Below are 55,738 nucleotides of genomic sequence, written 5' to 3' on the forward strand. Positions count from 1 at the left end.
AAGGAGTGCCAGAAGCCGTTGCTCGCCTTCGTGTAGTACTTGGGAACAAGGCCCGCGGGCGTGTGACAGTCGTTGCAGGTGGCCACCGCGTGGTGGCTGCTCTTGCGCCAGCCGTCGTACTGCTCGTTCATGATGTGGCAGTTGGCACAGGCGGCGGGGTCGTCCCGCAGGTACGACGAGCCCTTCGCGTACGCGAAGGTGAAGCCGCCGAGCCCGACCGCCACTCCGATGGCGATCCCGAGGAGGACGGCCAGCACTGTGCGGGATGCGAAGGGCACGTGGGGCACCCTACACGCATGACGGTGGCGCGTGAGCGTGAAATGCCAGACAGACGTCCACGACCGTCGGCCGCGTGGTCCCCCCCTCTGGCAAGACCCATGCTCGGGCATGTCCAAGCGTGCGGCGGCGTTGCTGTGTCTGGGCTTGAGCGCGGCCTGCGCGCACTACCGCGTCCAGGTGCCCGGCGCCGCGGGGGCCAGCGCCACCGAACCACAAGGCGAGGTCCTCTGGTCCCTGGGCTGGGGGCTGGTCCAGGAGCGGCCCCGGGTGGACAACTGCCAGGGCCAGGCGCTCGCGGAGGTCACCCAGAGCACCAACGTGGGCTTCGCGCTCATCAGCGTGCTGACGCTCGGCCTGGCCATGCCGCAGCGGGTGGAGTGGCGCTGCGCCAAGGCCCAGCCCACGCCCGGCGACCTCGGGGTGCGGTAGGCCATGCCCCCCGTCATCCACGAGAGCAGCCAGAAGCGCTGGCAGAACTGGCACCAGAGCTACACCCAGAAGCTGGAGCTGCTGGTGGACGTCTGGAACGAGGATGCCTCCCAGTCCACGGTGCCGGGCTACATCGATACCACCGTGGGCCTCCAGGGGCTCATCCAGCGCGCGCTCACCGAGCGCCTGGAGATCCGCGGCCTGGGCGGCGGCTGGTCCTTCTCCAAGGCGCCCGCCACCAGCGGCATCCTCGTCAACACCCGGCCGCTGAACTACCTCTTCCCCGCGCCCCGCACCCATCCCGCCTTTCCAGGCCGGAGGGAGGACCTGCTCTTCGCGCAGTGTGGGGTCTCCGTCGCGGAGCTGAACCACTTCCTGAAGAGCATCGGCAAGTCGCTGACCACCTCGGGCGCGAGCAACGGACAGACCATCGCCGGGGCCATCGGGACGGGCACGCATGGCTCGAATCTGGAGACCGGCGCCCTCCAGGACTCCGTGGTGGGGCTGCACCTCGTCGTCTCACCGGACCGCCACGTCTGGCTGGAGCGGGCCAGCGCGCCGGTCATCCACGACGAGATCCCCCAGAAGCTGGGCGCGGAGCTCGTCCGGGACGACGCCCTCTTCAACGCCGCCCTGGTGGGCCTGGGCGGCTTCGGGCTGGTGCACGGCGTCCTCCTGGAGGTGGTGGACCTCTACTACCTCCAGGCGTACCGCCGGCTGATGCCGCTCGATGAAGGGCTCTGGCGCGCGTTCGACCAGTTGGACTTCTCCGGCATCACGCTGCCGGGCCCGCCGGGGCTCAAGCCCTATCACTTCACGGCGGTCATCAACCCCAACGACATGGACCGGGGCGTCTTCGTCACGGTGATGTACAAGCACGCGCATTGTCCGGATGGTTCGACCCCGCCCAGCCCCGGCAGCAAGCTGACCCAAGGGGACAACGGGCTCGAGATCATCGGCGTGCTGACGGACATGGTCTCGGAGCTGACCATCCCCCTGCTGTCGCGGCTGATGGACCGCTTCTACACGGAATACGAAAACATCTGCGGGACGCACGGCGAGCTGTTCACCGACACGACCACCCGGGGCAAGGCCTGGGGCAGCGCGGTGGGCGTGCCGCTCGGCCGGGTGCGCGAGACGGTGGAGATGGCCCTCGCCATCAATCGCGCCCACGCGTTCCCCGGGCTGTTCGGGCTGCGCTACACCCTGCCCTCCCGGGCCACGCTGGCGTTCACCCAGCACGCGCCCATGACGTGCGTCCTCGATATCGACGGCGCGTCGTCCACCCGCACGAAGTCCTACAACCGCCGCGTCTGGCAGCAGCTCGCCGCGTCCTCCATCCCGCACACGTACCACTGGGGGAAGTTCCACGAGCTGGACGGCCCGGCGGTGCGAAGCCGGTACGGCACGGCACGCGTGGACTCCTGGCTCGGTGCCAGGCAGGCCCTGCTCCCCACGCCGGAGCTGCGCGCGGCCTTCGCCAATGACTATCTCCGCGGCTTGGGACTCGCGTGAGGAGGCTCGCCAGCCTGTCGCTGATGGGCGCCCTGCTCGCCCCGGGCGCGGCGAGCGCGCGGGACAGCGACACCATCAACCTCTACCGCTACGTGCTCGACGTGGACGTGCCGGAGTCACCGGCCCTGGTCGCCATGGAGGAGGCGCCGCTGCGCGTGCTGCTCGGCGCCGCGCCCAAGCCGGTGATGACCACGGTGCTGGCCTCAGCGGCGCCGGATGGGCTCCGGCCAGGACTCAGCCTGGACGTCGCGCCCTACTTCCTCTTCGGCGGTGGCGTCCGGAGCCTGGCCCGCTACCGCTCGAACTCGGTGGCGGGCCGGCTGATGCGGGTGCTGACGAAGACGACGGTGTCCGCGGCCGTGCTGCCGGACCTGGATGGCACGGGCGCATGGCGCGTGGGGCTCGGGCTCCGGGCGACGTTCCATGATCCGCACGACCCCGTGCTCAACTCCGACCTGCCCGAACGGGTGGCGGAGGAGCTGGAGCGGCATGGCATCCCGCCGCCCGCGGACTCGGACGAGGACGTGTCCGAGCGGGGCGTGGACCTGTCCGCCATCTTCGACCGGGCTGAAAGACAGATGCGCTCCCGGAGCGGAGACGTTCAAATCTCCGGCGGATGGGGCGTCTCCGCCCGCACGGAGGGCGGCGTGCTCACGGGCGACGGGCTCCGCGACACGAAGCACACGTTCTGGCTGACCGGACAGGCCGCGCTCGGCCGGCGCTTCGACGCGCTCGCCACGATGCAGGCGCTGGACCTGTTCCGCGACAGCAGGGCGCTGCGCGCCGGGCTGGGCGTGCAGCGAAAGACCTCCGTGGCCGACTTCCGCGCGGAGCTGGCCTTCGACGGCACCGACAATCGCTTCCACCCGGGCGCTGGCATCGACGTGAAGCTGCCCGGCTGCACCCGCGCCATCGCTTCCCTCACCACGGCGCCCGGCCAGGACACGGATGACGGGCCGGTGCTCCGGGGCCAGGTGCAGCTGCGCTGGTACTTCGCCCGGTGCCGTTGAAAGACAACGGGCCCGGCGCACCGAAGGCACCGGGCCCGTCCATGTCTCACAGCGAGGAACTTCTTCAGCCGCCGAGCGCCACGTTCTCCAGCACGCCCAGCGCGTCCGGGACGAGCACGGCGGCGGAGTAGTAGGTGCTCACCAGGTAGTTCGTGATGGCCTGGTCGTTCACGGCCATGCGCTTCACGGTGAGGCTCGGCTCCACCTCGTCGGGGATGCCCGCGTTGTGCAGGCCCACCACGCCCTGGTCGTCCTGACCGGTGCGCATGGCGATGATGGAGGTGGTGTTCTCCCGGCTGATGGGCAGCTTGTCGCACGGGAGGATGGGCACCCCGCGCCACGCCTGGAACTTGTGTCCGCCCACGTCCACGACCGTGGGGTACAGGCCGCGCTTGTTGCACTCCCGGCCGAACGCCGCGATGGCGCGCGGGTGGGCCAGGAAGTAGCGCGTCTTGCGGCGGCGCGACACCAGCTCATCCATGTCGTCCGGCGTCGGCGGACCCGAGCGGGTGTTGATGCGCTGCTTGAGGTCGGCGTTGTGCAGCAGGCCGAACTCCGGGTTGTTGATGAGCTCCCACTCCTTGCGCTCCTTCAGCGCCTCGATGGTCAGCCGCAGCTGCTCCGCGGTCTGGTTCATCGGGTCGTTGAAGACGTCCGACACGCGGGTGTGCACGCGCAGGATGGTCTGCGCCACGCTCAGCTCGTACTCGCGCGGCTTCAGCTCGTAGTCCACGAAGGTGCCGGGCAGCACGGGCTCGCCGTGGTGACCGGCGGCCAGCGCGATGGCGGCCTGCCCCGCCTTGTCCTGGGGCTTCTTCAGGTTGGCCCGGTAGCGCTCCACGTGCGCCTTCAGCGCCGGGGACTGGCTGATGAGGGACTCGAACACCTCCTGCGGCAGCGCCATCACCGTGCAGGCCGTGATGGCCTTGACGGTGAAGGGCCACACGTCGTTCGACTCCACCACCGACTGGTCACCGAAGTGGTCGCCGTCCGCCAGCGTGTCCAGCACCACGGGGTCGCCGTACTTGCCGGCCGTCAGCTTCTGCGCCTTGCCGTGGGCGATGAGCATCACGTGCTCGGCGGACCTGCCCGCCTCCACGATGACGTCGCCCGCCTTGTAGTGCTGCTGGATGAAGCGGCCGGCCAGGGTGCGGATGAGCAGGTCATCCACGTCCTGGAAGCCCCGCATCAGCGGCAGCTTGAGCAGCTCCTGGGCGATGACCTCCACCTTGACGCCGATGTTGCTGAAGTTCAGCCGGTCGTCGCCCACGGTGTACGTCAGCCGCCGGTTCACGCGGTACGTGCCGCCGGACACCTGCACCCAGGGCAGGATGTTCAGCAGGTAGCGGGGCGAGATGCCCTGCATCACCGGCTGCGTCTTCGTCGTCGTCGCGAGCTGGCGCGCACCCGCCGTGCTGAGGGTGGTGCCCTCGTGCGCCGCTACGTCCTTCTGTGAAGTCGTCATGGAAGAACCTTCCCGTTACGTGCGGACGAAGAACTACGAGCGGCCCAGCTCCACGCTCTCCAGGATGCCCAGCGCGTCCGGCGTCAGCACCGCCGCGGAGAAGTACGCCGTCACCAGGTAGTTCATGATGGCCTTCTCGTTGATGCCCATGAACCGCACGTTCAGGCTGGGCTCGATCTCATCCGGGATGCCCGCCTGGTGCAGACCGACGACGCCCTGGTTCTTCTCACCCACGCGCATCAGCATGATGGACGTGGTGCGCGACTCGCTGATGGGCAGCTTGTTGCAGGACACGATGGGGATGCCGCGCCACGCGGGCACGTGGTTCCCGTTCATGTCGATGCTGGTGGGGTAGATGCCCCGCTTGTTGCACTCCTGCCCGAACGCGGCGATGGCGCGCGGGTGGGCCAGGAAGAACGACGGCTCCTTCCACACCGTGGCCAGCAGCTCGTCCATGTCGTCCGGCGTCGGCGCGCCGGAGCGGGTGTGGATGCGCTGCTTCAGGTCCGCGTTGTGCAGCAGGCCGAACTCGCGGTTGTTGATGAGCTCGTGCTCCTTGCGCTCCTTCAGCGCCTCCACGGTCAGACGCAGCTGCTGCTGGGTCTGGTTCATGGGGTCGTTGAAGAGGTCCGCGACGCGCGTGTGGATCTGCAGCACGGTCTGCGCGACGGCCAGCTCGTACTCGCGCGGGTGCGTCTCGTAGTCCACGTAGGTGCCGGGCAGCACGGGCTCGCCGTGGTGGCCGGCGGCCAGCTCGATGGCCTTCTGGCCGGACGTGTCCTGCTTCTTCCTGGAGCGGGCCTTGAAGTCCTCGATGTGCTTCTGCAGCGACGGGACCTGCGCCACCACCGCCTCGAAGGCGGACTGCTGGAGGATGAGCGCGATGACCGGCGTCACGGCCTTGGCCGTGAACTGCCAGTAGTCCTGCGACTCCAGGAGCGCCTGGTAGCTGTAGTGGTCGCCGTCCGCCAGCGTCTCCAGCACCAGCGGCTCGCCGTACTTGCCGGTGCCGATGCGGTTCACCTTGCCGTGGGCGATGAGGACGATGGAGTCCGCTTCCTTGCCGGCCTCGGTGATGACCTCACCGGCCTTGTACTCCTTCTGCACGAAGCGGTTGGCCAGCGCGGTCAGCGCCTCCACGTCCTCGTAGCCGCGCAAGAGGGGCAGCTCGCCCAGCTCCTGCGGAATCACCTGCACCTTGGCGCCGGTGCTGGTGAAGGTGACGCGGCCGTCGCCCACCGCGTAGGTCATGCGGCGGTTGACGCGGTACGTACCGCCGGACACCTGCACCCACGGCAGCAGCTTGAGCAGCCACCGCGAGGAGATGCCCTGCATCTGCGGCTCGGACTTGGTCGTCGTCGCCAGCTGACGCGCCGCCTGCGTGCCAAGGCTCTGGTTGTTGTCATCGAACTTCTTCAGGTCGTTGGACATGGGGTCACCCTCTCCAGGTTAAGGATTCAAAAAGGCTTCGGACTTCGGTGGGACTCAGGACCTGCCGGCGCGGAACAGCTCGGCGATGCGCATGGCGGAGGTGCCCAGGGCGGAGACGTTCCCGACCTTGAGCTTCGGCGCCGCGTCGTGGAGGAGCTCCGTCTCGGTGTAACGGGTCACCTCCGCGTGCCACATGGGGATGCCCGCCATCCACTGCTGGAGCTGCTCCACGTACTTGTTCAGCTTCTCCTGCGCCTTCGCATCCAGGTCGAAGGTGCGGATGACCACCGGCAGCTCCTTGGCCACCAGGTGCTGGAACTGCTGCATGCGCGCGGTCATCAGCGCGTTGACCACGCTCACGGCCTCGTCCTTGTCCACGCCCAGGAACTTCTGGATGACGAGCACGCAGTTGTTGAGCTCGCCCTCGAACTGGATCTCCTTCTGGTAGGAGAAGAGGTCGTTGACGAAGCACGCGTAGTCCGCGGCGGAGTTCTCCAGCCCGCGCAGCGTGCGGGTGTTGAAGACGTCCTCCGGCACCGCGTCGCCCTTGGACAGGCGCGACAGGCTCATGGTGAGGTCCGAGCCGAACGTCTTGCGGCGCATCTCCACGTAGTCCACGGGGTCCGGCACGCGGTTGGTGAGCTGGTTGTTCAGCTCCCACACCCAGCTGTCCGTCATGTCCTGGATGGCCTTGCGGAACAGCTTGCGGCCGCGCGGCGACAGCGGGCCGGCGGTGCGCTTCCACAGGTCCGCCAGGCCCAGCTCCACGGGATTCGTGGGCACCGCGGCGTTGGCGGCCTCCACGTCATCCGGCATGAACTGGCCCAGCCGCGCGGTGAACATCTTCGCGCCCGCCATGTCCCGCGTGTTCGCGTAGAGCATGGGGAAGTAGTCGTCCGCGTAGGTGCCCCAGACGAGCCAGCACGCCGTCAGGTCCAGCTGCTCCGGCGTCGCGTCCGGGTGGATGTACGCGCCGCAGAGGGCCACGTCCGCCGCGTCGAACTTGTGGTCGTCCCAGACGTAGAACCCCACGACGGGCACCACCTCCAGCATCCCCATCCGCCGTGCCCACTCCTTGGAGTTCTTGCGCGCGCGGTCCAGGTGCGGGCTCTGGTACGTGCTGTACGGCATGTAGAACTTCGGCAGCTTCGTGGGGCCCACGTACTGGCGGGGCACGTGGCTCAGCGACCGGGAGCGAGGCCCCAGCCCCAGCCCGCCCGGCGTCAGCGGAATCCGCAGCGCGGAGGTGCCCAGACCGGAGGGCACGGGGATGGACAGCGCCGGCCGCTCCTCCGAGTGCTGGTTCATGTAGCGGTTGGAGCGCATGTGCCACTCGTGGCCGCCGGACTGCCAGTCCTGGAGGCCCCGCAGGTACGTGAGCACCTGCGCCTGCTCCACCGGGTTGAGCCCGTACTCCGCGAACAGCCACGGCAGCTCCGTGGCGAACGTGGTCTCGAACTGCTGGAGCCGCGACGTCAGCAGGTCGTTGACCAGCTCCGCCGCGCGCTGGGTGTCGCAGTCGAGGAACTTCTCCACCACCAGCACGCCGTTGGAGAGCTCGCCCTCCTCCAGCTCGCGCTCGTAGGAGAACAGGTCGTTGCGCAGGTGCACCGCGTCCGAGAACGTGTCCTTGAAGACGCGCATCGGCCGGCTCTTCACGACGCGGTCCGGAATCTCCGCGGCGACGGCGTGCTCCACCAGGTCGGAAGACCAGGGCGCGCCGCCCACCTTGCGCCGCATCTCGATGTACTCGATGGGGTTGGAGACGCGCGCCTCGCTGATGTTCTCGATCTCCCACATCGATTCATCGAGCAGGTGCTTGGTGTTCTCGTAGAAGCGCTTGCGCCAGTCCATGGACATGGAGGGCACGGTGCGCTGCCACAAGTCCCAGAGGGCGCGCTCCACCGGGTTGGTGGGCTCCGGCGGCGGGGTCATGTCCAGCGGCATGAACAGCGGCAGCCGGTCCAGGTAGGCCTGGCCGCCCTTCACGTCACGCGAGTACTTGAAGACCTCCAGGAAGTGGTCGTCGAAGTAGAAGACCCAGACGTACCAGTCCGTGATGAGGTCCAACTCCGGGCCCGGCGCCTCCGGGTGCGTGTACGCACAGAGCAGCGCGTAGTCCATGCCGTCGAAGCGGCGCTCGGACCAGATTTCGCGGTCCGTGCCATCCCGCGGCGGGCCCAGGATGCCCATCTGGTAGGACCACGCCTTGGTGTGCGCGCGGGCCCCTTCCAGGTTCGGATTCAGGCGCGCCGGCCACGGCACGTAGAAATCCGGCAACTGGAACGGTTGCTTCTGCTTCCCCTTGGACATGCTCGCCCCTCGTTGATCCCCGGGGGCTTGTACTGTCGTCCAGTGGGCAACACCACGGACAACCAGCTGAGCAGGAAACGTTGGTTAATCCAGTGAATAAGGGTTCGCGGGGATGGGGGATGACCCACTTGGATCAGGGATTGAGAATCCGCATCCCCGCGTGACCCTCGCGTGACCTTCTAGCGGCGCGTGGAGCGGCGCGCGGAGCTCTTGCGAGCGGACGTCTTGCGCGCGGGGCTCTTGCGAGCGGACGTCTTGCGCGCGGTGCGGCCAGCGGCGGCGCGACGGGCCGGGGCCTTGCGGGCGCCGCGCCTGGCGGTGGCCTTCTTCGCGGCGCCGCGCTTCGCCGTGCCACGCTTGCGGGTGGCCTTCTTCGCGGTGCGCTTGCCCGCGGCCTTCTTCGCGGTGGTGCGCTTGGAGGTCGCCTTCTTCGCGGCCCCCGTGCGGCGGGACGACGCCTTGCGGGCGCCCTTGCGCGCGCCAGAGGAGCGGCGGCGCGACGGCGTGGCGGACGTGGCCTCACCGGCCGGCAGCGCCGCGTTGGACGACGGGGTCTCGTTCGGGTCCTGCATGTTCGACTCGGCGTGCATCAACAACCTCCAGGGATGACAACACCTGGAGGGTAAGCGCAACCGCCGGAAGTGCACGCATGCCCCCCTGCGCAGATGCACGCCAGATGACGAATGCGCGCGGTGCTACATCCCGCGCGAGGCCGAAAATCCGGCCCCGGAGCGCACGGCGACGCGCGGTGCGCTCAAGCCGCGCCCTTCAGGAACGCGGCGAGCTTCTCGTACGCCACGGCCAGCGGAGGGATGGGCGCGCTCTCGTGGAGCTGGTGCGCCTGCGCCGTCTCACCGGGCCCGAAGTTCACCGCGTCCACGCCCCACTCGCCGAAGCGGGCCACGTCCGTCCACGCCTGCTTCGACGCGGCGGGCAGCCCCGTGAGCGACATCAGCCGCTGGAACAGCGGGTTGCCCGCGGCCACCGGTCCGCTGGGCGACGCGTCCGTGAACTCCACCTCCGCGCGGCCCGCCACCAGCGCCAGCACGTCCTCCTTCGCCCGAGCCACGCTCTTGCCCGGCGCGAAGCGGTAGTTGAGGTTCAGCTCGAACGCCTCCGGCACCACGTTGCGCGCCCGGCCGCCCTTGGCCAGCGTGGCGCTGATGACCTCGTAGAAGGGGAAGCCCGCGACGTTCACCTCCACGCGCTCGCGGCCGAGCAGCTCCGTGAGCAGCGGCCCCGCCTTGTGGATGGCGTTCTCCCCCTGCCACGGCCGCGCGGAGTGCGCGCTGCGCCCCGTGAAGCGGACGGTCACCTGCATGCTGCCGACGCAGCCCACCTGCACCACGCCGTCCGTGGGCTCCATGGCGATGCCGAACTTCACGCGGGACAGGTCCGGCCGCTTCTCGTACAGCGGGATGAGGCCGCTCTCCGCGTAGGCCCCCTCCTCGCGCTCGTACAGGAGGAAGGCCACGTTGACGGGCAGCGCATCGCGCTGGAGGTCCTCCGCCAGCGCCATCATCACCGCGACGCCGCCCTTCATGTCGGATGCGCCCAGCCCGTGCACGCGCTCGCCTTCGATGCGCGGCGCGCGGCCCACATCCCCGGGGTGCATGGGCACCGTGTCCAGGTGGCCGATGAGCGCCACCGTGGGACGGGGGTCCTCCAGCGAGCCCAACAGCAGCGTGTGCCCGACGCGGAAGACCTCCTCGCGGCGGAAGTGCTTCAGCGCCCAGCCTTCCACGTGGTCCGCGATGGGCCCCTCGTGGCCAATGGGGCTTTCAATGCGACACAGCTCGAGCGTCGTCTGGGCGAGTCGGGTGGCGAGTTCGATGGAGGCCATGCGCGAAGCACCATACTCCCCGCCCGGGCCCGGAACACCGTCCCGTCAGGCGCCGTCCGCCAGCTCCTCGAAAGACGTCACGCCATCCAACACCGTGACGCAGACGCACGCGGGCCCGCCCAACGCGGTGAAGTCGTGCAGCGAGCCGTCCGCCTTCTCCAGCTCGTCCCCGGGCCATACTTCATGGCCGGAGTCCTCGCGGAAGCCGCCCTCCAGCACCAGGTTCCACTCGCGGCCCAGGTGCGTGTGACGCGGATAGCGGGCCCCGGGCTGGAGGCGCACGACGGCGGCCATCATCCCCTCGCGCCTGGGGCCCGTCTCCACCGGCATCAGCTCCACGCCCTCCACCGGGCCGGGCATCCAGTTGGCGGGCTCCGCCATGGACTCCAGCAGCTCGCGGGCCCGCGCCTCCGCCACGTCCAGGAACGCGGCGACCTTCCCGGTCCAGCGGGCGAAGCGGCCGGGGCCCTCCATCCGCTCCATCAGGCGCGTGAGCACCGAGGCGGGGGGCGCCACCGGCTCCACCAGCGCCCCCAACGCATCCACGGCGGGCGACAGCCGGGCCCACTCCGCCCGGCAGCGCTCACAGCCGTCCAGGTGCCGGGCCGCGGCGTCGCGCCGGGCCGGCTCCAGGGTCCCGAGCAGATACTCGGGGAGGATGTCGTCGAGGTGTTCCATGCTCTCCTGAGAACGGCGCGGACGTAACAAGTCGCGTAACAACCCCTATACGCGCCCCCGCCCGCGCCGGATTTGTCGCAGGCTCACACCGCGACGGCGAAGTCCCGCAGGGCGGCGTTGAGGCTGGTCTTCTGGTCGGTGGACGCCTTGCGCTGCCCGATGATGAGCGCGCACGGGACCATGTACTTCCCGGCGGGGAACTGCTTCTCCCGCATGCCCGGAATCACCACGCTGCGCGCCGGAACGCGGCCCTTGTGGATGACCTCCTGGGGCCCGGTGACGTCGATGATCTGCGTGGACGCGGTCAGCACCACGTTGGCGCCGAGCACCGCCTCCTCCTCCACCACCACGCCCTCCACCACGATGGAGCGGCTGCCCAGGAAGGCGCCATCCTCGATGATGACCGGTGACGCGGTGGGCGGCTCGAGCACGCCCCCCAGCCCCACGCCGCCGGACAGGTGGACGTTGCGGCCCACCTGCGCGCACGAGCCCACCGTGGCCCACGTGTCCACCATGGTGCCCGCGCCCACCCGCGCGCCGATGTTCACGTACCCGGGCATCACCACCGCGCCCTTCTCCACGAAGGCGCCGTAGCGCACGGTGCCCGGAGGCACCACGCGCACGCCCGCCGCCTCCAGGCCCTTCTTCAGGGGCACCTTGTCGTAGAACTCGAAGGGGCCCACCTCCATCACCTTCATCTCCGACACGGCGAAGAACAGGAGGATGGCCTCCTTCACCCAGGCGTTGACCCGCCAGCCTTCCGGGCCCTTCTCCGCGACGCGCAACTCACCGGTGTCCAGCCGCGCGAGCGTCTCGCGCACCGCCGCCACCGTGTCCGCGTCCTTCAGTTTCGCCCGGTCCGCGAACGCCGCGGACACCCGCTGGGAGAGCTCTTCGAGGGATGTCGCCATGGCGCCGAGTTGAATCACACTTCAGGTGTCCGCGCCCCCCTCAATGTCCACCGCCGGACGGCCTCACGCGTGCGACGGCTCGGGCCCCAGCACCAGGGGCAGGGTCTGTGTCGGGATTTCTCCGTGAAACATGGCATCCGCGTGAGCCAGCGGGCCCGTGCCCTCCTTCAGGATGACGGCGCCCTGGAGCACCCGTCCCACGGCGGACAGGGGGGCCTCCTTCCAGTCGCGGTGGCGGACGAAGGGCGAGCGCCGGACGTAGAGATGCTCCTGGCCGATGAGGGCCACGTACCCCAGGAGCTTCCCGTCCGCCGAGCGGACGCGCATGCCGCTGATGATGGAGCGCCGTTCGGACGGCGTGTCGTCGAAAGCCATCGGTCGTCTCCTCCTGTGCGTCGGAAAGGTGGGGACGGAGTGTGGGCGCCGCGAGCCGCCCGCCCCTTCGACGGGCCCCTGCCCGCCCGGCCGCCCCGGGAGCGGAAGGGGTCCACCAGCCGGCCCGGAGCCGGGCTGGCCCCTCGCGCCAGGGGTTTCCCGCGCCGGGAAGACGCGCTCCCGTTAGCGTGCGTCCGCCATGACGACTTCCGTCTTCCCGCCGCTGCGCGCCGCCTATGAACCGGAGTCCTTCCGGGCCACCGCCCACGCCCTGATGGATCAGCTCGCGGACTACCTGAAGGCCGCGCTCGCCGGGGGCGGGATGCCGGTGCTGCCCTGGGCCCCGCCCGCGGTGAACCAGGAGCGCTTCGCCACGGCGTTCCCGGAGGACCCGGCGCCGGAGGTCTCCCAGGCCTTCGCGGCGCTGATGGCGCGCGTGCTGAAGGACTCGCACCACCTGCACCACCCGCGCTACGTGGGCCACCAGGTGACGGCGCCCGTGCCGCTGGCCGCGCTGTGCGACGCCGTGTCGTCGCTGCTCAACAACGGCATGGCCGTGTACGAGATGGGCCCCGTCGCCACCGCGATGGAGCACCACGTGCTCGCGTGGATGGCGGCGAAGCTGGGCCTGCCCTCCGGCGCCCGGGGCGTGCTCACCTCCGGCGGCAGCGCGGGCAACCTCACCGCCCTGCTCGCCGCCCGTCAGGCGAAGGCCGGCTACGACGCGTGGAACGGCGGCGCGCACGCGGGCCCGCCCCTGACGGTGCTGGTCCCCCGCTCCGCCCACTACTGCCTGGCCCGCGCCGTCCGCATCATGGGCTGGGGCGAGGGCGGGCTCACCCCGGTGGACGTGGACGACCACTTCCGCGTGCGGCCGGACGCCCTGGAGGACGCGCTCGAGCGGGCCACCCGCGCGGGAAGGAAGGCCATCGCCGTGGTGGCCAGCGCGGGCTCCACCGCCACCGGCGCGTTCGACCCGCTGGAGCCCGTGGCGGACTTCGCGCAGGAGCATGGCCTGTGGTTCCACGTGGACGGCGCGCACGGGGCCGCGGCGTCCCTGAGCCCGAAGTACCGCGCGCAGGTGAAGGGCATCGAGCGGGCGGACTCCGTGGTGTGGGACGCGCACAAGGGGCTGCTCATGCCCGCGCTGGTGACGGCCGTGCTCTTCCGCGACGGCGCGCGCTCCTTCGACGCCTTCTCCCAGGAGGCCCACTACCTCTTCCACGGCGACGGCGACGACGCGCGCCCCTACAGCGACGTGGGCCTGCGCACGCTGGAGTGCACCAAGGAGATGATGCCCCTCAAGGTCTACGCGTGCCTGTCCGTGCTGGGCACGCGCGTCTTCGAGGAGGCCGTCACCGCCTCCTACGACCAGGCGAAGCGCTTCGCGGGGATGCTCACCGCCGCCCCGGACTTCGAGCTGGCCCTGGAGCCCGACTGCAACATCGTCTGCTTCCGCCACACCCCCGCGCACGTGCCGCCGGAGGGCTGGGACGCGCTCCAGGTCCGCCTGCGTGAGGCGTTGGTCTCCCGCGGAAGTTTCTACCTGGTGCAGACGCGGCTGCCCCGGGGCGTGTACCTGCGCACCACGCTCATCCACCCGCTCACCGGCGACGCGGACCTGGAGTCCCTGCTGGACACGCTCCGGAGCGCGGCGGCCCGGCCCTGAATTTTGTGAGCAAGGGAGTCGCCCTGGCGGGGGAAATGCGATAGGGCGGGGCCGCCATGCTCGTCTCGCTCGTCATCCCCGTCTACAACGAGATTCCCACCCTGGCGGAAATCCTCCGGCGCTGCATCGCCGTGGACTTCCCCAAGGAGCTCGTCCTCGTGGACGACTGCTCGAAGGACGGCAGCCGCGAATTCCTGCGCCAGCTGTCCGAACAGGGCCTGGAGGTCCTGGGCGGCACGCCGAAGAACCGCAACGAAATCCGCGTGCTCTTCCAGGAGCAGAACCAGGGCAAGGGGGCCGCGCTGCGCCGGGGCTTCGCCGAGGCCACGGGGGACATCATCCTCGTGCAGGACGCGGACCTGGAGTACGACCCCCGGGACATCCCCCGGGTCATCCAGCCCATCCTCGACGGGGAGGCGGACGTCGTCTTCGGCAGCCGCTTCATCGGATCGCCGCGCCGGGTGCTGTACTACTGGCACACCGTCCTCAACAACCTGCTCACCATGCTCTCCAACATGACGAGCGGGCTGAACCTCACGGACATGGAGACCTGCTACAAGGCCTTCCGCGCGGAGGTCCTGCGCTCCGTGCACGTGGAGGAGGACCGGTTCGGCTTCGAGCCCGAAATCACCGCCAAGGTGGCGCGCGGCAACTGGCGCGTCTTCGAGGTGCCCATCAGCTACCACGGGCGCACCTACGAGGAGGGCAAGAAGATTGGCTGGAAGGACGGCGTGCGCGCCCTCTATGCCATCGCGAAGTACTCGCTGAAGCGCTGAAGGCCGTCTGGCCGCTGTCCGGGGGAGCTGGGTTCGAATGCGGACAAGGGAACAGACGGGCGGGTGCGGTTGGTTGTCCAGCGAGCGGCGCCCTGAGAGGGGCTCCGGCTTTTCTTCCTCCGTATTGCGGCGCGTAGTAGTTTCGACAACGCACTCCGTCTGAAGGGCGGGGAGTTTTCCGGCCCTTCCGAAAGTTTCCGTCCCCGTATGTTCGACTGGCTCCACACCCTGTTTTCGCGCGACCTCGCCATCGACCTGGGTACGGCGAACACGCTCATCTACATCCGCGGCCAGGGCATCGTGTCCAACGAGCCCTCCGTCGTGGCGGTGCAGCAGGACTCGCGCGGCGGCAAGAAGGTGCTCGCCGTGGGCAAGGAGGCCAAGGAGATGCTCGGCAGGACGCCGGGCAACATCGTGGCCATCCGGCCCATGAAGGACGGCGTCATCGCCGACTTCGAAATCACCGCCGCGATGCTGCGCTACTTCATCCAGAGCGCGCACAACCGCAAGACGCTGGTGAACCCGCGCATCATCATCGGCATCCCGTCCGGCATCACGGAGGTGGAGCGCCGCGCGGTGCGTGAGGCGGCCGCCAACGCGGGCGCGCGCGAGGTCTACCTCATCGAGCAGCCCATGGCCGCGGCGATTGGCGCGGGCCTGCCGGTGACGGAGCCCAGCGGCAACATGATTGTGGACATCGGCGGTGGCACGTCCGACGTCGCGGTCATCAGCCTCGCGGGCATCGTGTTCGCCAAGTCCGTGCGCATCGGCGGCGACAAGCTGGACGAGGCGATCATCCAGTACGTCAAGCGCAAGTACAACCTGCTCATCGGTGAGCGCACGGCGGAGCTCATCAAGATGGGCATCGGCACGGCGTACCCGACGGACGAGGTCATGACCATGGAGATCAAGGGTCGCGACCTGGTGGCCGGCGTGCCGCGCACGCTGACGGTGTCCAGCGACGAGGTGCGCGACGCGCTCGCGGAGCCCGTCAACGGCATCGTCGAGGCGGTGAAGCTGACGCTGGAGCGCACGCCGCCGGAGCTGGCCGGTGACATCGCGGACCGCGGCATCGTGCTCGCCGGTGGCGGCGCGCTGCTCAAGAACCTGGACACGCTGCTCCGTGAGGAGACGGGCCTGCCGGTGTTCCTCGCGGAGGACCCGCTGTCCGCCGTGGTGATTGGCGCGGGCAAGGCGCTGGAGTCCTTGGACATCCTCCGCCAGGTCTGCCAGCCGGGCTGAGGTTCCCCTCCCCCGCCGCACCGTGACGGCGCCGGACCTCTCTCAGAGGTCGGCGCCGTTCGCGTTTCCGGCCGGCGGGGTGGCGGCGGCCCGGGGCAGTGGCAGCCCCGTGGGCCTGACGACGCGCGCCTCGCAGTTCGGGCGGCGGGACTCCCGGTCCTCCTCCTGGCGGGACTGCTCCTTCAGGAGGTCCCCCCTCAAGAGGATGCCCTGGGGCAGGGACTGCTCCACCTTCGTGTCCATGCAGGCGTCGAAGGCGCGCCGCATCCAGGAGCTGGCGGCGCGGACCGAGAAGCCGCCCAGGGCGTCCATGCGGGCCAGGCCGTCCAGCCGCTCCGTGAACACCGGGTAGCCCTCCTTCGCATCACGCCGGGCGTGAACCAGGGTGGCGGCGGCGCGCAGGCCCGGGGGCAGGCGGTTGAAGTCCGGTCCGGAAGTCCCCGAGGCGGACAGGACGTGGTTTCGCAGCGGGTCGCGCGCGAGCATCAGCGGCAGCGAGACACTGAAGAGCCGTTTGCCCACGGCATCGCCGGTGCGCGTGAACTCCAGGGCGAGCAGCGCGAGGACCTCCGGGTCCAGTTGGGACAGCACGGTCGAGGGGTCGCCGTCGGCCTCCTTCAGCGCGCGCCTCGGATCCACCAGCACATCCCGGGTGAGGCGCAGCAGGGAGCGGTCCTCGACGGACGGCAGCGCGGCGATTTCCGCGTCCTTCGGCAAGCGCTGGCCGGTGAGCAGGTCCAGCAGCAGCATCCGCTCCGGCTGCCGCGCGAGGGCGGGAGGAATCCAGTCGCGCATCACGTAGGACGTGTGCTCGGGCCCGGCGGCCTCGGCCGTGCGTCCGGCGAGCACCAGGAAGTCCCAGGTCCGGCGGCGCGGGTCCTGGCCGTAGCGGCGCACCAGCGCCGTGGCCGCGTCCCGCAGTTGCGCGCGCAGGAGGATGCGCACGTCCAGCTCCAGCGCCTCCAGGGTCTCCGGCGGGTGCTTCTCCTCGAGCGCCTGCACCCGTCTCGCCGTCCCGACGATGAAGTCCTGGCGCTCGCTGTCACCCCAGGACCGCGAGTCGCCCCCCAGCTCGAAGCGCCACCGCGCCTCCAGCCACGCGCGGGTCACGTCGGGCGAGTCCGGGAAGCGCTCCGCCAGGTTCGCCCAGGCGTCGACGGCGGCCGCGGAGCCCAGGTCCTGCGAGCTCGCGCGTTGGAGGTAGAGGGCCGCCAGTGGTGAGTTCGGATACTGCTGCGCGTGCTCCGCGTAGCGTGCGCGGGCCTGGGACCCCTGTCCGATGTAGCGCATCAACGACAGCGCCAGCGCCTGCGCGGCCGGGTCCTCCTGCCACGTGTGCATCAGCATCGCCGCGTAGTCGCGCGTGTTGCGCCAGCGCAGGTCGGCGGGCAGGTTCGCGGGCACCTGTATGTCCACGAAGAGCCAGGCGCGCGCGGCCATCTCCCGCGCGAGGGTGTTGCCCGGCTCCACCTCCGCCACGGCGGACGCCACGCGGCCCGCGGCTTGCCAGTTGTCCTCATCCGCGAAGGCCCGCGCGGCGGCCTCCCACTTCGCGGCCTGGACGGAGAGCCGCTCGTCCGGCTGGAGCACCGAGGCGACCTCCGGCAGCGAGCGCGAGGGAAGACCGTTGTCCGTGGCCTCCGCCTTCAGCCTCGCCGCGCCCTTCACGTTATAGAGGATGCGCTCGCCCTGGACCGGCAGCGTCACGTCCTCGATGACGGACTCCTGGCCGGGCCAGGTCGTCACCGCGTGGAGCGGTCCGTCTCCCAGTTTCACGCGCCCCTGCTCCTGCGTCCCGGGCGCCACCACCCAGTGCTCGCCGCCAATGCGCACGTCCACGGGGCGCGACAGGCCATTGACGACCGTGACGGCGCGCATCCCGCGAGCCTCCAGCCACATCGCGCCCAGTCCCGCCAGGCCGCAGAGCCCCAGCGCCATCCCGGCCAGGGCCACCGCGCGATGGCGCGACCTGCCGCGTGAAGGAGGCACCTGTCCGATGACCTGGAGCGGAGCCTTGCCCTCCGCGCGCACGAGGTAGCCCTCCAAGGGCCACACCGGAACGCCCAGCACCGATACGGTGCGCTCGGCGACGAAGGGCGCGTTCGGAGCGGCGCCGCGCGGAGGCGAGCCCTTCCACCGCACGCCGGTCCCCAGCACGGAGGAAGCGGACGGCGGGCGGGCCGCGATGACGAAGGCGCCCCGGTCCTCCACCAGCGTCGCCAGCAGCTCCCGCGTGGGCCCGGGCGGCTCATGCTCCAGCCGGCGTGAGAGCACCGCGTGCACCGCCCACGCATCCCCCCGCGCGAGCGCCTCCGACAGCGCGGCATCCGGAAGGAGCTCCGTCAGACGCGGCGCGCGCTCCAGCAAACCGCTGGGGTCCGTGACAGGGGCGAGGGACATGGCCCGCATTCAACCGGGACCCGGTGGGTGAAAGGCAAGCCCCCGAGCCCTGAATCCCGTCAGGCCTTCGAGCCTGAAGGCGGCTCCCACGGATGGGAAGGGAAGCCCCCTGCCGAGCCCCGGCGGCGGCGCGCAGCCAAAACCTGTCGGACAGTCGGACAGCTTTGGACCACGTGGCTGGCCGGCCGACTGTCGGACAGCTTTGGACAACGGCGACCGGGGCCCCCGACACCCGAGCCGCAAAAACCTGTCCGACTGTCCGACAGGTTTGACGACCGTGGCCGGCCAGGGACACTGCCTCATCCGAGCTGACGAAACCTGTCCGATTGTCCGACAGCTTTGGGCCACCATGGCTGGCCGGGGCCCCCGCTCCGCCCCCCGCTGGAACCTGTCCGACTGTCGGACAGGTTTCGGGGCAAGCGCGGCCAGGGGAGCACCCCATCGGGCCAGCGGAAACCTGTTGGACCGGCTTGTGCGGTGCGCCACTGGTGGGGCGCGAGGCATGCCGCTGGCCTTGAATCCTGTCAGGCCGAGGCCCGAAGCTCCCGCGCCATGGACGCCTTCGACCTTGTGATCATCTCCGTCATCGTCGCACTCGGCCTGGGGCGCTTCCTCGTGATGCGCGATCAGCGCACCGCGCCTCCTCCGGAGTCCGGTCCTCGCAAGCCGACGCCGCAGCGCATCGCCGGGCGCGTCCTGCTGGGATACGCCTATGCGATGGCGCTGTTCCTGCTCGTCCGCTTCTTCCTCAACCGGATGTGACAGGGGCCGGCTTGCGTCCCGCCCTGAGCGCGCTTGATGCTTTTCCCCATGAACGCGTGGCTCATGTCGGGGGTGGTGTCCCTCGCGCTGGGGGCGTACCTGCGCCGCCGGGATGAACGCGGCCCCACGAAGGGCGTCATCGACCGGCGGCACCTGACGCCGCTGCAAATCACCTACAGCCTGCTGCTCGCGTATCCGTTCTGCGCGGCCTACACCGCCCTGGACCTGTACCTGGGCCCCTGAGCGCACGAGGCGCCCCGGGGCCCGCGGTCCCGCCCGGGCTTCAGTGCTTGCCGTACTCCAGCTTCACACCCTTGCGCTGCGCGTAGATGTACGCCTCCATCGCGCGCATCTTCGGGTCACCGTCCGCCAGCGGCTTGCCGCGCACCGGGTTCTCGATGCACCAGTTGATCATGTCGCGCAGCAGCGCCGTGCGGCCAAGCTGCACCTGGTACTTCGGATAGGTCTCCGGGTGGGTGTTGGCGCCGTCCGGATGGCACATGTCGCACGACACGCCCACCGTGCCGCCCAGCGCCTCCGCGTCATGGAACACGCGGTGGCCTTCCTTCACCGTCTCCTGCACGGAGTCCGCCCACACCTGCTCGTCGCGCTCGGAGAACGCGCCGTAGGTGTGGCCTGTCTGGAGGTTGGCCTTCTGCTGCTGGGGCACCGCCTTCGCGCCCGTCTCCGCGCCCACGCCGCCCTGGCGCACGTCGTTGCCCGAGGGCTTCGAGCCGGGGTTGGGCTGGGGCGCGGGCGTGGGGTTCTTCTTCGTGGACGGAGGCGAGGCCTGCGCCAGCACCGGGCCGGGCACGTCGTCCCAGTTCGCGTTCGGGTTCTTCTTGCGCCAGTCGTCCATCAACTGCGCGGTGGCGGTGATGGCCTGGGCGCGGGTGAGCTTCTGGCCGTCCTTCACGCCTGGCACTTCCATGGACGTCTCACCGTCGCACAGGCCCAGCACCAGGTTGCCGTCCTTGGACGCGGGCACGACGTGCTTGGGCAGCGGCGCAGGCTTCGACTCCGGGGACGTGGCGAGCGCCACGCCTCCGGCGAAGGACAGGGCCGCGCACGGGACCACGAGCAGCTTCATTCGCAGGTTCATGGGAGGGGGTTCCTCTTCCGGTCCTAGTAGGTGGGCAGCTTGGGCTTGGGGGGCGCGGACTGCTTGCCACCGGAGCCCAGGTAGCTGGCGCGCACGGTGATGGGGTCGCGCTGCCAGAGGTTGTAGAGCTTGTCCACGAGCCCCGACTCGAGCACGTCCATGCGGCCGTCACCGCAGCCGTCGAACTGGCTGAACGGATCCGCGCGGTTCATGGGCACCGTGAGCGAAGGCAGGCCTTCCGGCGCGTACGGCCACGGCCACGCGGTGGACAGCATCCCGTGGAAGGAGATGTTGCCAATGCGGTTGCTGAGCAGTTGGTGCGTGTGGCCGTGGATGACGGTGACCTTCTCGTACGGCTTGAGGATGGCCTGCACCTCGTCCGCGTCGTCCGTCCAGAAGTTCCAGGGCTTGTAGTACTTGTAGAGCGGCGAGTGGCTGAAGACGATGACCGGCGTCGTCTTCGCCACCTTGGCCAGGTCGTTCTGGAGCCACTGGCGCTGCTCGGCGCCCACCTCGAAGCGGGACTGGATGCCGTTGTCCAGGCCGGCGACGATCTTCATGCGCTCCATGGGGGACAGCTTCCGCTCCGTCCAGAAGTCCTTCTCGTGGATGGAGTTGAGCACCACGAAGTGCACGCCCTTGTGGTCGAAGGAGTAGTTGGGCGCGCCGAACAGGTCGCGCCACAGCTCGCCCATGTCCAGGAACCAGTCGTGCTCGCCCACCATCATCTTGATGGGGGCCTTCACGGACTTGAGGATCTGAGCGCCCAGCTTGAGCTCACCGGCCTGGCCCAGCTGCGCCAGGTCACCGCCGAAGAGGACGAAGTCCGGCTGGGGGTCCAGCGCGTTCACGTCGTCCACGGCCTTGAGGATGGCGCGCACGAAGCGGTCGTTGAGCTTGTTTTCATACAGGTGCGTGTCGGAGATGTACGCGAAGGAGAACTTCGGCTTCTCCCCCTGCGCCTCCGCCACGTTGACCAGCTGGAAGCTGTTGGGCGTGAGCTTGCCCATGCCCGCGACAATGCCGGCGGAGATGCCGGCGACGCGCATGAAGGCGCGGCGGTCCAGCTTCTTGAGGCCCTCGAAGAAGGCTTCGCGCTCGGCGTAGTGCTTCGTCTCGATGCTCTGGAACTTGTTTGCCATGGCGCGCCTCCGCTACCGCTGCTTGGTGGTCGTCACCGGGGTGACGTCGCCGTAGAAGCCCAGGTCCGCCGGATTCTTCGCGTTCAGGTCCGGGTTGGGAGCCAGGTCGCCCAGGTTGCCCTTCTTGCCCATGGCGGTGGCGGTGTCCCGCTCCGGCCGGGTGTTCTTCCGGGCGCGCTGCTTCGCCAGCTGCTCCTTGTTGAGCTTGTCGAACTTCGTGTCCGTGAGGGTGAAGAGGAACGCCACCAGGTCGTCGATCTCCGGCTCGGTGAGCCCCAGCCGCTGCATCCCCCCGTCGAGGTAGGGATTGGCCACGCCGCCCTTGTTGTAGTGGTCCATCACGTCCCACAGCGTGGTGAGCGACCCGTCGTGCATGTACGGACCGGTGATGCCCACGTTGCGCAGGGTGGGCGTCTTGAACGAGCCCACGTCGTTCTCCTGCTTGGTGACGAGGAAGCGGCCCAGCTCGGAGAACTCCGAGTTGAGCGCCAGCTCGTCGATCTGCTTCTCGTCACCGGTGCGCACCACCTGCACGCCCTTGCGCGCCAGGGTGACGAAGTCCTGCTTGTGCGCGGCGACGCCGATGTTGTGGAACTTCTGGTCGCTGAAGAGCGGGGAGACGGCGTTGCCCGCGTGGCAGGAGTTGCAGCGCGCCTTGCCGTTGAAGAGCGCCCAGCCGTTCTTCTCCGACGCGGTGAGCGCCTTGCTGTCCCCCGCGATGAACTTGTCGAAGCGCGCGTCGCCGGAGAACTGCATCCGTTCGAACGCGGCGATGGCGACGGCCAGGTCGTCGAAGTTGGGCTCGCGGCCGAAGACCTTCTGGAAGTCGGTGACGTACTCGGGGATGCCGCGCACCTTCTTCACCACGGTGTCCGGGTCGGGCATGCCCATCTCACGCGGGTTGAGGATGGGCAGCTTCGCCTGGTCCTCCAGCGTGGCCGAGCGGCCGTCCCAGAACTGGGTGGCGTTGAAGAGGGCGTTGAGGACGGTGGGGCTGTTGCGCGCCACCTTCTGCTGCTTGACGCCCTCGGACAGCGGCTTGCCGTCGGTGAAGCCCAGCTCCGGCTCGTGGCACGTCATGCAGGCCACGGTGTTGTCCACGGAGAGGCGCTTGTCCCGGAAGAGCTTCTCACCCAGAGCCACCCGCTCCGGCGTGGGCTCGGAGCCCTTGGGCACCGAGAGCCGCCACAGCGTCGCGGAGACGCCCGGCGGCAGCTTCGGCGGTGTCGCGTTCGCGGGCTGTGAAGGGGGAGGTGCTGCCAGTCCTACGCCGGAGTTGAGCACCACGGCGAGCATCGTGACGACGCCCGAAGGCAGCCGCATGAACGCCTCCTACCCGTTCTCTGGAGCCGCCGCGGGACATCCGCCCGGGTCCGAGGCCGGTCCGGGCATTTCACGCAACCCGCGAGTGCTGTTCAACGGTCTCTAGGTCCAAAGGGAGGGTGAGTGTCTGGGATTGGAACGTCAGAGGGACTTCATTTTTCCAGCCACACGGAGAAGGGCGGCGAGGGCGTCTTCGCCGGACGCAGGCGCGTCCCGTCCGCACGCCGCGCGCGACGGCGGGCTGTAATCCCTCTCACGGAAAGCCTCTCAGTGTCCGCCATGGCACAACCAGTGCACACGAAAGTGAACGAAGTCCAAACACGCCGTGAATAAGGAGTGGACCATGCCTGACGCCCCCAAAATCACGCTGTATCGCGACACGGACTACAAAGGACGCAGCATCGAGCTGACGTGCGGTTCATCGAGCCTGGGTGACGACTATGGGTTCAATGACCAGACGTCCTCCATCAAGGTCGAGAGCGGCATCTGGCTCGTCTACGATGACTCGAACTACAGCGGCACGGTCTACATCCTGACCAAGGATGACTACGCCAGCCCCGGGAAGTGGGGAGGCAGGGGCGACGCCATCTCCTCGCTGCGGCCCCTGCCGGACCCACAGGGGAAGGCACTGGCCGTCCTCTTCAAGGACTCGAATTACGGGGCGCGCATGGTCGCCGTCACGGAGGCCATCGCGAAGCTGAGTGACATCAACTTCAACGACCAGGCGTCCTCCGCCATCGTCCTGACCGGGAACTGGAAGCTGTACAAGGACTCGAACTACGGGGGCGGCGATCCGTGGCTCATCTCCGCGACCGGTGGCCCCAACCACGACGGCCGCTACCCGAGCTCCGAGGGCTTCTTCGGCAACGACGCCGTCTCCTCCATCAAGCCCGAGTAGTCCTGGCGTAAGGGCCCCGCCGCGCGCGACGGGGCTCGCTCAGCCGTCGCGCCGCAGCTCGGACGTCGCGGGCCGCCAGCCGTGGGAGGAAAGCCACGCGTGGGCTTCCTCCCTCCGTCCATGCGCGACGAGGAAGTCCACGCGGTCGCCGGCCACGGGGACGGCCGTCTCATCGAAGAGGACGGTGCCCGTCGCGCGCTCCAGCACGAGCGGGACGAGCGCCTCCTCCAGGTTGCCGGTGGCGGGGGGCAGGATGGCCTCCACCTGGGGGGCCTCCAGGCGCCAGGACTCGCGGGACACGGCGCCCTGTTCACAGCGCGCCACCCAGACGTCCAGGTCGCGCTCCGCGCCGAAGAGGATGTGACCGCCCGTGGCGCTGACCGTGTCCGAGGACACGCCGACGTGGCCCCGATGCAGGGCGGTGTAGCTATGGGCGGTGCGCTGGAGGGCACGCACGCGCTCGGCGAAGAGGAGGTTGACGCCTTCGTTGTGGGTGAGGCCCACGAAGCCCTGACGGCCCTCGGGCTCCGCACGCAGGAGCGTCCGCTCCTCCAGGCCATTTCCGAAGAGGACGCGGAAGCCCTCCTGCTGCGCGCGCTTCAGAGTGGCGTCACTGGAGTCCACGAGGAGCACGGCCTCGTCGCGGGCCTGGAGCGCGTGCGCCACCTGCCTCGCGAGCGCGTTGGCGCCCAGAAAGACGTAGCCCCGGGGCACCACGCGGCGCACGCCCAGGAGCCCCGCGACGAAGCCGCCGGACAGGCCCTGCACCACCACGGTCACGCCAATGACGAGGAACACCAGCGCGCGCAGGGCCTGGCCCTCCTGGACGCCCTGGTCCCCCAGGCGCGTGGCGAACAGGGACGCCACGGCGGCGGCGACGATGCCGCGCGGGCCCAGCCACGCGATGAAGGCCTTCTCGTTGCGGGACAGGCCGGAGCCGGCGGTGGACACGGCGACGGCCACGGGCCGCACGACGAGCATCAGGACGAGCACGGTGAGAAGGCCGCGCCAGCCCAGCGCCGTCACCTGGGACAGCCGCATGTCCGCGGCCAGCAGGATGAAGAGCATGCCCAGCAGCATCAGGGTGAGCTGCTCCTTGAAGGCGAGCACCTCCCGCCGGGCGGGCACCTTGCCGTTGCCCACGACGAGCCCCGCGGCGATGGCGGCCAGCACGCCGCTCTCCGGCGCGAGCGCGTTGCTCACCTGGAAGGCGCCCAGCACCAGGGCCAGGGCGAAGACGTTGGTCATGTCCTCCGGCACCCAGGACGCCTTGCGCAGGCCCACGGTGATGAGGAGCCCCGTGATGCCGCCCACGGCGAGCCCCACGCCCCAGCGCGAGCCCAGGGCGCTCACCAGCAGCCACGGCCCCTCCTCCGCGTGCAGCGCCATGTCCAGCGCGACCACGGCGATGATGGCGCCCACGGCGTCCACGAAGATGCCCTCGGCCTCCAGCACGGTGGCGACGCGGTGGGTGACGCGCACGCGGCGCAACAGCGGCGTGATGACGGTGGGGCCGGTCACCATGACCAGGGTGCCGAAGAGGGCGGACACCACCCAGTCCCAGCCCATGAGGGCGCGCGCGGCCAGGGTGCCGCCCACGGCGGTGATGGCGGCGCCCAGGGTGACCAGCCGCTGGATGGAGCGGGCCTCGCGGCGCAGCTTGCGCACGTCCAGGCTCATGGCGCCCTCGAAGAGGATGACGGACACGGAGAAGCCCACCACGGTCTGGAGCGCGGGGCCCAGGGACGCGGGCCGGACCCAGCCCAGGGCCTCCGGCCCCAGCAGCACGCCCGCGGACAGGAGCACGACGATGCCGGGCACGCTCAGGTGCCGGGCCAGAAGCTGCGCGAGGATGCCGGCCACCAGGGACAGGCCGAGTGTCAGCGATGGATTGTCGAAGGAAGGAGGGGCCATGGATGCGGCCGCGCACCGTAGCCGCTCGTCCCTGGCGTGCGAGGCCGGCTCCCAGGCGAGGGTTGGGCGGGAGACGGAGTCACGGAGCCTGCGTGAGCCGGCAGGTCAGGCGTCGGCCTCGCTCGCGATGGCGACGAGTGCTCCGACGAGGTTCTCCACCTCCCAATCGATGGCGAACACCGCGGCCTGCACCCGCTTGGAGTCCGGAGCATTATTGCCGGCGAGCAGTGCCCGGGCACGGCGGAGGGCCGCCGTGAGCCCGTGCGCTTCGAGCAGGTGCAGGGTCCCCATGAGTGCCTCGCACGCGCGCTCGTACTCGTCGGGGGCACCCTTCGTGAGCGCGTCCGTGAGCGCCAGCCGGGCCTGCTCCAGCGCCTGGATGGAGGAGCGGGCCAGCGCCGAGCTCGCCTGAGGATCTCCCGCCCCCCACTGCCTCAGCTTCGTGAAGCTGAAGTCAGGCGCCAGGACCAGGGAGCCCGCGGCGGACCCGGAGGCAGGGGGGGCTGCTTCCGGCGGCTGCGCGGGCGCCTCTGGAGCCTCGCGGGAAGTGCACCGCGCCATCTTCCTGAACAGGACGCCCTCGTCGAAAGGCTTGCCGATGAAGTCCGTGAACCCCGAGGCCAGGACGTTGCTCTCCTGCCAGGCCCGCGTGGAGGCCGAGATGGCGATGATGGGAATCTGGCGGAGCCGCTCGTCCGGGAGCCGCCGGATGACCTTCAACGCGTCGTATCCATCCAGCACCGGCATGTGCAGGTCCATGAGGACGAGCTCGTAGCTCCCCTGGCGGAGGCGCTCCACCGCCTCGCGCCCGTTCCTGGCGGCGTCGAACGACACGCCCCAGTGCTCGAACCAACGGGCGAGCACGTAGGTGTTGACCTCGTTGTCCTCGACCACGAGCACCTTCAGACCCCGCAGGGCCTGCGGAGACGCTGCGCTGCTGGGAGCCGTGCCGGCGGCGGCGCCCCCCGCCACGGACTTCAAGCGAAGGTCGAAGGAGAAGCGTGTTCCCCTCCCGACCTCGCTCTCCACGACCATCTTGCTGCCATGCAGCGCCACCAGCTTGCGGCTGATGGAGAGGCCCAGCCCCGTCCCGCCGTACTTCATCCCGATGTCGTAGTTCGCCTGGGTGTACTCCTCGAAGATGGCGGCCAGCCGGTCCGGTGGAATCCCGATGCCCGTGTCGCTCACCTGGAAGGTGAGGTCACACACATCGCCGTCCCGGGACCGGAGAGCCGCGCTCACCGTGACCCCACCCTTCTCCGTGAACTTGAGGGCGTTGCTCACGAGGTTCGTGAGGATCTGCCCGAGCTTGACCGGATCCCCCAGGAGACAGGCCGGGAGCCGCTCGTCGATCTCCATCTGGAGCCGCAGCCGCTTCTCCTCGGCCCGGGCGGCCTGGCCGTTCAAGATGTCGCCGAGCAGCTCGCGGAGGGAGAACTCGCGCTGCTCCAGCGAGAGCTTGCCCGCCTCGATCTTGCTCCAGTCCAGGATGTCGTTGACCAGCGCGAGCAGGTTGCCGGACGCGGAGCCGAGGATGCGCAGGTACTTCGACTGCTTGTCGGAGAGCGGCGTCATCCCCAGAAGCCGCGTGGCGGCGGTGATGGCGTTGAGGGGGTTGCGGATCTCATGGCTGAGGGTCGCGAGCAGCGCCGCCTTGGCCTGGGCCAGCTGCTCGGCCTTGCGGCGGGACATCAGCAGCTCGCGCTCATAGCGCTTGCGCTCCGTCATGTTGAAGAGCGTCGTCCGGACGGAGAGGGGCCGTCCGAGCGCGTCTCTCTTCTGCACGGAGTTGATCAGCGCAGGCAGCGTACGACCGTCGGCACAGACGATGTCCAGCGAGAGCTCGTGGACGAAGCCCTGCATCTGGAGCAGGGGGGCGTAGTGGGTCTCGTGGAAGATGCGGCCCGCGACCGTGAGCAGCTCCCAGAACCGCTTGCCGCCGAGCAGGGCCTCCCTGGAATGGCCCGTCCAGGTCAGGAGGGTCTGGTTGACCTTGAGGATTCGTCCCTCCGGGCTCGTGGAGAGGTAGCCACACGGAGCATTCTCATAGAGCTCTTCCGCTGACTCCTCGGAAGGCTCTCTCTCCGGCTCCGTGTCCCCATTGCCGCGCATCGTCGCCTCAGTGGCCCAGGAAGGGCTTCATCGCGGCGATGGTTTCTTCGGGAGCGCTCAGGTTCGGGCAGTGTCCGGTCGCCTTGAGGAGGACCATCTGGCCCGCGGGCAGATTCCGGCACACGTACTCCCCCACCGCCTCTCCCGCGATGACGTCATTCGAGCACTGGAGCACGAGGGAAGGCGTCTTGACCTTCGGAAGCTCGGCCCTGTGGTCGGAGAGGAAGGTCACCTTCGCGAACTGCTTCGCGATTTCGGGATCCATGCGGCAGAAGCTGTTGGTGAGCTCCGCGCCCAGTTCGGGCCGGTCCGGGTTCCCCATGATGACCGGCGCCATGGTGCTGGACCAGCCCAGGTAGTTGTCGTCGAGCGACTCCACCAGTTGGAGGATGTCCTCGCGCGAGAAGCCTCCGACATAGTCGCCGTCGTTGATGTAGCAGGGGGAGGGGCCAATGAGTACGAGACTGGCGAAGCGCTCCGGCTCCTTGATGGCCGCCAGCACGCCCACCATCGCACTCACCGAATGACCGACGAAGACCACCCGTTCGAGACGCAGCGCGTGGCAGAGCTCCAGGACGTCATCGGCGTACCCCTCCAACGTTCCGTACCGGTTGCGGTCGTAGGCCGCGAGCTCCGAGCCGCCAGCCCCCACGTGGTCGAAGAGCACGGTGCGGTAGTCCTGCTCGAACGCGGGCGCGACGAACCGCCACATGTTCTGGTCGCAGCCGAAGCCATGGGAGAACACCATGGGCTGCGCGCCCTGCCCCTTCACCTTGACGTTGTTCCGGACGAGGACGTTCATGGGTTGCTCCGATGCGGGAGGAAGGGTCCAGAACAGCCCTAGGTTCACGGAGACGGACAGTCAATCCAAGAAGAGGTGACGGAGCCCCCACGCGTTGGATCAATTCCTTCCTGAGGGAAGAGTCCAGCGCTGACAGCATTTATCGCCCGAGCGTCTCAGGGCTCTGGGACGCGCAGGTCGCGTGAGCGCAGCAACATGGCGGACGCCGTGGCCGGTGCGAGCACCGACGCGATGATGATGCTCCAGTCCCAGGGGCCTCGCGCGCGGGCGGCGTTGAAGGCCAATGCCTGCACCAATGTCAGACAGGCATCCGCGGTGGTGAGCCGCCCCAGCAGCGTGGCCAGGCTGTCACGCCAGCGGCGCAGCAGCAGCAACAGGCCCACGATGAGCCCCACGTCGAACGCCACCCAGCCGTGCTGCACCCACGGCGAGGGGAACCAGTGCGCGCTCATGGGCAGCGCGAGCAGCACCGTCCACGGCACCAGCAGCGCCGTCAGCGCACGCACGAAGAGGCGCGGCCGGCGCAGCAGCGTCACGAGCCCGAACTTCACCAGGCTTCCCCGCGCGAAGGCCCGGAGCGCGTCGTAGATGGCCCACGGCGCGGGCTCGTCCTTCGGGTGGGACAGATAGAGCGTCACCCACGCGTCGGGGCGGAACTTGGCCTTGAAGGCGCGCAGGCCTTCGAAGTCGAACAGCGGGCGCCCGGCGCTGCGCGCGAACCGCAGCCACGGCCGCACCGGCCCCGCGAGCGGCGCCAGGCCCAGCGTCACGTACTGGCGCCCGTTCAGCACGGCGGCGCGCATCGCGGCGTCCACCAGCGTCTCCGCCGTGCCGTTGGGCGCCGTGGGTTCGCGCAGCAGGTCCTGGAGGAACCAGCCGTCGCGCGCGTACACGGGCGTCACCGACAGGAAGCCCACTACGCGGCCCTCCACCTCCGCCACGAAGGCGCGGCGCTCCCGGGCGAAGGCGCCAGGGGCCAGCCCCACCAGGAAGCCCATGGTCGCCATGCGCCGCGACGCGAGCCAGTGCTCGGCCAGCACCTCCACCGCCGCTCGCAGCGGGTGGCCTTCCGTCTCCATCACCTCCGCGGGCACCTCGCGCACGCGCACGCCGTGGGAGCGCGCGCGGCGGAGCTGTTCGCGCAGGCTGCGGCTGCCCTTCACCACCGCGTCCCACTTCGCCGGGTCCCATACCGGCTGCTCACCGATGGGCAGCTCCTCGAACGGGACGAGCCTGGAGAAGCGCGACTCCGTGGCGAAGAAGCTCACGCGCTTGCCCACGCTTCGGGCCGCCTGATGAAAGGCCCCCACCACGTCACGCACGCGCTCCTGCGCGGCGATGGGGCCGCCTCCCGCCACCCACGCACCGCCCGTGTCCACGTAGGCGATGCACCCGTCCCCCTCCGGCGCGAACCAGTACTCGAAGCCCGGCTGTAGCACCTGGAAGGACGTCGCGTTCCAGCCGTGCTGCTTGAGCAGCGCCAGCACCCGCTCGCGCGGGTCGCCTGCGGGGTCCTGGTGGGGGTCGGCCATGGTGTTTGCGTTCAAACTACGTCCCACGGGGCACCCCCGCCAGCCAAAGCCACCCGGGGAGGCAGGGCCCTCCCTGGAGGAGCGGACCGCGCCCGGTGGAAATGCGCGGGGAATGGATCCAAACCGGCCGCTCCCACGCACTACAGGGGGACGTCCTTGACGGGGATATCAGGGCCGGAGCCGGGCCCCCATGGGGCGGCCCTCCCATGGAGGGGCCCGGCTGTAGTACCGCTCAGGAACCGTCGTCCTCCGCGTCGTCCCCGCCGTCCTCCGCGGGAGCACGGCCGAGCAGCTGGTCCACCTCCGCGTGCGCACGCTCCGCCTGCGCCGCGCTGATGCGCTTGTAGGTCTTGAGCGCGTCCACCACGTGGTGCGCGTGCTTCCACAGCGCGCGGGAACCGCTGGACGGCGAGCGCTTGCGCGGGGACGGCAGCATCGCGGCGAGCACCGCGCCCTGCGCCACGGAGAGCTGGGACGCGGACACGCCGAAGTGCTCCCGCGCCCCCGCCTCAATCCCATACACGCCGTTCCCCCACTCCACGACGTTGAGATACAGCGTCAGGATGCGCTGCTTCGTCAGCGCTTCCTCCAGCCGGTGCGCCAGCACCAGTTCCTTCAGCTTGCGCACCAGGCTGCGGTCCGTGGACAGCCAGAGGTTCTTCGCCAGTTGCTGCGTGAGCGTGGAGGCCCCCCGCCCCAGCTCCCCCTTCTCCACCGCCTGCCCCACCGCGCGCGCCAGCTCCACCGTGTCCACGCCGTCGTGCAGGTAGAAGCTCGCGTCCTCGGAGATGAGCACCGCGTCCACCGCGGGCTTGGACACCGCCGACAAGGGCACCCACTGCTGTTTGCGGCGCGGCTTGCGTCCGGCCTCGCGTGCCTCGCTCGCCCGCTGCTCGATGAGCGCCGTCGTCTTCGGGTTCTCCTTCACCAGCGGGCTCGCGTCCGGCAGCCCGGCGAACGTGAGCGCCGCGGTCCCCAGGCCCAGCACCCCCACGCCCCCGAGCACCCAGCGCGCCCAGCGCCTTCTTCGCGGCGGTGGCGGTGGCGCGGGGCGCACCTCCGGCGGTGCCGGCGGGAGGGACCCGGCGGGTTCGGGGCTCGGGGACTCGGATGGACCTTCGACGGTGGACATCTTCCGGCCGTGTCTAGCGCCGTGCCGTCCGGGCGTCACCCTTCACGGTGAGCTTCGCGGACGCCAGGCGCGGCTGCGGCTCGGGCGAGCGCCAGCGCTCGTCCACCGACGCGAAGCCCGCCACCAGCTCCCCCGCCAGGTAGCCCCGCGTCTTCTTCCCCTTGCGGCGCAGCCAGTCGTTGAGGATGCGGCCCTTCGCGTCCTTGCGCGCCTCCGGCTGCGCGAGGTTGAAGCGCGAGCGCTTCACCAGCCCGCCGGACTTGTGCACGAACGTCACCGTGCCGTCCTCCCCCACCCGCTCCACGATGCCGATGTGCGTGAGGCCGTCGTTGATGAGGCCGTCGCGGTTGCGGTCGAACGTGTTCTTGAAGAACACCAGCGCGCCCGGCTTCGGCGTCTCCGTCAGCATCCCCAGCGCGCGCGCCTTGCGGTGGATGGCCGTGACGCCGTTCTCCTCCGGCAGCACGTCGTCCGGCAGCAGGTCCAACCGCCGCTGCTGGAACGCCAGCCGCGTCATGCCCGAGCAGTCATCGCTCACCGTCGAGCTCATCTTCGCCAGCGTCGTCATCCCCACCCAGGACTTCGCCCGCCACAGCGCCCGGTCCGCCAGTTGGACCGCCGGCCGCGCCTTCTTCGTCGCCGTGGCCTTGTTCGCTGCCTGAGCCGCCCCGCCCCACACCAGCGCGCTCACCAACGCGCCCACCCACACGCCTCGTCCCATGCGGACGCGGCAGAGCAACCGCCGTGCCCGGCCTCCGTGGCGTTGCGCGTGTCCACCTCACGACGAAGCGCGCGCACCCGTCGGCACGCGCTGGGCAAGGAAGTTCCCACCCATGGCAACCGCGCGCCCTGAATCCCTCAGGGCACGACGGCGGGCGGGCTCGCCGGCTCGGAGCCCTGGTTCCCGTTGGCGGACTCCCGCCCGGCATTCGACGCGGGGTTGCTCCACAGGGTGCCGCCCTTCACCCGCAGCCGGCCCGTGTCGTTCAACTCCATGAGGTGCGAGTCGTGGACGGTGGGCCCCCGAACGCGGCCCGGGTGGTCAGGCACGGCGACCGGGGACGGAGGGGACGCCTCACGCTCATAGGTCCGCGCCGGCTCGCAGCCACTGCTCGCGCATCCGGGGCTGAAGGACTCGCCGGGCGGGCTCGGGACGCGGGTCCGCTCGGGCGCCCAGGTCCGCGCGGGCCTGGGCTGAATCAGCCTTGGAAAGTTGGGGGGCGGAAACTCCAACGGCGCCGGGCTCCTCTCCCGAGCCTCCAGCGAGACCATCAAGGGCAGCGCCAGCCCCAGCACCGCGAACTGCCCCAAGGCGCCGGGCATCCTCGAACCGGGCGCGGGCAGCACCTGCGCGCGCAGGCTCGTCAGGATGAACGCGCCGCCAATGGCCGTGCACAGCGCGAGCGCGCCCCACGTCATGGCCTGCGCCGTGATGACGATGGAGGACAGGCGCCAGGTCGCGCCCACGTCCACCGCGGCCCTCCACGCCTGGTCCCGCCAGTCCGCCGCCGGCCCGGCCATGCCGTAGCCCACCGTGCACGCCGCCACCCACACGGCGGCGCCATGCACCTCGCGGCGCAGGAGCCACCCCTGCGTGAGGCCCACCGCCATGCCCATGCCGATGGCCGCCGTCCCGGGCGACAGCCCCAGCGCCATGGCCAGGGCCCGCGAGCCCACCAGGCCCACCGCCACCGCCATCGCCGTGCGCCCCGCCCAGCCAGGCACCTGGAGCCCCGCCCGGCGCAGCGCGAACGCCTGCGCGTTGCCCAGCATCGCCCCCGCGACAGAGAAGACGCCCAACTCCGCGAACCGGTGCACCACGCCCTGCTCCACCGGGGACAGCCGCCACACGGCCGCCGAGCCCAGCAACGTCTCCAGCAGGCGGACCCAGTCGTCCGCCTGCACCCACGGGACGAGCAGCCCCACCACGGTGACCACGGACATGAGGAGGACGTGGATGAGACGAGAGCCCATGGCCCGGCAGTCTGCGCGAGTCCCCCGCTCCAATGCCATCCACCGAGGCACCTTCCTGCCCGCCGGCCAACGGAGGTGTCGCCCGGTGGAGGGAGATGTACGGCGCGACAGGACCTCAGGGGTTGGACTGAACCCTGGTGCGTTTCGCCTACGACCCGCGTCTGTCGCCCGCGACGCCGCGGCCCCGCATCCAGGTGTGCTTCTTCCAGCGCGAGTCGAGCCTCTTCGGGCAACGGGTGCCCCCGGCAGCGGGGGCGAAACGCAGTGAAGCGGCGGACACTGGGAAATGGAGCACGAGCACAAGGCGCGGCCGGCGCTAGATTGCCGCCCCTATGGCGCATCCCACCGACGACAAGAACTTCCGCCTGCCCACCACCCTCCGTCCGCGCCGCTATCAGGCGACGGTGACCCTGGACCTGGAGGGGCGCACCTTCACGGGTGAAGAGCGGGTGGAGCTGGAGCTGTCCCAGCCCACGACGGAGATCATCCTCCACGCCAATGCGCTGGAGCTGGGCGAGGTCACGCTCCGCGCCGGCAACGACGTGCGCAAGCCCACGTCCAAGCGCGTGGCCCCGGTGAGCGAGACGGTGGTGCTCACGTTCGATTCTCCCCTGCCCGCGGGCAGCGCCACGCTGGACGTGCTCTGGACGGGGCACTTCAGCGACGGCCTGCGCGGCCTGTACGCGGCGGGCAAGGTGGCCGCCACGCAGTTCGAGGCCGCGGACGCGCGCCGGCTGTTCCCCTGCTTCGACGAGCCCGCCTTCAAGGCGCGCTGGGCGCTCACGGTGCGCGTGCCGGAAGGCCACACGGTGCTGGGCAACGGCCGCGTGGTGAAGGACGAGAAGGACGGGGCGCTGCGCAAGGTGACGTTCGAGGAGACGGAGCTGCTCAGCTCGTACCTCATCGCGCTGGTGGTGGGCCCGCTGGTGGGCACGCCGGAGGAGAAGGCGGAGGGCATCCCGGTGCGCACGTGGGCGCTGCCGGAGAAGGCGCACCTGGCGAAGTTCGGGCAGGACGCGGCGCTGCAAGTGCTGCCCCGGCTGCGGGACTACTTCGGGCTGCCGTATGCCTTTGGCAAGGTGGACCAGGTGGGCATCCCGGACTTCGAGGCGGGCGCGATGGAGAACGCCGGCCTCATCACCTACCGGGAGGTGGCGCTGCTCCTGGACCCCGCCACCGCGCCCCTGTCCGTGCAGAAGCGCGTGGCGGAGGTGGTGACGCACGAGCTGGCGCACCAGTGGTTCGGCAACTGGGTGACGATGGTGTGGTGGGACGACCTCTGGCTCAACGAGGCGTTCGCCACGTGGATGGCCTTCAAGATCGTCGACCAGTGGCGGCCGGACTGGCGCATGTGGCTGGACTTCGACGCGCACCGGGCGAGCGCGCTGGCGCTGGACGCGCTCAAGTCCACGCACCCCATCCACGGTGAAGTGCGCAACGCGGGCGAGGCCGGTGAGAGCTTCGACGCGATCACCTATGAAAAGGGCGGCGCGGTGCTGCGGATGATTGAAGGGTTCCTGGGAGAGGGGCCCTTCCGCGAAGGCATCCGGCTGTACATGCGCAAGCACGCGCGCGCGAACGCGGTGAAGGAAGACCTGTGGAACGCGCTGGGTGAGGCGGCGAAGCAGCCGGTGAACGAGCTGGCGACGAAGTGGATTGGCCAGAGCGGCTTCCCGCTGGTGTCGGTGAAGGTGGAGGGGCGGAAGGTGACGCTGTCGCAGCGGCGCTTCTACTCGGAGCCGGGGGTGACGAGCCCGGAGACGTGGCCGGTGCCCATGGTGCTGCGCTTCGAGGACGCGGGCGGCGTGCGGGAGCAGCGCGTGCTCTTCCGCGACGCGCAAACGACGGTGACGCTGGAGGGCGGCTCGGGCGACGTGAAGTGGCTGTGCGCCAACGGCGGCTCCACGGGCTTCTACCGGGTGGCGTACGAGAAGCCGGCGCTGGACGCGCTGGCGGCGAACCTGGGGACGCTGGCGCCGTCGGAGCGCATCTCGCTGCTGGCGGACACGTGGGCGCTGGTGCGCTCGGCGCAGGCGCCGGTGGCGGACCTGCTGGACCTGGCGGCGCGCTACGGCGACGAGGAGGACGAGGCGGTGCTGGACGAGCTCGTCGGGCGGCTCGGGTACATCGAGAACCGGCTGACGGAGGGCGAGGACCAGGAGCGCTTCCGCCGCTGGGTGGAGGGGCTGTTGGGCGGCGGCCTGAAGAAGCTGGGCTGGCAGGCGGCGCCGGGCGAGCCGGACCGGGTGAAGCTGCGCCGCGCGGCGCTGGTGCGCGCGGTGGGCGGCCTGGCGCGCAGTCCGGAGGTGCTGGCGCAGGCGCGTCCGCTGGTGGCGCGGATGCTCCAGGGGGACAAGTCCGCGCTGGACGCGAACCTGCTGGACACGGCGGTGGGCATGGTGGCGCGCGCGGGCGACACGGCGCTCTTCGAGGACCTGTTGCAGCGGATGCCGAGGGAGCCGGACCCGGCGACGCAGCGGCGCTACCTGATGTCGCTCACGTCCTTCGAGGACGCGACGCTGGTGGAGCGCGCCCAGGGCCTGCTGTTCACGGAGACGGTGAAGATGCAGGACGTGGCGAGCTTCGCGACGGGCCTGTTGGGCAACCGCACCGGGCGCGACGCGTGGTGGGCGCAGCTGCAGAAGCGCTGGAAGGACCTGGTGGCGCGCACGGGCGCGGCGCCCATGCTGCTGCGCCGGGTGGTGGAAGGCCTGGGCCTGCTGCGCACGCGCGAGCAACTGGAGCAGATGAAGGCCCTGCTCCAGGCGAACCCCATCCCGGAGGCCCAGCAGGCCACGGCGCAGACGCTGGAGCGGCTGACGCAGGACGTGGCCCTGCGCGAGCGCGTGGCCCCGGAGGTGGCCGCGTGGCTGAAGCGCCGGCCATGATATCCGGCGGCCATGAAGACCACGCTCACGCCTGAAGCCTCCGCCGCCTCCCGTGAGGCCCTGCGCCGCGCCAACGTGGCGTTCGGCCACACCTACCCGGGTGAGTCCTCCCGGCGCCAGCCCGTGCACACCGTGTACGGCGGCGCCCACCTCTTCCGCGCGGGGACGGCGCGGAAGATGGGGGACCTGGCGCTCGCGGCGCTGCGCGACTACGCCACGGACGGCTCCCAGCTCGCCCACGGGCTGGGGCTGCCCCAGCGCGGCGGCTTCGCCCAGCGCGTCCATGACCGCGTCGTGGACAAGCTCCAGCGTGAGCCCGTGGAGGACTTCCGCATCGACTTCGAGGACGGCTATGGCCACCGCCCCGATTCAGAAGAAGACGCCCACGCCGTCGCCGCCGCGACGGAGGTGGCCCAGGGCCTGGAGCAGGGCTCGCTGCCGCCGTTCATCGGCATCCGCGTGAAGTCCTTCACGGAGGAACTCTACGCGCGCGCCTCGCGCACCCTGGACCTCTTCGTCACCACGCTGCTGGAGCAATCCGGTGGCAGACTGCCCCAGTCCTTCGTCGTCACCCTGCCCAAGGTCACCGTGCCGGAACAGGTGACCGCCCTTGCCAAGCTGCTGTCGGAGCTGGAGTCCGCCCACCGCCTAGCTCCCGGCGCGCTCACCCTGGAGCTGATGGTGGAGACGCCGCAGGCCCTCTTCGACTCGCGTGGCCGGCCGCACCTGCGCTCGCTCGTGGAGGCTGGCGAGGGCCGCTGCTCCCACGTGCACCTGGGCGTCTACGACTACACCGCGGCCCTGGATGTCAGCGCGCACATGCAGCACATGCTGCACCCCGCCTGTGACTACCTGCGCGACACCGTGCAGGTGCTCCTCGCGGGCAGCGGCGTGCACCTGTCCGACGGCGCCACCAACGTCATGCCCGTGGGCCCGCACCGCAAGCAGGGCGACACCGCGCTGCTCCCCACGCAGCGGCGCGAGAACACCGACGCCGTGCACCGCGCGTGGCAGCTGGCGTACCGGCACACGCGCCACTCGCTGGAGCGCGGCTACTACCAGGGCTGGGACCTGCACCCCGCCCAGCTCCCCGTGCGCTACGCCGCCGTCTACGCCTTCTTCCTGGAGGGCCTGGAGCCGGCGTCCCAGCGCCTCAAGGCCTTCGTGGACAAGGCCGCCCAGGCCACCCTGCTGGGCGACGTGTTCGACGACGCCGCCACCGGCCAGGGGCTGCTCAACTTCTTCCTGCGCGGCCTGGCCTGCGGCGCCCTCACGGAGGAGGAGACCCGCGCCACCGGCCTGACGCTGGAGGAGCTGAGGAGCCGCTCCTTCCGCGCCATCGTGCAGGGCCGCGCGTCACGCTGACGCGGGCGGCTCCGTGGGGGGCACCGCGTCCCGGTGCCCCAGCCACTCGCGCGCGACGGCCACGTCCACCGCGAGGATGCCCAGCAGGAACAGCCACGGCCCCGGCCGTGACGACAGGCCCGTCAGCGCCCAGACGGTGATGAGCCCCGCGAGCACCGCCGGCACCACGGAGGGCAGCGCCTCCCGCGCGCGCCGCACCGACCCCAGCACGCCCAGCGCCAGCAGCCCCAGCACCACGCCCGTCGCGCCCAGCCGGCCGCGCCCCGTCCCCGCGCCCTGCCCCGACGGGAGCACCAGCGTGTTGAACTTCCACGTGTCGTTGTCCTGGATGTCCCAGGCGAAGTTGTCGTCGATGGTGATGTTGCGCTCGCGCTGCAGGTGGGCCGTGGGCACCAGCGACCACGCGGAGCTCCACGGCAGGAGCAGCCCCACCGCGCACGCGGCCACGCCCGCGAACACCCACCGCTTCAGCCGCACGTCCGCCGGCCGCTTCGTGAGCGACGGCTCCGCCAGCGACGACGCCTTGAACGCCCGCCATTGCACGGAGCCCAGCACCACCGCCGCCAGCACCCACAGGAGCGCCGCCACGCCAAACCCCAGCGACAGGAACGCCTGCGTCACGGTGAGCGCGGTGAACATGGGCAGGAACGCCGGATGCGCGGCCCACTTCACCATGGGCACCAGCGCGTCCGGCAGCTTCCGTCCCGCGGCCCGCCACTCGCGCGCGCCCAGCATGCCGGCGCCCACCAGCATCAACACCGACCAGGGCAGCCCCAGCCCGCCGCCGACGAAGGGCAGCACCGGCACCACCACCGCCGCCGCCACCAGCCCGGAGCCGAGCAGCGGCAGCGAGCCCCCGGGCAGCCGCTCGCGCAGCCTCGGGTCGTCCAGCACGTCCTGCACCGCGCGGCCCGCCGTGTCCGCCGCGCGCTGCGCCTGGTCCGCCACCTCGTCCATCACCGGTGAACCGGGCGCGTTCACGTCCCGGCCGCAGTGGGGACACGTCCGCGACGACAGGCCTTCAGGGAGCGGCTGACCACAGTGCGGGCAGGACATGGGGTGGAGTCCTCCTCAGGCGAAAAAAGGCGCGAAGAGCCTACACCGCGCCTTCGCTGCGACCTGCATGAACACGCGGGAGGCCCTCAGGGCTTCGCGGCCTGCGCATGCACGGCCGCCTCCAGGCGGGACAGGCTGCGCTGGAGCTCGGCCATCTGGGCCTTGAGCGCATCCACCTCCGCGCTCTTCGCGTTCAGCTCCTCCGTGCGCCGCGCCAGCGCCTGGATGGCCACCATGTTCACGCCGTCGATGTCCAAGAGGCCGATGCTCTTGTCGTCCGCGCCCAGGCCGAACGCCGCGCGGAAGTCCTGCGCCACCGGGCCCACGTGCCGCACGCCGTCGGCTTCCGTCTTGTAGCGCCAGCTCTCCACCGGCATCGCCGCTACCTTCGCCAGCACGGCCTCCGCGTCCACGCGGCGGAAGTCCTCCTTCGTGGTCCGGTCCGACGTGCAGCTGAACACGCCCGAGCCCGCCGGCAGGTCACAGCCCGTGGTCATGTTGCTGCTCGTGCGGAAGCGGAACCCGCCCGCCGCGCGCGCCGTGAACTGGTTGTCCGCGGTGTTCGCCACCACGGAGGCGTTGGTGGAGTTGTCCGCCCAGATGAAGGCCCCCCGGAAGCCGCCGGAGCTCGCGCGCTGCCCCATCGCCGTGGAGTAGTCCGCGTTCGCGTTGGTGCGATAGCCCAGCGCGATGGAGCCCTGCCCCGTGGCCGCGTTGGTGTAGCCCACCGCCATGGAGCAGAAGCCGCTCGCGGTGTTGGAGGCGCCGGCGGTGAAGGACGCGGTCCCGCTGGCCGTGTTGTTGCTGCCCATGCACGCCGCGACCGTGCCGGACGCCGCGCACAACTCACCGAACGCGACGGCGCCGTACGCGCTGGCCGTCGTCTGGTTGCCGGCCGCGAAGGACACGAAGCCGATGTTGGCCTCATCCCATTCGGTCTCGGCATGGCCTGCGCGGAAGGCGGACTTGAACGGGTGCCACATCATCCGGTCCCCGGCGCCCGTCATGGGGATGTTGCCAACCCCCTGCTCACCGCGCGCGAGCAGCCCGCCCGCGGAGTCCACCGTGAAGACGCGGTACTTGTCCCAGGTGGGCTCGTTGGTTCCGGACACGGTGTTCCGCACGCGCAAGAGCGGCACCGTGTCCTTCGCGGACGCCGCCGCGTCCAGGAACACCTCCGCGTTCGTCGTCAGCCGGCCGCCCACCTGCGCGGTCCCCGTCACCGCGAACGACGCGTCCTGCGGCTCCGTCCCGTTGCGGATGCCCTGCCCCGCGGCGGACAGGCGCGGATCATTCCCCTCCACCGCCGTGCCCGGCCCATCGCCGTAGACGACGCGCACCGCGTCGCCCTCCAGCGTCAGCCCCGTGCCAATCTCCCGCTGCTGCGCGGGCGCCGGATCCGAACCACAGGCGCTGGCCAGCAAGCCCACGACACAACCCAACGAGACAGAGACTCCCCGGACCCACGCCATGCGGTGCTCCCTCAGTGAAGGAGCATCACACTGGCAAAGCGCCGGGTCATGGACAACCCAGGACCTCCCCGGGAGTCAGGTTGTCCCGGAGAACCGCTGCTACCAGAGCATGTCCTGGTCCTCGGTGACGCCGGGGACGTTGGACAGGCGCAGCTCCTTGCCGCCCACGCGCAGGGTGCCCTCGAAGAAGCCCACGGGCTGCGCGAAGTGGCTCACCACCAGCCGCAGGTTGCGCTCCTCGCGGTGCACGTAGATGGGCTTGAAGCGCAGGTCCACCGCGCCGTCCGCCGTCGTCAGGCGCCACGGGTCCAAGAGCTCCTTCGCGTCGTATTCGAAGTGCGCGCGGCCCACCGGGTAGAGCCGGTCACCCAGCCAGACGGCGTTCTCGTTGGCCTCGGTGGCGCCCTCGTTGAAGCCCTCCACCAGGTTGAGGCCCACGGGCGTGCCGTCCGGCAGCCGGCCGGCCGCGAAGGCCCAGCGCCAGGCGGTGTGCCGCGCCAGGTAGCCCTGCGTGTAGTCCATGCCGCCCACGCCGCCGTCCAACCGGAAGCGCCGGCCGCCCGCCTCCAGGCTCCCGAAGGCCAGGAGGCCGCTGCGCTTCTGGGTGACGTTGACCAGCCCGTCGCCCTGCACCGGCGCGATGACGGTGAGGGCCGGCGGACCGCCCGCCACCAGCAGCTCGCCGTTCCACTGGAACGACTGGAGCGACTGCGTGCGCATGCGGCTGACGTCCACCTCCACCTGGTAGCGCTCGTCGGACTCGCCGCGCTTCACGGACATGCGCCCGCCCAGCGTGCGGAAGGCCGCCACGAGCCCCGCGCCCGGCTTGTCGCTCACCTCCGCGAGCGGCCCGGGCACGCCCAGGAAGCTGACGTCACAGAGCGGCTTCTTCTCCTGGAGGTCCACCGCCACCGCGAAAGCGTTGGCCGTGTAGCCCAGGTCCACCACCGCGAAGAGGGCCGCCACCTCCTGCGTGGCGACGAAGGTGTAGTGCCAGCGCTTGCGCTTGAGCAGCCGCGTGGTGCGCCCTGGCGCCCACTTCCCCAACAGCCGGGGCAGGTCCACCTCCGGCAGCTCTCCCTGGTACGTGCCGAACCGCGGTTCCCCTGCCGTGGAGGCCACCGAGTTCGGGGCGAAGGGCAGCAGGTCTTCTCGTTCACGCTCGAGCGTCATCGCGAAACATTGGATGGCACTTCGCTGGCGCTGTCACGTGAACACGCGAGCCAAGTTGTGCCCTGAAAACACTCGGGGACCGGGCCGGAGCCGCGCGCGCCTGCCTGCTAGCTCCTGCCGAAGATGATGCGCTCCTGGGTCAACAGACGCGTGGTGAAACGCAGCGCCACCAGGGACACCGCCACGCAGGACACGAACGCGAGCAGGAAGGGCACCGGGCCCAGTGTCTCGCCGCGCATCACCTCGCCCGCGAGCAGCTCCTGCCCCAGCACCGGCACCGCGAACATCCACGTCTGCGTCTGGATGGGGGACAGGGCCAGCAGCATCCCGGGCAGCGTGGGCAGCACCATCAGGAGCGACAGGTACGTCTGCGCCTCCTTGAACGAACGTGCATAGGTGGACACCCACATCTGCACGGCGGACGCGGCCAGCACCAGCGGCAGCACCGCGGCCAGCATCCCCAGCGCGGCCGGCGTGTCGAAGCGGGCGCGCACGCCCAGGTCCTCCAGCGGCACGCGCTTCACCACCAGGAAGTAACCCACCAGACACAGGAGCACGCCCGTGCCCGCCATGGCGCAGGTGGCCAGCCACTTGCCCGCCACCACCGCGCCGCGCGGGGCGGGGTTGAGGAGCAGGGGTTCCAACGAGCCACGCTCGCGCTCACCCGCCATGGTGTCGCTGGCCAGCTGCATGCCGCCCGCGAACGCCGCCATCACCAGGAACAGCGGGATGGTGGTGAGCACCGTGGCCGCGGTGCGCTCCGGGGTGGACAGGTCCAGCTCATCCACGCGCACGGGCACCGCCAGCTCCGGGGACACGCCGCGCGCGAACAGGCGCTGGCTGCCGGTCTGCTGCGAGTACACCGCCAGCATCCGCTGCGCGCGCTGCACGGCCTGACGGGCCTTGTTGCGCGAGCTGTCCACCACCAGCCGCACCGCGGCGGTGTGCCCGTCCGTGAAGGACTTCGCGTAGTCCTCCGGCACCACCAGCACCAGGTCCAGCTTCCCGGCCTGCACCAGCGCCTCGTAGCCCTGCGGCGCCTCCGACAGCTTCGCGCCGTAGCGCTCCAGGAAGGCCATCAGGCTGGGCGCGTGCTCGCGGCCCACCACCGGCATCTCCAGCGGCCGGTCCTGCCGGTACCAGGAGGCCATCACGTTGAACATCACCAGGAACACCAGCGGGCCCAGCAGCGGCCACATCACCGCGGTGCCCAGCGTGCGCTTGTCCCGCAGATGGTCGAGCACTTCCTTGCGCAGCACCGTCCCGATGAGGCCCTTCATTCGCGCAACCCCTGCTCGCTGCCAATCACGCTCACGAAGGCTTCCTCCAGGCTGTCCTTGCCGGTGGAGGCGCGCAGCGCGTCCGCCGTGCCGTCCGCCACCACCCGCCCGCGCGCCACCACCACGATGCGGTCACACAGCGCGGCCACCTCCTGCATCACGTGGCTGGAGAACACCACGCAGCAGCCCTGCGCCTTCAGCTTGCGCAACAGCGTGCGCACGGAGCGCGTGGCCATCACGTCCAGGCCGTTGGTGGGCTCGTCCAGGAGCACGTTGCGAGGCCCGTGCACCAGCGCGCGCGCCAGCGCCACCTTCACGCGCTCGCCCTGGCTGAAGCCCTCCGTGCGCCGGTCCGCGATGTCCTTCATGTCCAAGAGCTCCACCAGCTCCTCCACGCGCGCATCCAGCGCGGCGCCGGACAGGCCGTGCAGCTCGCCGAAGTACCGCGCGTGCTCGCGCGCGGTGAGGCGCGGGTAGAGGCCGCGCGCGTCGGGCAGCACGCCCAGCGCGCGCCGGGCCACCTCCGGCTGCTTCGCCACGTCCACGCCGTCCACGGTGGCGGTGCCGCCGTCCGGGCGCACCAGCGTGTAGAGCATGCGCATCGTGGTCGTCTTGCCCGCGCCGTTGGGGCCCAGCAGGCCCGTGATGACGCCGTCCTCCGCGGTGAAGGTCACGTCGTGCACGGCCGTCACGGAGCCGAAGCGCTTGTGCAGGTTCCTGGCTTCAATCATGGGCGCTTTGCGTCCTACGGAACAGGGCCGGCGAAGGAGGTGAAGAAGGGCGGCCGCTTGAGGCCCGCGCCACAGTCGGGCGTCAGGCCCTCCACGCTGCCGCGCGTGAGCAGGTCCGCCATCAGCGTGCGCGCGCAGTCCGCGCCCACCGTGTTGTGGCCCAGCCCCGGCACCACCACGTGCAGGCTGTGCGTGAGCGTCCGCTTCGCCTCCTCGCCCCAGGGCGGCGGCGTCACGGGGTCCAGCTCGCCGGACAGCAGCAGCGTGGGGATGTCCGACTTCACGGGCTCGCGGAAGCTCTTGGGTACGTTCGACTCGGGCCACTTCGCGCACGCGCGCTTGAGCTCCTGCGCCATGCGAGGGCCGAACCAGGTGCCCTTCGCTTCACGCTCGGCGTCCTCCTCCGTGAAGAAGGGCGCGTCCTCCGCGCACACCACCGCGAGGAACATGCCCCGGCTGGTGGTGCGCGCCACCTCGTCGGTGAGCCCCAGCGACAGCGCCACGAAGGGCGTCCAGTCATCCTTCGCGGCGCGGTCCAGCATCAGCGGGACGAGCGACGCGACGTCCGGGCTGTAGAGCAGCGAGAACAGCTCCGACAGGAAGACGCGCCGGGTGAGCGTGAAGTCCTCCGGCACGCCTGTGCGCGGGTGCGCCAGGTGCACCTTCGCGGGGGTCGCCTCCAGCTTCGCGAGCAGCGCTTCCGTGCGGGCGCGCAGGCCCGGATACGCCTTCGCGCAGACGCTGTCCTTCGCGCACGCGTCCATCAGCAGGTCCAGGGCGCGCTGGCCGTCGCGCGCGGCGTACAGCGGCAGGTACTGCCCCATGGGAGCCACGCCATCCAGGATGGCGGTGCGCACGCGGTCCGGGTGCTGGCGCATGTACACCAGCGCCGCGCGCGTCCCGTAGGAGATGCCCCACAGGTTCACCTGCCGGTAGCCCAGCGCCGCGCGCACGTCGTCCAGGTCGTCCATGGCGATGGACGTGGTGTAGAGCCGCTCGTCCGCGTCCCAGCCCTTGCGGCACTGGGGAATCACGTCCGCGTCCTCGCGGTCCTCGAAGCGCTCCGCCAGCGACGCGCGCGAGGGGTTCAACGCCTCGCAGTCCAGAGGGTGCGAGTCCCCCGTGCCGCGCTGGTCCACGAACACGATGTCGCGCTGGCGCCGGATGCGGTCCAACGCGGGCAGGATGCGCGTGCGGGACGCCGCCTGGCCGGGGCCGCCCGCGAGGAAGAACAGCGGGTCCTCCTTCGGCTGCGACGCGAGCGCGGGCACCACCACCACGCGCAGCGGGATCTTCCGCCCCTTCGCCGCGGCCCGGTCCTCGAAGACCTCCAGCGTGCCGCAGAGGGTCTGCGCGGCCACCCCGTCCAGCCGGCACGGCTTCAGGTCCATCCGCCGCGTGGAGGCGGCCTCCGCGGTGGAGGACCGGGAGCAGCCCGTGAGTGACAGCGCCGCCAGCACCGCCAGCGAGGCAAGGGGGTGAGACAAGATGCCACCTGTCACGAGGGGCCAACCTCCAGCACGGGGGAGCCCCTGGCGCATACCATTGGCGCACCGAAGGTGCACCCGTCGAAGCCCCGACACGCGCGGCGATTGAATCCGCGCGAACGCGGGGCGTCCTCTGCTACGCCCATGCCCATGAAGAAACGCGCGTTCCTGGTCCTCTTCGCCCTTTCGCTCACCACGCTCTCCGGCTGCGCAGCGCTGCAGAGCCTGCTCAATGGAGCCTTCAAGAAGCCCACGCTGAAGTTCAAGACGGCCCGGCTGGCGAACGCCTCCCTGTCCGACGCCACGGTGGACCTGGTGTACGAGCTGGACAACCCCAACAGCCTGGGCCTGAAGCTGGCGTCGGTGGACTACGCCTTCTTCGTGGAGGGCAAGCAGCTGGTGGCCGGCAAGCCGAAGGAGGGCCTGAACCTCAAGTCCAACGGCAAGAGCCAGATTGTCTTCCCCGCCAACGTGAAGTTCGCGGACATCGCGCCGGTGGTGACCACGTTCCTGGACAAGGACGTGGCGGCCTTCAAGGCGCAGGGCTCGCTGGGCGTCCAGACGCCGCTGGGCGTGCTGCGGTTCCCCCTGGAGAAGGAGGGCACGTTCCCCGTCCCCAAGATTCCCCAGGTGCAGTTCCAGGCGCCGCGCATCACCAACGTCACGCTGAGCGGCGCCACGGTGGAGTTCCCCCTGGCCATCACCAACCGCAACGCCTTCCCCCTGCCGGTGGCGGGCATCACCGGCGCGCTCAAGGTGGCGGGCGCCAACGTGGGCAACCTGTCCACGGGCAACCTGGGCATGCTGGATGGCAGCGGGACGAAGCAGGTGACCCTGCCGCTCACCATCAACTTCGCGAGCGCCGCTTCGGCGGCCATGGCGCTGCGCTCGGGTGGCAATGCGCAGGTGAGCCTGACGGGCAACCTGACGTCGGACGCGCAGTCCGTGCCCCTGAACCTCAGTCAGCTCGTGAATTTCACGAAATAGACAGCAGGGCATGCAGGGAAGCAGGCGGTGCATGGGACACCGGGGATGTTGTCCCCGGGCAGGGGAGCCGTTACGGTTGCGCCGCTTCCCGAGGGCCCCCCATGCGCCGCATCCTCTTCAAGTCCAAGATCCACCGCGCGACGGTGACCCAGGCCGACCTCGACTACGAGGGTTCGGTGACCATCGACAAGGACCTGCTCAAGGCGGCGGACATCCTCCCCTTCGAGAAGGTCGCGGTGTGGAACGTCACGCGCGGCACCCGGCTGGAGACGTACGCCCTGGAGGGCGAGTCCGGCAGCGGTGTCATCTGCATCAACGGCGCGGCCGCGCACCTCAACCAGCCGGGCGACCTGGTCATCCTGGCCACCTTCGCGGAAGTGGAGGAGGCGGAGGCCGCCAACTGGAAGCCCACGGTCGTCTTCGTGGACGGCAAGAACCGGGCGGTTCCCGGCGTCACCGAGGAAATCCCCGGGCCCGCGCGCCGTATCGCGTAGAGACGCCCTCAAGGCACCCCGGCGGCACCTTTTGCCGCTCCCAGCCCTGTCTGCCATGCTTCCCGCCCTTTAACAGCAGGCGCGGGGGCGCGGCGACGCGCGTCCCGGAGGCGATGACGCGATGAAGTGGACGTGGGCGGGCCTGACGGTCCTGGTGGCGGTGGCGGGATGCAAGCAGGTAGGCCCGTATCAGCGCGACCCGAACGAGGAGGACGCGTTCGTCTCCAACGTGCCGGTCATCCGCGCGCCCGCCCAGGACCGCTGCGCGGCGCTGGGGAAGTCCTCCGTGCGCGGCGGCTGTGACGACGCCCTCTACCTGGCCCAGGAGTACGCCCGGCGCCTGTCGGTGGGGGACGAGGTGTGCCTGGAGGGCGGCTTCGGCGAGGAGCCGGGCTCCGCGTGCAAGGCGCGCGCGGCGGTCATCGACACGGGGCCCAACCGGGTGAAGCTGGAGGTGCGCTCGGCGCGCCCGGACTCACGGTGGTTCCAGTCCGAGATGCGACACGCCTGGTACGAAGAGGGCGCGTTGGTGGACCTGTATCTGGCGGACCGGGGTTACTAGAGACGACCGGCCGCGAGCATCGCGGCCCCAAGGAGGAGACGACATGGCCTTCTACGACAGCGTGACGGAGCGGCTGGGCTTCATGAAGAAGCTGTCCCCCGCGGAGATGAAGAAGCTGGGGGCGCTGCGTCTGTCGGACCTCATCCAGGCGGAGATTGGCCGGGCGCGCGTGCGCGTGGCGGCGCTGGAGAAGCGCTACCCGTCCGCGACGACCAAGGAGCTGGCGCAGCGGCTGGTGGACGAGAAGAAGAGCCTCGCGGGCATGGTGGGCGGCGTGAGCGGCGTGTTCGGGCTCATCTCGCTGCCGGCGGACCTGACGTTCATGGCGTACCTGCAGCTCGTGCTGCTCACGGACGTGGCCACGCTCTACAAGGCGAACCTCAAGACGGACCGGGCGCGCGGGGAGCTGTTGGATTTGTTCGGCTACGCCAACGGGCTGGGGCCGCTGCACCGCTCCGGGCCGAAGGTGCTGGGGAAGCTGGCGGCGCTGCTGCTCGCGAAGGGCGGCATGACGACGCTGGGCCGCGCGATGCCGCTCGTCGCCGCGCCCATCACCGCGTACCTCAACAACCAGCACATCCAGATGGTGGGTGAGCAGGCCGTGCGCTTCTACGAAGGCTTCGACAAGGCGCACGCGAAGGCGCGGACCGCGCGGCGCAAGGCGGCGGGCGCGGAGTAACGCGTCCCCACGGAAAATCCCGGTCAGAAACCGGTTCGATATGTCCGTCACGTATTTCCGTTGATGTCTTCGCGGCCCCCGGGGCCGCGGGATGCCGGATGCGACGCACGCGGGGCCTGGACGCGGCGCTTGCTCTCGGCAGGGAGGGATACATGACGGAGCTCTCGGCGGAGGTGCGCGTGCAGGTGGCGCGGTGGCGGAATCTCCTCGTGGACGCGGCCCGCTGCGGCGCGCTGGAGAGTCCCCTGGATGCCCTGAGCCATCCCCACTGGGAGCCTCGGGAGCTTCAGGCCATCTGGTGGCTGCGCTCGGAGAGCCTGCTGCCCGTGGGTGTGCTCGCCATGCGCCTGGGGGGACTCGCCATGCCGCGCCTGAGCCGCCTGGTGGACCGGCTGGAGGACGGCGGCCTCGTGCGGCGGGAGCGCTCGGTGCGGCATGATCGCCGGCGCGTGCGCGTGCGCCTCACCGACGCGGGCCGCGCGCTCGCGGATCAGCTGGATGCGCAGGTGCAGGAGCGCATGGCCCGGCGGCTGGCCCCGCTCCAGGGCGAGACGCGCAGCGCGCTGATGGATGTCCTGGAGCTGTGGGTGCAGGCCCTGACCGTCCAGGCCCGCACCGCCGAGGAAGTCGCCGAGGAGAACACCGATCTGGCCAGCGTCCCCGACGAGCTTCTAACGGCGTCGGCCGCCTGAACTAAAGCCGCACCTCCACGACGCCCGAGCGGCGGCACGCCTCCGCTCCGTCGCCCTCCCAATCCATGGCGTCCCTTTCGTGCACCTGCAAGGGGAGCGCGTTGGACGTCATGGGCCCCATCCGCCACCGGCCCGTGGTGTCCGTCTCTCCGCGCACGGGCGGCAGCGAGGGATTCGCTCCGCCCGCGATGACGACCGCGCCCGCCACCGGCCGCCCCTCGCGGGTGACCCGCACCTCGCACGTGGACACGGCCGCGTCCTCCGGGGACAGCCGCGTCTCCACGTCCGAGGAGTCCTCGCCCGCCCGGGCGGTGCTGCTCGGCCGTGATGCATACGGCGACGACGCCACCTGGATCCGGTACGTGCCGGGCTCCAGCAGGGACACCGCGAGGCTGTCTCCCTCCGGGCGGAACTCCCGCGTGGGCACGACGCTCCACACGCCCCGCGCGTCGCGGCGCTCCAGCAGGTACACCGGATAGGGCGGCGACGTGCGTTCCCTCAACTGCGCCCGCGTGAAGCCATCCATCCGGAGCACCAGCCACCGGTACACCGGCATGCGCCACACCACGTCCACGGTGCCCCGCGACTCCGCCGTCGGCGTGAAGACGAAGTCCCACCACGAGGGCCCCAGGGGCCGTCCCTCGTCCTCCGCCACCTCCCGCCGCACCGTGAAGCGGGTCTCCTGCCACGCCGGCACGTCCGGAATCGTGAAGTGGCCGTCCGGCGCGAGCGGATGCTCCTCGCCACCATCCCCTTGCCGGTACACCGCCGGTCCCAGGGGGCGCGACCCATCGCCCAGCAGCACCCGTCCCCGCAGCGTGACGGTGTCCCCCACGCCCTCGGGGAACAGCTTCGCCACGTCCAGCGACACCGGCGCCACGACTCCCTCGCGCAGGGGGACCTCCACCGGCTCGCTCTGCTTCCCCGAAGGCGTGCGCAACCACAGCCGCAGCGACCGGTCCGGAGGCAGTGGCGCGAGCCGCGTCTCCCCGTCCCTCACCAGGGGCACGGGGGTGTCGTTCTCGAAGGCGTGCATCAACTCCGGCGCCGCCAGCGCCAGCACCGGCAGCAGCATGCTGGCCTCCTCCGCGTCGTCCGGATCCACGCCCCGCTGCATCCGCACGGTGAAGGTGCCCGAGACATCCCGGGCTCCCTCCAGCCGCACACGCACGCCCGTGGGCGGGTGTTCCCGCAGCCGTCCCATGTCCACCCGCCCCGTCACCGGCTGCGTGTCGGGCACATGGTCGCCCCACCAGACCGTGCCATCCGGCGCGTACGCCATCACCTGGTAGCGCGGCGCGGAAGGCACCGCCACCGGCCCCACGACACCGCCCTGCGCGGAAGCGGTGACCGGGGCCTCCACCCACTCCCGCACATTGGCCATGTCCTCCAGGCGCTTGGGACCCGCGCGAGAGATGCGCCGACGGCCCTCCTCCTCCCACCAGCCGCGATCCGATTCGGAGATGAACGCCGCGCCCACGCGCGCCTCGCCCTCGAACGGACGTGAGCCCTCCAGCGTCGCGGTCAGCCACAGGCCCGCGTCCACCGCGGCCTCCACCCGGGGAGCCACCTCCTCCGGCACACCGGCGTCCTCAACCCTCACGGACACGGGAGGCGATGGCGGCGCCAGCGGTGGCGCGGGCTCGGGACGCAGCAGCATCCACAGGCCCACGCCCACGAGCACCGCCACCAACAGCCCGCCTGGCACCTGCTTCACGCGCATCAGTCCGTGTCGCTGTTGGAGTACAGGGACAGCCACACCGGCGCGTGGTCCGACAGCCGGGTGACGTAGTCCACCGGGTTCGCGATGTAGTCGCGGCCCGTGCTGGAGAACTCCGTCACGTAGGTGTCCTGCATCCAGAAGTGGTCGTACGGGTTGGCGTAGCCCCCGGACGTGTTCATCGTCGTGGCCACGTCCAGCTTGCACGTCACCGTGGGCGACAGGCCCTTCAACTGGCTCCAGGACGCGTGGGTGCAGGCCATGTTGTGGTCGCCCACCAGGATGACGTCCTGGTCCGTGGTGCTGGCGGACTGCACGGACGCGAACACGCCGTCGATGGCCTGCGCCTCCAGCGTGCGGTCCGTCGCCGTGCCCCACACCGCGTGCCAGTTGAGGAACGTGTAGTCCGCGCCCGTGGGCACGTGGCGCACCTTCACCACCTGCGGCTCGCGCTCGAACAGGTCCCCCGTGTCCGTCCACACCGTGGAGGACACGAGCGACACCGTGTCCGTCCGGTACAGCACCGCGTAGTGCTCCTTGTAGGACGACCGGCCGATGAGCGGCGTCACCACCGCCTTCCACGTCACCCCGGACACCGTCGTCAGGTTCGTCGCGATGGCCGTCGCCGCCGCCGCGTCCATCACCTCCTGGAGGAACACCAGGTCACAGCCATTGTTCGACGTGCTGTTCGCACCGAACTGGTTCCACACCTGCTTCGCGTCATCCAGGTAGGTCTGCTCGGCCGCCCATCCCTCGTGGCGGAGGTTCCAGCTCACCACCCGGAGATACGAGCCCGCCTGCGCCAACGCGGGGAGCACCAGCACGGACAACACCAGGACGCGCGACAAGAAGGACGACCCTCTCATTTCACGGCACCTCCACAGGCCTGCGGGAGAAAAGCGCCCCATCTTCGGCATGCCAGCGCCCCAGGAACAGCCCTCCTTCGTGGAATCGAGGTGACAGCCCTCCCCCGCACGACACTCCCCAGCCACTTCCCACCAAATGCAACTTGATTGCATGTGGATCACAGTGGCATTTATTGCGGGTCTCTCGCGGGAAGGCGGGATGGCGCGCGCACCGCCACAGGTGCGTCCTGAGGGGAACCCATGAGCCGCATCGTCTGGAGTGTCGGAGGCACGGGGGTCGTGTTGTCGTGTCTCGCGGTGGCCTGGCTCCACCGGCCGCTGGAGACGCCCGCCGAGCCGGTCCTGGCCACCGTGTCCCAGCCGGCGCCCATCCCTCCCCCGAGGGCCGAGGCCGCGCCCCCTCCCGTCGCGCCCGTGCAGGCGTCCGCGCCTCCCGCGCGCGAAGCGGAGGCCGATCCGTCGCCAGAGGCGTTCCTCGACGAGGTGCTGAAGACGAAGGGGCCCGTGCAGCCGGAGCTCCGGGACCGGGAGCGCCGGGTGCTGCCCGAAACGCGCGTGCGGCTGGTGAAGGCTTTGCGCGCGGACCACCCCACGCCGCAGGCCCGCCGTGACGCCGTGCTCGCGGAGCTCACCGCGTCTGGAGACAGCACGGAGCCGTGGACCCGGGATGCCCGCGCCGCGCTGGACACGTGGCACGCGCGCATCGGGCAGGACGTGCGTCCCGTCCAGGCGGAGCCGCCCCACTGCTACGCCGCGGGCTGCGTGACGCGCGTCACCTTCCCGGACGAGGCGTCCTTCCGCGACGCCTGGGAACGCACCTCCCGCCTGTCCCCCAGCGCCAGCGGCGCCCACCTCCAGCTCCCGCCCGAGCGCCTGGCCTCGGGCGAGGTGCGCGTCCCGTGGCTCGTCCTGCGCCCGGACCGCTCCTAGCCCCCGCTCTCACCCGCAGCACCCACCCAAGGAGTCCCCCATGTTGAAGCATGCCCTGCTCGCCGCTGGCGCCGTCGTCCTGCTCGCCGGCTGCGGTACCGAAGAAGCCCCCGCCCCGGAGTCGCAAGCCCCCGTCACCCAGCAGTCGGAGCTGCTCGCCGCCTGCGAGGACACGGAGGAACTGGCGGAGGTCGCCGAGCACTCCTGCATCCACGCTGAATACGGTCCCTTCGAGTCCGTCACCGCCGCGCCCTATGGCGGCCCGTCCTTCGTGGACGTGAGCGTGGGGCACACCGCGTACAACGTCACCCTGCCGGCCATCAGCTACAAGCAGTGGACGCTGGCCTACGCGGGCTCCGTCATCTTCACCCCGGAAGAGTCCACCGAGTACGCCTTCCTCACCTCCGGCTACCGCGCCGTCCGCATCTTCAACGCGGCCACGAACGAGGAGGTCGGCCTCGAGTGCCGCTACCACGTCCCGCAGGAGGTCTGCGGCAACCTGCGCACCGCCGTCACGGCCGACCTGGAGGGCGGCGTGGACTACCGCCTGGACTTCGCGGCGGTCGTTCCCCAGCCCGCCACGTTCCTCCTCATCGTCGAGGAGACGGGCCACGACCACCACGAGGAGTAGTCCCGCGTGAGTGAAGGCCCGTGGACACCTCCAAGGTCCACGGGCCTTCCCAACACCCGAAAACTTCTGTATCTCAGTTGCATCTACATCACAGCTCCCGATGAGGCAGCCCCATGCGTACCCCGTTTCCAGCCCTCCTCCTGGCCGGCGGCCTCGCGGTCCTGACCGCCTGCGGCGGCGACGACGCTCCGCCCGGCACGCCCCAGGAGCAGGGCGACCCATGCGCCCCCAACGGCCACATCCACCGCGAGCCTGACGGCGACTGGTGCCACTGCAACCGGGGCTTCGTGGCCAGCGAAGCGGGCCTGTCGTGCGTGGCGGACCCGAACTACGTGCCGCGCACGGACTTCGACTTCGGGGACAACGGCGAGCACGCCTGCTGGCACGTCACCCACGGCCCCTTCGCCACCGTCACCGCGTCGCCGGAGCGGCAGCCGCGCGTGGACGACTTCCACACGCACTACACCATCCAGTTGCGTCCGGAGAACGGCCAGTCCGTGGGCACCTTCAGCTTCAAGGCCTGGGCGAGCGGCGACTTCATCCTCTACCTGAGCACGCCCGACGTCACCGTCACCGTGAAGGAGGGCGAGCGCGTCGTGGAGCCCCTGGGCACCCAGGCCACGGGCGGCTTCTGCGACGGCCTGAAGCAGATGGTCGGCTACGAGCTGACGGACAAGGTCCAGTACACCGTCACCTTCGGCCCCACCCCGCTGACGAACCTCGGGCTCGTCATCGAGCACCTCCAGTGACGGCCTGAATCGCCCCAGGCCTTATTGCAACAAAGTTGCGTTTACGGCATGAGTGGGTCACCGGACGCACCGGTGGCTTCCTGGCCGCCTGGCACCCCGCCGCGTCCGGCATCCCGAAAGGAAGCACCCATGTTGAAGATGAAGCGCATCGCGCTGGGCGCGTTGTTGTCGCTCGGCCTGACGGCCTGCGGACCGATGGAGGAGGCGCCGGAGGCCTCCTTCGAGGCGCGGGACTCGCAGGAACTGGAGGCCGGTTGCACGTCGCTGGGCACGGGCATCACCACGCACGCGTGCACCCACGCCGGCAACCCCACGGACCACGTGTCCGTCACGGCGAGCGCCACGCGCGTCACCAGCGCGCCCGCCATCAGCACGAAGCACAAGGCGTATGACCTGGCGCTGCCGTCCGGCGCCGAGGGCTCCGTGACGTACGTCCCGGCCACCACCGGTTCCTACGCGTTCTACCGGACGCAGAACGTGGCCTTCACCGTCGTCAACGGCGCCACCAGCGCCACGGTGCCCTCCGCGCTGGCGCACAGCGTGTCGTCCTCGGGGTGCTCGCTCACGTACGTGTCCGTCTACGACCTGACGGCGGGCACGACGTACATCCTCGCGGCGGGGCCGGCGTCCGGCAACGCGCTCACCGTGGTGCCGGAGTTCCTCAACGACACGCGCACGCGCTACTACCAGGACGCGGACGGCGACGGGTACGGCAACAGCTCCGTGTCCGTCCTCACCGCGTGCACGCCGCCCGCCGGCTACACGACGCAGCGCTTCGACTGCAACGACACGGCAGCGAGCGTCAACCCGGGCGCCACGGAGATCTGTGGCAACGGCATCGATGACAACTGCGACGGGTCGCAGTGCTGATCGCCGTCCCCTGACGCGGGCCTGAGCCGGTCCGCTCCCGCGCCGGAGCACCTCACCTCGGAACGGTGCTCCGGCGCGGGCCTTTCCCCGCATGCATGAAGGACTCCCTCGATGCGTCTCTCCTCCGCCACCTTCCTGTTCGCCACCTGCGCCGCCCTCGCGTTGACCGGCTGCGATGACGACGACCCCATCGTCACGCCGGACGCGGGAACGTCGACGGACGCGGGCTCCGATGCGGGCACCCGCACCGACGCGGGGACCGACGCCGGCACGACCGCGTCCACCGCCACCGTCACCACCTCCCGTCCCGCCGAGGGCGAGACGGATGTCTACCCACTGGAGATGTACCTGGACGCGTCCGGACAGACGCCGGTCATCGCCTTCCGCAAGGTGCTGACGCTCACCTTCAGCGAGCCCATGGACCCGTCCGCCGCCCAGGTCACGCTGCACGACCGCACGGACACCACCGCTCCGGCCCGCGTCCTCACCGGCACCTGGTCCGAGGACGCGCGCACGCTCACCGTCACCGTGCCGCGCACCGAGGAGAGCACCCGGCCGCTGGAGGTCTCCACGCACCACGCCCTGGCGCTGGACGCATTGAAGGACGCGGCCGGGCACACGCTGTCAGCGGCCGTCGTGGGCCTGGGCGGTGACACCGCGCTGGACTTCACCACCGGAGAGCGCGACCCGGAGCTGGAGCACGCGTGCACGCACACGCTCGTCAACACGCCGGAGGCGGTCACTGCGGGCCGCACGCCCTTCGACTTCCCGCCCGACACGCAGACCGGCCACGCGCGCTACGACGTCACCCTGCGCCCGGGGGAGGCGGGCTTCGGTGGCTACACGGGCTTCGTCTCCGACCCGGAGAACGCCGAGCACGTCACGCTCTACCTGAACCAGGAGGTCCCCACGAAGGTGACCAACGACACAGCGGGGACGGACGTGGCGTCAGTGCTCGCCCCCGCGCGGTTCATCTGCGCTGGCATCACGCACACGGTGACGTTCACGTCGGAGCCGGGGGATCAGATCCACCTGTTCCAGTTCGGCCCCGTGGCCTCGGAGCACATCCAGTTCGTGCTGGAGCGCGAATAGCAATCCCACACAGCCCGCGGGGAGGGCGTGCGTCCACCAGGACAAGGTGAGCCTCCCCGCCGGTCCAATGCCGCATGAAGGGCTGCCCGCTACGGTGACGGTATCTCTCGGATCCGGAGGCCTCCCGCATGCGCCACGCCGCTACCCGAAGGACGCTCGCCCCCTACGAGGAAGTGCAGACGTTGCCCCACTACCTCGTGGGCGAAGCACTGGATGGCGTCCTCTACGTCTCGTCGCCGCCCATCGCGCGCAAGCAGGGAATGACGCCGCTCCTGGGCCGCGCGCCGGAGGGCTGGTGGTGGACCTCCGAGCCCCGGCTGCTGCTGGGTGAGGACGTGCTCGTCCCGGACCTGGCGGGCTGGATGAGCGGACGGCCGCCGACACTGCCGGATGGCTCGTTCATCGACCACGTGCCGGATTGGATTTGCGAGGTGCTGACGCCCGCCACCGCGAAGCTGGACCTGACCATCAAGATGCCGCGTTACGCCCGCGCGGGCATCCGCAACGCGTGGATCATCAACCCCGTGCACCGCGTGGTGGAGGTGTTCCGCCAGGACCGCGAGCGCTGGGTGCTGGTGAACACCTTCGTGGGCGAGGACCGCGTGCGCGCCGACCCCTTCGGCAAGGTGGACCTGGTGCTGGCGCCGTTCTGGACGCAGGTGTGAATCACACCACGGGCTCCCACGCGCCCGTGAACGCGTCGAAGCGGCGCACGTTGACGCTCAGCGCCCGGTACACCTGCGTGTCCGCCCCCACGTCCACCGGCGCCCCATCCGCGGGCACCGTCAGCCGGTCGAAGCGCGCGCCGGTGAACCAGCGGTGCGGCCGAGGCTCCAGGACGAAGAGCCCCTCGTCGTCCAGGTTCACCTCGATGGGCACGAAGTCCACGCGCTGGAGCTCCACGGGCGGCGGGAAGTCCATCGCGACGCGGAAGGGCACGCGCGCCGAGCCCTGCGTCGCGACGCCCTCCAGGAACAGGGAGCGC

Annotated in this window: 51 protein-coding genes (2 of these 51 running past the window's edge); 22 read left to right on the plus strand and 29 right to left on the minus strand. The window is 70.5% G+C overall.

What is annotated here, in order from left to right:
- A protein-coding gene (nrfH, locus tag ACX114_RS36705; protein ID WP_459292192.1) for a cytochrome c nitrite reductase small subunit crosses the window boundary here: on the minus strand, positions 1 to 278 show its 5' portion. It extends 241 nt beyond the left edge of the window; the window shows 278 of its 519 coding nt (coding positions 1-278); the start codon lies at positions 276 to 278; its stop codon lies beyond the left edge, outside the window.
- A 109-nt stretch (positions 279 to 387) separates the two neighbouring features.
- On the opposite strand from nrfH, the gene ACX114_RS36710 reads away from it, so the two are divergent.
- From ACX114_RS36710 to ACX114_RS36720, 3 genes are read left to right on the plus strand one after another with little or no spacing between them, the layout of a single operon-like run.
- Entirely contained in the window at positions 388 to 708 is a 321-nt protein-coding gene (locus tag ACX114_RS36710; protein WP_459292194.1) for a hypothetical protein, read from the plus strand.
- 3 nt (positions 709 to 711) lie between these two features.
- Positions 712 to 2,223 carry an FAD-binding protein gene (locus tag ACX114_RS36715; RefSeq protein WP_459292196.1) on the plus strand — a complete coding sequence of 504 codons (1,512 nt, stop codon included), beginning with the start codon at positions 712 to 714 and terminating at the stop codon, positions 2,221 to 2,223.
- Positions 2,220 to 3,233: a hypothetical protein gene (locus tag ACX114_RS36720; protein ID WP_459292198.1), complete on the plus strand. Its 1,014-nt coding sequence runs from the start codon at positions 2,220 to 2,222 to the stop codon at positions 3,231 to 3,233. Before ACX114_RS36715 ends, ACX114_RS36720 begins: the two co-directional genes overlap by 4 nt.
- Before the next feature lie 64 nt (positions 3,234 to 3,297).
- Here the strand turns inward: ACX114_RS36720 and ACX114_RS36725 are convergent, their stop codons facing one another.
- The 8 genes from ACX114_RS36725 to ACX114_RS36760 all read right to left on the minus strand — a co-directional run bounded on the left by ACX114_RS36725 (position 3,298) and on the right by ACX114_RS36760 (position 12,249).
- Positions 3,298 to 4,698 carry a family 2B encapsulin nanocompartment shell protein gene (locus ACX114_RS36725; protein WP_459292200.1) on the minus strand — a complete coding sequence of 467 codons (1,401 nt, stop codon included), beginning with the start codon at positions 4,696 to 4,698 and terminating at the stop codon, positions 3,298 to 3,300.
- A 33-nt stretch (positions 4,699 to 4,731) separates the two neighbouring features.
- On the minus strand, positions 4,732 to 6,129 hold the full coding sequence (locus ACX114_RS36730; RefSeq protein ID WP_459292202.1) for a family 2B encapsulin nanocompartment shell protein: 1,398 nt from the start codon (positions 6,127 to 6,129) through the stop codon (positions 4,732 to 4,734).
- 54 nt (positions 6,130 to 6,183) lie between these two features.
- Entirely contained in the window at positions 6,184 to 8,442 is a 2,259-nt protein-coding gene (locus ACX114_RS36735) for a family 2 encapsulin nanocompartment cargo protein terpene cyclase (RefSeq protein ID WP_459292204.1), read from the minus strand.
- Between the two features lie 179 nt (positions 8,443 to 8,621).
- Positions 8,622 to 9,032 (minus strand): cell envelope biogenesis protein TolA, encoded by a 411-nt coding sequence (locus ACX114_RS36740; protein WP_459292206.1) that lies wholly within the window; start codon positions 9,030 to 9,032, stop codon positions 8,622 to 8,624.
- Between the two features lie 164 nt (positions 9,033 to 9,196).
- On the minus strand, positions 9,197 to 10,285 hold the full coding sequence (gene dapE, locus ACX114_RS36745; RefSeq protein ID WP_459292208.1) for a succinyl-diaminopimelate desuccinylase: 1,089 nt from the start codon (positions 10,283 to 10,285) through the stop codon (positions 9,197 to 9,199).
- 45 nt (positions 10,286 to 10,330) lie between these two features.
- A complete protein-coding gene (locus tag ACX114_RS36750) occupies positions 10,331 to 10,963 on the minus strand; it encodes a cupin domain-containing protein (RefSeq protein ID WP_459292210.1) in 633 nt (210 codons plus the stop codon).
- A gap of 83 nt (positions 10,964 to 11,046) precedes the next feature.
- On the minus strand, positions 11,047 to 11,874 hold the full coding sequence (locus tag ACX114_RS36755) for a 2,3,4,5-tetrahydropyridine-2,6-dicarboxylate N-succinyltransferase (RefSeq protein ID WP_014400166.1): 828 nt from the start codon (positions 11,872 to 11,874) through the stop codon (positions 11,047 to 11,049).
- A gap of 63 nt (positions 11,875 to 11,937) precedes the next feature.
- Entirely contained in the window at positions 11,938 to 12,249 is a 312-nt protein-coding gene (locus ACX114_RS36760; protein WP_459292212.1) for a hypothetical protein, read from the minus strand.
- 199 nt (positions 12,250 to 12,448) lie between these two features.
- Between ACX114_RS36760 and ACX114_RS36765 the strand changes: the two genes are divergently transcribed.
- The 3 genes from ACX114_RS36765 (at position 12,449) to ACX114_RS36775 (ending at position 15,936) form a co-directional block, all read left to right on the plus strand.
- Positions 12,449 to 13,918 (plus strand): pyridoxal phosphate-dependent decarboxylase family protein, encoded by a 1,470-nt coding sequence (locus ACX114_RS36765; protein WP_459292214.1) that lies wholly within the window; start codon positions 12,449 to 12,451, stop codon positions 13,916 to 13,918.
- 56 nt (positions 13,919 to 13,974) lie between these two features.
- Complete coding sequence (locus tag ACX114_RS36770; RefSeq protein ID WP_459292216.1) at positions 13,975 to 14,694, plus strand: glycosyltransferase family 2 protein; 720 nt, start codon at positions 13,975 to 13,977, stop codon at positions 14,692 to 14,694.
- 207 nt (positions 14,695 to 14,901) lie between these two features.
- Complete coding sequence (locus tag ACX114_RS36775; protein ID WP_014400170.1) at positions 14,902 to 15,936, plus strand: rod shape-determining protein; 1,035 nt, start codon at positions 14,902 to 14,904, stop codon at positions 15,934 to 15,936.
- A gap of 42 nt (positions 15,937 to 15,978) precedes the next feature.
- Here ACX114_RS36775 and ACX114_RS36780 read toward each other — a convergent pair whose 3' ends face one another.
- Positions 15,979 to 18,336 (minus strand): hypothetical protein, encoded by a 2,358-nt coding sequence (locus tag ACX114_RS36780; protein WP_459292219.1) that lies wholly within the window; start codon positions 18,334 to 18,336, stop codon positions 15,979 to 15,981.
- A gap of 552 nt (positions 18,337 to 18,888) precedes the next feature.
- Between ACX114_RS36780 and ACX114_RS36785 the strand changes: the two genes are divergently transcribed.
- Positions 18,889 to 19,098 carry a hypothetical protein gene (locus ACX114_RS36785; RefSeq protein ID WP_459292221.1) on the plus strand — a complete coding sequence of 70 codons (210 nt, stop codon included), beginning with the start codon at positions 18,889 to 18,891 and terminating at the stop codon, positions 19,096 to 19,098.
- Positions 19,099 to 19,146: 48 nt separating this feature from the next.
- Positions 19,147 to 19,341, plus strand: coding sequence for a hypothetical protein (locus ACX114_RS36790; RefSeq protein ID WP_459292223.1), 195 nt, complete (start codon positions 19,147 to 19,149; stop codon positions 19,339 to 19,341).
- Positions 19,342 to 19,381: 40 nt separating this feature from the next.
- Here the strand turns inward: ACX114_RS36790 and ACX114_RS36795 are convergent, their stop codons facing one another.
- From ACX114_RS36795 to ACX114_RS36805, 3 genes are read right to left on the minus strand one after another with little or no spacing between them, the layout of a single operon-like run.
- Positions 19,382 to 20,200, minus strand: coding sequence for a c-type cytochrome (locus ACX114_RS36795; protein ID WP_459292225.1), 819 nt, complete (start codon positions 20,198 to 20,200; stop codon positions 19,382 to 19,384).
- 23 nt (positions 20,201 to 20,223) lie between these two features.
- Positions 20,224 to 21,342 (minus strand): metallophosphoesterase family protein, encoded by a 1,119-nt coding sequence (locus ACX114_RS36800; RefSeq protein ID WP_459292227.1) that lies wholly within the window; start codon positions 21,340 to 21,342, stop codon positions 20,224 to 20,226.
- 12 nt (positions 21,343 to 21,354) lie between these two features.
- Positions 21,355 to 22,665, minus strand: a complete 1,311-nt coding sequence (locus ACX114_RS36805; RefSeq protein ID WP_459292229.1) for a cytochrome-c peroxidase — start codon at positions 22,663 to 22,665, stop codon at positions 21,355 to 21,357.
- A gap of 343 nt (positions 22,666 to 23,008) precedes the next feature.
- Here ACX114_RS36805 and ACX114_RS36810 point away from each other — a divergent pair, with 343 nt between their 5' ends.
- Positions 23,009 to 23,563, plus strand: coding sequence for a beta/gamma crystallin-related protein (locus ACX114_RS36810; RefSeq protein WP_459292231.1), 555 nt, complete (start codon positions 23,009 to 23,011; stop codon positions 23,561 to 23,563).
- 39 nt (positions 23,564 to 23,602) lie between these two features.
- Here the strand turns inward: ACX114_RS36810 and ACX114_RS36815 are convergent, their stop codons facing one another.
- The 7 genes from ACX114_RS36815 to ACX114_RS36845 form a co-directional block, all read right to left on the minus strand.
- The gene (locus ACX114_RS36815) at positions 23,603 to 25,477 is read right to left on the minus strand and encodes a cation:proton antiporter (RefSeq protein ID WP_459292233.1); all 1,875 of its coding nucleotides are present in this window, start codon (positions 25,475 to 25,477) and stop codon (positions 23,603 to 23,605) included.
- Positions 25,478 to 25,582: 105 nt separating this feature from the next.
- Positions 25,583 to 27,589, minus strand: coding sequence for an ATP-binding protein (locus ACX114_RS36820; protein ID WP_459292235.1), 2,007 nt, complete (start codon positions 27,587 to 27,589; stop codon positions 25,583 to 25,585).
- 7 nt (positions 27,590 to 27,596) lie between these two features.
- Positions 27,597 to 28,391 (minus strand): alpha/beta fold hydrolase, encoded by a 795-nt coding sequence (locus ACX114_RS36825; RefSeq protein ID WP_459292237.1) that lies wholly within the window; start codon positions 28,389 to 28,391, stop codon positions 27,597 to 27,599.
- Between the two features lie 155 nt (positions 28,392 to 28,546).
- Positions 28,547 to 29,923 carry a bifunctional lysylphosphatidylglycerol flippase/synthetase MprF gene (locus tag ACX114_RS36830; RefSeq protein WP_459292239.1) on the minus strand — a complete coding sequence of 459 codons (1,377 nt, stop codon included), beginning with the start codon at positions 29,921 to 29,923 and terminating at the stop codon, positions 28,547 to 28,549.
- A 232-nt stretch (positions 29,924 to 30,155) separates the two neighbouring features.
- Positions 30,156 to 31,055 carry a transglycosylase domain-containing protein gene (locus ACX114_RS36835; RefSeq protein ID WP_459292241.1) on the minus strand — a complete coding sequence of 300 codons (900 nt, stop codon included), beginning with the start codon at positions 31,053 to 31,055 and terminating at the stop codon, positions 30,156 to 30,158.
- Positions 31,056 to 31,068: 13 nt separating this feature from the next.
- Positions 31,069 to 31,758, minus strand: a complete 690-nt coding sequence (locus tag ACX114_RS36840; RefSeq protein WP_459292243.1) for a C40 family peptidase — start codon at positions 31,756 to 31,758, stop codon at positions 31,069 to 31,071.
- Between the two features lie 155 nt (positions 31,759 to 31,913).
- The gene (locus tag ACX114_RS36845; protein ID WP_459292245.1) at positions 31,914 to 33,029 is read right to left on the minus strand and encodes a hypothetical protein; all 1,116 of its coding nucleotides are present in this window, start codon (positions 33,027 to 33,029) and stop codon (positions 31,914 to 31,916) included.
- A 332-nt stretch (positions 33,030 to 33,361) separates the two neighbouring features.
- Between ACX114_RS36845 and ACX114_RS36850 the strand changes: the two genes are divergently transcribed.
- Complete coding sequence (locus tag ACX114_RS36850) at positions 33,362 to 35,917, plus strand: M1 family metallopeptidase (RefSeq protein WP_459292247.1); 2,556 nt, start codon at positions 33,362 to 33,364, stop codon at positions 35,915 to 35,917.
- 12 nt (positions 35,918 to 35,929) lie between these two features.
- A complete protein-coding gene (locus ACX114_RS36855; protein WP_459292249.1) occupies positions 35,930 to 37,282 on the plus strand; it encodes a DUF6986 family protein in 1,353 nt (450 codons plus the stop codon).
- On the opposite strand, the gene ACX114_RS36860 is transcribed toward ACX114_RS36855, so the two are convergent.
- The 6 genes from ACX114_RS36860 to ACX114_RS36885 all read right to left on the minus strand — a co-directional run bounded on the left by ACX114_RS36860 (position 37,274) and on the right by ACX114_RS36885 (position 44,535).
- Positions 37,274 to 38,338, minus strand: a complete 1,065-nt coding sequence (locus ACX114_RS36860; RefSeq protein ID WP_459292251.1) for a transposase family protein — start codon at positions 38,336 to 38,338, stop codon at positions 37,274 to 37,276. The genes ACX114_RS36855 and ACX114_RS36860 overlap by 9 nt on opposite strands.
- 86 nt (positions 38,339 to 38,424) lie before the next feature.
- Positions 38,425 to 39,810 (minus strand): tail fiber domain-containing protein, encoded by a 1,386-nt coding sequence (locus ACX114_RS36865; RefSeq protein ID WP_459292253.1) that lies wholly within the window; start codon positions 39,808 to 39,810, stop codon positions 38,425 to 38,427.
- A 99-nt stretch (positions 39,811 to 39,909) separates the two neighbouring features.
- On the minus strand, positions 39,910 to 40,983 hold the full coding sequence (locus ACX114_RS36870) for a DUF2804 domain-containing protein (protein WP_459292255.1): 1,074 nt from the start codon (positions 40,981 to 40,983) through the stop codon (positions 39,910 to 39,912).
- 107 nt (positions 40,984 to 41,090) lie between these two features.
- Positions 41,091 to 42,263 (minus strand): ABC transporter permease, encoded by a 1,173-nt coding sequence (locus ACX114_RS36875; RefSeq protein WP_459292257.1) that lies wholly within the window; start codon positions 42,261 to 42,263, stop codon positions 41,091 to 41,093.
- Positions 42,260 to 42,994 (minus strand): ABC transporter ATP-binding protein, encoded by a 735-nt coding sequence (locus ACX114_RS36880; protein ID WP_120578489.1) that lies wholly within the window; start codon positions 42,992 to 42,994, stop codon positions 42,260 to 42,262. Before ACX114_RS36880 ends, ACX114_RS36875 begins: the two co-directional genes overlap by 4 nt.
- Before the next feature lie 14 nt (positions 42,995 to 43,008).
- Positions 43,009 to 44,535: an alpha/beta hydrolase gene (locus ACX114_RS36885; RefSeq protein WP_459292259.1), complete on the minus strand. Its 1,527-nt coding sequence runs from the start codon at positions 44,533 to 44,535 to the stop codon at positions 43,009 to 43,011.
- Between the two features lie 90 nt (positions 44,536 to 44,625).
- Here ACX114_RS36885 and ACX114_RS36890 point away from each other — a divergent pair, with 90 nt between their 5' ends.
- From ACX114_RS36890 to ACX114_RS36910, 5 genes are all read left to right on the plus strand, one after another.
- A complete protein-coding gene (locus tag ACX114_RS36890; RefSeq protein ID WP_459292261.1) occupies positions 44,626 to 45,468 on the plus strand; it encodes an LEA/WHy family protein in 843 nt (280 codons plus the stop codon).
- A 101-nt stretch (positions 45,469 to 45,569) separates the two neighbouring features.
- Positions 45,570 to 45,962, plus strand: coding sequence for an aspartate 1-decarboxylase (panD, locus tag ACX114_RS36895; protein ID WP_014400194.1), 393 nt, complete (start codon positions 45,570 to 45,572; stop codon positions 45,960 to 45,962).
- Between the two features lie 121 nt (positions 45,963 to 46,083).
- Positions 46,084 to 46,524 (plus strand): hypothetical protein, encoded by a 441-nt coding sequence (locus ACX114_RS36900; RefSeq protein ID WP_459292264.1) that lies wholly within the window; start codon positions 46,084 to 46,086, stop codon positions 46,522 to 46,524.
- A 43-nt stretch (positions 46,525 to 46,567) separates the two neighbouring features.
- Positions 46,568 to 47,203 carry an EcsC family protein gene (locus tag ACX114_RS36905; RefSeq protein WP_459292266.1) on the plus strand — a complete coding sequence of 212 codons (636 nt, stop codon included), beginning with the start codon at positions 46,568 to 46,570 and terminating at the stop codon, positions 47,201 to 47,203.
- A 152-nt stretch (positions 47,204 to 47,355) separates the two neighbouring features.
- The gene (locus tag ACX114_RS36910; RefSeq protein WP_459292268.1) at positions 47,356 to 47,895 is read left to right on the plus strand and encodes a MarR family transcriptional regulator; all 540 of its coding nucleotides are present in this window, start codon (positions 47,356 to 47,358) and stop codon (positions 47,893 to 47,895) included.
- A 1-nt stretch (position 47,896) separates the two neighbouring features.
- On the opposite strand, the gene ACX114_RS36915 is transcribed toward ACX114_RS36910, so the two are convergent.
- Entirely contained in the window at positions 47,897 to 49,612 is a 1,716-nt protein-coding gene (locus tag ACX114_RS36915) for a carboxypeptidase regulatory-like domain-containing protein (RefSeq protein WP_459292270.1), read from the minus strand.
- Between the two features lie 5 nt (positions 49,613 to 49,617).
- Positions 49,618 to 50,481 (minus strand): exonuclease/endonuclease/phosphatase family protein, encoded by an 864-nt coding sequence (locus ACX114_RS36920; RefSeq protein ID WP_459292272.1) that lies wholly within the window; start codon positions 50,479 to 50,481, stop codon positions 49,618 to 49,620.
- A gap of 240 nt (positions 50,482 to 50,721) precedes the next feature.
- Here ACX114_RS36920 and ACX114_RS36925 point away from each other — a divergent pair, with 240 nt between their 5' ends.
- The 6 genes from ACX114_RS36925 (at position 50,722) to ACX114_RS36950 (ending at position 55,418) form a co-directional block, all read left to right on the plus strand.
- A complete protein-coding gene (locus ACX114_RS36925) occupies positions 50,722 to 51,411 on the plus strand; it encodes a hypothetical protein (protein WP_459292273.1) in 690 nt (229 codons plus the stop codon).
- Positions 51,412 to 51,451: 40 nt separating this feature from the next.
- Entirely contained in the window at positions 51,452 to 52,042 is a 591-nt protein-coding gene (locus ACX114_RS36930) for a hypothetical protein (RefSeq protein WP_459292275.1), read from the plus strand.
- Positions 52,043 to 52,155: 113 nt separating this feature from the next.
- Entirely contained in the window at positions 52,156 to 52,791 is a 636-nt protein-coding gene (locus tag ACX114_RS36935; RefSeq protein ID WP_459292277.1) for a hypothetical protein, read from the plus strand.
- Between the two features lie 129 nt (positions 52,792 to 52,920).
- The gene (locus ACX114_RS36940) at positions 52,921 to 53,661 is read left to right on the plus strand and encodes a putative metal-binding motif-containing protein (RefSeq protein ID WP_459292279.1); all 741 of its coding nucleotides are present in this window, start codon (positions 52,921 to 52,923) and stop codon (positions 53,659 to 53,661) included.
- A gap of 111 nt (positions 53,662 to 53,772) precedes the next feature.
- On the plus strand, positions 53,773 to 54,753 hold the full coding sequence (locus ACX114_RS36945; protein WP_459292281.1) for an Ig-like domain-containing domain: 981 nt from the start codon (positions 53,773 to 53,775) through the stop codon (positions 54,751 to 54,753).
- Between the two features lie 128 nt (positions 54,754 to 54,881).
- Positions 54,882 to 55,418: a Uma2 family endonuclease gene (locus tag ACX114_RS36950; RefSeq protein ID WP_459292283.1), complete on the plus strand. Its 537-nt coding sequence runs from the start codon at positions 54,882 to 54,884 to the stop codon at positions 55,416 to 55,418.
- Between the two features lies 1 nt (position 55,419).
- Here the strand turns inward: ACX114_RS36950 and ACX114_RS36955 are convergent, their stop codons facing one another.
- Positions 55,420 to 55,738, minus strand: the final stretch of a protein-coding gene (locus ACX114_RS36955) for a hypothetical protein (RefSeq protein ID WP_459292285.1). 494 nt of this gene lie beyond the right edge of the window; the window shows 319 of its 813 coding nt (coding positions 495-813); its start codon lies off the right edge, out of view; its stop codon occupies positions 55,420 to 55,422.

The sequence above is a fragment of the Corallococcus sp. M7 genome (genome assembly GCF_054512695.1).

What these genes read in the sequence shown, in the direction of transcription:
- ACX114_RS36710 (WP_459292194.1), top strand. Translation starts at nt 388, where the DNA reads ATGTCCAAGCGTGCGGCGGCGTTGCTGTGTCTGGGCTTGAGCGCGGCC.
- ACX114_RS36715 (WP_459292196.1), top strand. Translation starts at nt 712, where the DNA reads ATGCCCCCCGTCATCCACGAGAGCAGCCAGAAGCGCTGGCAGAACTGG.
- ACX114_RS36725 (WP_459292200.1), bottom strand. Translation starts at nt 4,698, where the DNA reads ATGACGACTTCACAGAAGGACGTAGCGGCGCACGAGGGCACCACCCTC.
- ACX114_RS36730 (WP_459292202.1), bottom strand. Translation starts at nt 6,129, where the DNA reads ATGTCCAACGACCTGAAGAAGTTCGATGACAACAACCAGAGCCTTGGC.
- ACX114_RS36735 (WP_459292204.1), bottom strand. Translation starts at nt 8,442, where the DNA reads ATGTCCAAGGGGAAGCAGAAGCAACCGTTCCAGTTGCCGGATTTCTAC.
- ACX114_RS36740 (WP_459292206.1), bottom strand. Translation starts at nt 9,032, where the DNA reads ATGCACGCCGAGTCGAACATGCAGGACCCGAACGAGACCCCGTCGTCC.
- dapE (WP_459292208.1), bottom strand. Translation starts at nt 10,285, where the DNA reads ATGGCCTCCATCGAACTCGCCACCCGACTCGCCCAGACGACGCTCGAG.
- ACX114_RS36750 (WP_459292210.1), bottom strand. Translation starts at nt 10,963, where the DNA reads ATGGAACACCTCGACGACATCCTCCCCGAGTATCTGCTCGGGACCCTG.
- ACX114_RS36755 (WP_014400166.1), bottom strand. Translation starts at nt 11,874, where the DNA reads ATGGCGACATCCCTCGAAGAGCTCTCCCAGCGGGTGTCCGCGGCGTTC.
- ACX114_RS36760 (WP_459292212.1), bottom strand. Translation starts at nt 12,249, where the DNA reads ATGGCTTTCGACGACACGCCGTCCGAACGGCGCTCCATCATCAGCGGC.
- ACX114_RS36765 (WP_459292214.1), top strand. Translation starts at nt 12,449, where the DNA reads ATGACGACTTCCGTCTTCCCGCCGCTGCGCGCCGCCTATGAACCGGAG.
- ACX114_RS36770 (WP_459292216.1), top strand. Translation starts at nt 13,975, where the DNA reads ATGCTCGTCTCGCTCGTCATCCCCGTCTACAACGAGATTCCCACCCTG.
- ACX114_RS36775 (WP_014400170.1), top strand. Translation starts at nt 14,902, where the DNA reads ATGTTCGACTGGCTCCACACCCTGTTTTCGCGCGACCTCGCCATCGAC.
- ACX114_RS36780 (WP_459292219.1), bottom strand. Translation starts at nt 18,336, where the DNA reads ATGTCCCTCGCCCCTGTCACGGACCCCAGCGGTTTGCTGGAGCGCGCG.
- ACX114_RS36785 (WP_459292221.1), top strand. Translation starts at nt 18,889, where the DNA reads ATGGACGCCTTCGACCTTGTGATCATCTCCGTCATCGTCGCACTCGGC.
- ACX114_RS36790 (WP_459292223.1), top strand. Translation starts at nt 19,147, where the DNA reads ATGAACGCGTGGCTCATGTCGGGGGTGGTGTCCCTCGCGCTGGGGGCG.
- ACX114_RS36795 (WP_459292225.1), bottom strand. Translation starts at nt 20,200, where the DNA reads ATGAACCTGCGAATGAAGCTGCTCGTGGTCCCGTGCGCGGCCCTGTCC.
- ACX114_RS36800 (WP_459292227.1), bottom strand. Translation starts at nt 21,342, where the DNA reads ATGGCAAACAAGTTCCAGAGCATCGAGACGAAGCACTACGCCGAGCGC.
- ACX114_RS36805 (WP_459292229.1), bottom strand. Translation starts at nt 22,665, where the DNA reads ATGCGGCTGCCTTCGGGCGTCGTCACGATGCTCGCCGTGGTGCTCAAC.
- ACX114_RS36810 (WP_459292231.1), top strand. Translation starts at nt 23,009, where the DNA reads ATGCCTGACGCCCCCAAAATCACGCTGTATCGCGACACGGACTACAAA.
- ACX114_RS36815 (WP_459292233.1), bottom strand. Translation starts at nt 25,477, where the DNA reads ATGGCCCCTCCTTCCTTCGACAATCCATCGCTGACACTCGGCCTGTCC.
- ACX114_RS36820 (WP_459292235.1), bottom strand. Translation starts at nt 27,589, where the DNA reads ATGCGCGGCAATGGGGACACGGAGCCGGAGAGAGAGCCTTCCGAGGAG.
- ACX114_RS36825 (WP_459292237.1), bottom strand. Translation starts at nt 28,391, where the DNA reads ATGAACGTCCTCGTCCGGAACAACGTCAAGGTGAAGGGGCAGGGCGCG.
- ACX114_RS36830 (WP_459292239.1), bottom strand. Translation starts at nt 29,923, where the DNA reads ATGGCCGACCCCCACCAGGACCCCGCAGGCGACCCGCGCGAGCGGGTG.
- ACX114_RS36835 (WP_459292241.1), bottom strand. Translation starts at nt 31,055, where the DNA reads ATGTCCACCGTCGAAGGTCCATCCGAGTCCCCGAGCCCCGAACCCGCC.
- ACX114_RS36845 (WP_459292245.1), bottom strand. Translation starts at nt 33,029, where the DNA reads ATGGGCTCTCGTCTCATCCACGTCCTCCTCATGTCCGTGGTCACCGTG.
- ACX114_RS36850 (WP_459292247.1), top strand. Translation starts at nt 33,362, where the DNA reads ATGGCGCATCCCACCGACGACAAGAACTTCCGCCTGCCCACCACCCTC.
- ACX114_RS36855 (WP_459292249.1), top strand. Translation starts at nt 35,930, where the DNA reads ATGAAGACCACGCTCACGCCTGAAGCCTCCGCCGCCTCCCGTGAGGCC.
- ACX114_RS36860 (WP_459292251.1), bottom strand. Translation starts at nt 38,338, where the DNA reads ATGTCCTGCCCGCACTGTGGTCAGCCGCTCCCTGAAGGCCTGTCGTCG.
- ACX114_RS36865 (WP_459292253.1), bottom strand. Translation starts at nt 39,810, where the DNA reads ATGGCGTGGGTCCGGGGAGTCTCTGTCTCGTTGGGTTGTGTCGTGGGC.
- ACX114_RS36870 (WP_459292255.1), bottom strand. Translation starts at nt 40,983, where the DNA reads ATGACGCTCGAGCGTGAACGAGAAGACCTGCTGCCCTTCGCCCCGAAC.
- ACX114_RS36875 (WP_459292257.1), bottom strand. Translation starts at nt 42,263, where the DNA reads ATGAAGGGCCTCATCGGGACGGTGCTGCGCAAGGAAGTGCTCGACCAT.
- ACX114_RS36880 (WP_120578489.1), bottom strand. Translation starts at nt 42,994, where the DNA reads ATGATTGAAGCCAGGAACCTGCACAAGCGCTTCGGCTCCGTGACGGCC.
- ACX114_RS36885 (WP_459292259.1), bottom strand. Translation starts at nt 44,535, where the DNA reads ATGCGCCAGGGGCTCCCCCGTGCTGGAGGTTGGCCCCTCGTGACAGGT.
- ACX114_RS36890 (WP_459292261.1), top strand. Translation starts at nt 44,626, where the DNA reads ATGCCCATGAAGAAACGCGCGTTCCTGGTCCTCTTCGCCCTTTCGCTC.
- panD (WP_014400194.1), top strand. Translation starts at nt 45,570, where the DNA reads ATGCGCCGCATCCTCTTCAAGTCCAAGATCCACCGCGCGACGGTGACC.
- ACX114_RS36900 (WP_459292264.1), top strand. Translation starts at nt 46,084, where the DNA reads ATGAAGTGGACGTGGGCGGGCCTGACGGTCCTGGTGGCGGTGGCGGGA.
- ACX114_RS36905 (WP_459292266.1), top strand. Translation starts at nt 46,568, where the DNA reads ATGGCCTTCTACGACAGCGTGACGGAGCGGCTGGGCTTCATGAAGAAG.
- ACX114_RS36910 (WP_459292268.1), top strand. Translation starts at nt 47,356, where the DNA reads ATGACGGAGCTCTCGGCGGAGGTGCGCGTGCAGGTGGCGCGGTGGCGG.
- ACX114_RS36920 (WP_459292272.1), bottom strand. Translation starts at nt 50,481, where the DNA reads ATGAGAGGGTCGTCCTTCTTGTCGCGCGTCCTGGTGTTGTCCGTGCTG.
- ACX114_RS36925 (WP_459292273.1), top strand. Translation starts at nt 50,722, where the DNA reads ATGAGCCGCATCGTCTGGAGTGTCGGAGGCACGGGGGTCGTGTTGTCG.
- ACX114_RS36930 (WP_459292275.1), top strand. Translation starts at nt 51,452, where the DNA reads ATGTTGAAGCATGCCCTGCTCGCCGCTGGCGCCGTCGTCCTGCTCGCC.
- ACX114_RS36935 (WP_459292277.1), top strand. Translation starts at nt 52,156, where the DNA reads ATGCGTACCCCGTTTCCAGCCCTCCTCCTGGCCGGCGGCCTCGCGGTC.
- ACX114_RS36940 (WP_459292279.1), top strand. Translation starts at nt 52,921, where the DNA reads ATGTTGAAGATGAAGCGCATCGCGCTGGGCGCGTTGTTGTCGCTCGGC.
- ACX114_RS36945 (WP_459292281.1), top strand. Translation starts at nt 53,773, where the DNA reads ATGCGTCTCTCCTCCGCCACCTTCCTGTTCGCCACCTGCGCCGCCCTC.
- ACX114_RS36950 (WP_459292283.1), top strand. Translation starts at nt 54,882, where the DNA reads ATGCGCCACGCCGCTACCCGAAGGACGCTCGCCCCCTACGAGGAAGTG.